Genomic DNA, 43195 nt, shown 5'->3' with positions numbered 1-43195 from the left:
AGACTTGAGACAGGCTCTTTGATATGGAGAAAATCGCGGTGACAGGCTTACCCGAACTGGCGCAGCGCCGAATGGCGGGTCGGGCCGACAAAGCCATTAAGCGGAAAACCGTGCTGGATGGCTGCGGTGATGAACCGTTTTGCGGTGCCGACCGCTTCTTTGACGTCGGCGCCTTTGGCAAGCTCGGCTGTAATCGCCGCGGAGTACGTGCATCCGGCTCCATGCGTATAGGTGGTGGAAATTTTGTCGGATTCGTACAGCTCGAATTCCGTTCCGTCATATAGCAAGTCGACCGCTTGTGGGTGATTGAGCTTCGCGCCGCCTTTAATCAGGACGTACTTGACGCCTGTCGCATGGATGATCTGCGCCGCTTCTTTCATGTCCTCCAGCGTTTGAATCGGCGGACGGTTCGCAAGCTGCGCCGCTTCGAACAAATTCGGAGTGACGACGTCCGCGATCGGGACGAGCAGTTCCCGCAGTGCTACCGTAGACTCGGGATGGAGAGCCTCGTCGTTGCCTTTGCAGACCATTACAGGGTCCACGACGATGCGCTGCAGCCCTTTGCCTTTGAGCGTGCGCGTGACGAGCTCGATTAGCTCGACGGAGCCGAGCATGCCCGTCTTGAGCGCATCGACGCCAATGCCGTCAAGCACGGTTTGCAGTTGGGCTTCGACGGTAGGCAAAGCGACCGGATGAACGCCATGGTGCCATTGGTTGTTCGGGTCCATCGTGACGACCGTCGTGAGAACCGTCATTCCGTAGACGTCGCGTTCCTGGAATGTTTTTAAATCGGCTTGAATTCCGGCGCCGCCGCTTGTATCGGAGCCGGCAATGGTTAAAGCTTTTGGTATGCTCATTGTACTTCTCTCCCTGGATGAATGAAGTTGCATTTATGACCTATCCTATCACGTTGGCGCAAAATTTCAATCGAAACTTCGCGGATTTAGACGAAAATACCAAACCAAATGTTAGCTATCGCCGTCCGACGCCCTGCAGGAGGCGCATCATTTGGGCTGCCGCCCCGCTCGCCCACTCCGCGGCGCGCCCGACCGCTTCCGGCAGGTCGCAAGGCTTGCGTACGATGGAAAAAGCCGCCGTCAGTCCGAGCTCGTCCAGCTGCTCCGCAGGCAGCTCCAGACTGCCGCACAAAGCGACTACCGGCACTCCCGCGTCCCGGGCCTTACGGCAGATGCCCGCGATCGCTTTGCCGGACAGCGTCTGCCTGTCCAGCCGGCCTTCGCCGGTGATGACCAAGTCGGCATCCCGAAGCTGCGCTTCGAACTTCGCCTTCTCCAGCACGATGTCGATGCCGGAGCGAAGCTGCGCGCCGAGGAACGCATGCAGCCCGGCCCCCATGCCGCCGGCCGCGCCGCCGCCGGGCAGCGTAAGCACGTCAACGCCGGTTTGCCGGCGAATGACGTCAGCCCACTGCCGCAGCGCCCGATCCAGCGCTTGCGTCATGTCCGGCGTCGCGCCCTTCTGCGGGCCGAAGACGGCGGAAGCGCCTTCCGGCCCGCAGAGCGGGTTGCGGACGTCCGTCGCCGCCGTGAAGCGGCATTCCGCGAGGCGCGGGTCCATGCCGGAGGCATCGAAGCCGGCGAGTCCGGCGAGCGCTCCGCCCCCGGAAGGCAGCGGGACGCCGTCCGCTCCGTACCACCGGACGCCGAGCGCCTCCAGCATGCCGGCGCCGCCGTCATTCGTCGCGCTGCCGCCGAGCCCGATGAGGAACTGCCGGCACCCGCGGTCCAATGCGGCCCGAATCAGCTCGCCCGTTCCGTACGAGGAGGCGGCAAGAGGGTTGCGCCGCGCTTCGGGCACGAGCGGCAGCCCGGACGCCTGCGCCATTTCGACGACGGCGGTACCGTCCTTCAGGATGCCGTAAACGGCCGTGACCGGCTCTCCGAGCGGACCGCGGACCTGTACCTCTACCCGGATACCGCCGCAGGCATGCACAAGGCTGTCTACCGTGCCTTCCCCGCCGTCCGCGACCGGAAGCTCGACGATGTTAGCGTCCGGGACGACGCACCGAATGCCGGAGCTCACGGCTCCGCACAGCTGCAGAGCGGACAGCGAGCCTTTGAACGAATCCGGCGCAATTACGATTTTCATTGGTCATTCCCCCGCAGATCCATGGAATAAGACGATTATACCACTGCGCCAAAAGCGGTATCCAACATTTCCGGCCGGTCCCGGTCAGCGTTTCGTAAGGGAAATATCAGGAAACTATCCGTTCTCCTTCCGCCTGCGATTGGCTACAATGGAAACGAGTGGATAGAGAGAGGAAGTGCTTAGATTGACCCATCGAATAGTTGCGAGGGGCGCCGCATGGGGCGTCCTGTTTGTCGCGCTGCTGCTGACACTTGCGGCCTGCAAGCCGGAGATGAAGCCGCCGGAAGAGGTGATGGATTCATTCGTCGCCGCTTGGCAGAAAAGAGATTACGCAGCTATGTATCCTAGCTTGACGAACCATGTTAAAGAATACGTCACGCAAGACGCGTTCGTCAGCCGACACCAAAACATTTATGAAGGAATCGGGCTAACAGAGCTGAATATCACGGCGGCGCCGACGGAGAAAGACCCGAATGCGAAGACCGACCAAATTCGGTACAAGTTGCATGTGGAAATGAAGACGTCGGCGGGACCGATCGAGTTCGACCAGACGGCGACGCTTCGCAAGGAAGAGCGCGCCTGGGGAGTGGACTGGTCTTCGTCGTTTCTGTTTCCGAAGCTCAAAGATACGGACAAGGTGCGCGTGCAGACGCTCCCGGCGAAGCGGGGAGAAATTCTTGACCGCCAAGGCCATGGGCTGGCCATCAACGAAGATCAATGGGAGGTCGGCCTCGTGCCCCAAAAAATGGAGCAGCCGTCCGACGAGTCCGTAAGCAAGCTCGCGGCACTGCTGAACCTGAAGCCGGAGGATATCCAGGCGAAGCTCGGCGCTTCGTGGGTGAAGCCGGAGCTGTTTGTTCCCATAGCGCTAGTCCCCAAAGACGATCCACGGGAGACTGAGCTGTTTATGGTACAAGGAACGTCTTACCGGACGAAGCAGGTACGTTCGTACCCGCTTGGCGCGGCGGCGGCTCATTTGACGGGCTACATCGGCAAGCTGAACGAGCAGGAGCTGAAGAAACACAAGGATAAAGGCTACCGGCCGGATGATTGGATCGGCAAAACCGGGCTCGAGCTGACGCTGGAAGATCGGCTGCGCGGCCGGGACGGCCAGCGCATTTACATTATGGATGCGGAGGGCCGGGACAAGGTGACGCTCGCCAAGCGCGATGCAGTAGACGGCGAAGACGTGAAGCTGACGATCGATTCCGGGCTGCAGCGGGCGATGTACCGGGAGATGGAGAATGATGCGGGGGCGGGCGTGGCGATGCAGCCGCTGACCGGCGAGCTGCTTGCGTTGGTCAGCACCCCGTCTTACGATCCGAACGTCTGGATTTCGGGCATTTCGACCGAGCAGTGGAAGAAATGGACGGAGAACCCGGACAAGCCGCTGTTCAACCGATACGTCAGCGCTTACGCCCCCGGGTCGGCGTTCAAGCCGATCACGGCGGCCATCGCTTTGGAGCAGGGGATGCTCGACCCGAATGAAGAGAAGTCCATTACCGGGAAGCAGTGGAAAAAGGACTCGTCGTGGGGGAACTACTACGTTACGAGGGTGTCCGAGGCGGCGAGCGCAGTGAATTTGACGAAGGCGCTGATGTATTCGGACAACATCTATTTCGCTCAGGTGGCGCTAGGCTTGGGAGCGGAGCGCTTCGAGAAGGCCGCCGGCAAGTTCGGATTCGGCGAGAAGCTGCCGCTGCCGCTGGCGGTGGACGTCTCGTCGCTGTCGAACGCAGGCATCAAGAAGGAAGTTCTTTTGGCCGACTCCGGCTATGGTCAAGGGGAGGTCGTCATGTCGCCCCTGCATGTGGCGGATGCGTATACGGTGTTCGTGAACGGCGGCAATATGATTAAGCCGGTACTCGAATACGACGGCCGGACGACCGGCGAAGTGTGGAAAAGCGGACTGATTCGCCCCGAAGTGAGCCGCATGCTGACGGAGCAGATGAAGGAGGTCATCCAGAATCCCGCAGGCACCGGCCGCGCAGCGAGAATCGACGGGCTGACGCTGGCGGGCAAGACCGGTACGGCCGAGCTGAAGCAAAAGAAGGGAGAGTCCGGGCAGGAGAACGGCTGGTTCGTCGCTTACGATACCGACAAACCGAAGCTGCTCGTTGCTTTGATGGTGGAGAAAGTGGAGGCGAGGGGCGGCAGTCATCACCTTGCCGGGACAATCAAGACATTATTTCGGAGTTTTGCGAAGTAAGCGGCTAGTGCCGCCGCCTGCGAGCTCTCGCGTCCGTTCAATCGCAGACGTAGAAAAATCCAGTGGTTCCCAATTTCGATAGTTGTGATAAGATGGGGAAGGGGCTTGCGAGCCCGCGCCTCAATCGAATCAAGGCGAATGTTCGAAACGAAGGAGCAATTTGGGATGACCCTAGACCTCGATGATGTGTGCCTTCAGCGGCATACGCTGCTAAAAGGCGGCGCCTACCGGATCGAAGAACGGCTGGCTTCAAGCGAGCTGTCCATCGTTTATATCGGAAGCCCGGCCGAGGGAGAAGAAAGGCTTGCGATCAAGGAATTTTATCCCAAGAGCCTGGCTTTAAGAGATATGGACGGAAAGACGGTCCTATGCCGCCGTCCCTCGATTCGCCGGAAGTTCGACGGGCTGAACGATGCTTTCCGGAGGGAAGCTGCGATTCTAAGCCGGCTCCGGCACAGGCATATCGTCGAATACATCGACCATTTCGAAGAAAACGGGACGAGCTATCTGGTGACCCGCTATTGCGCCGGCAAACCGCTCGTCAACTATATCCGGGAGGAAAAACCTTCGGCGGCGCACTTGATCCGAAACGTCCTGTTGCCGCTTCTGGATACGGTGGACTTCATTCATCGGCAAGGCATCATTCACCGGGATTTGAAGCCGGGGAATGTGATGGTTTCGGAGGAAGGCCGGCCGGTGCTGCTGGATTTCGGTTCGGCCGTATTGCTCGCCGAGCCGGATGTCCGTCCGATTTTTACAACGTCGGGCTTCTCCCCGCTGGAGCTGTATTCGGAGAAGGCCCGGCAAGGGAAAAAGGCCGATCTGTTCAGCGCCGCCGCCATTTTATATTACAGCTTCACCGGGCGCGTGCCGGCAGACGTTTCCGAGCGGCTGATCGAAGACCGCATGGAAAGCGCGAGAACTGCAAACCCGGAGGTCAACCTGCTGCTGTCGGGCATGATCCGATGGGGGCTTGCCGTTCAACCGCGCAGAAGATGTCCGTCGCTGAAACTGCTTAAGGCCGCTTTGCGGCTGGAAGATATGCGCCCGAAAGCCGGGATGCGGCGGAAATGTCTGGAGCCGCCTTCGGCCGTTTCCGAAAAATAGCGGAACCGCGAGGGCGCTATTCAGGTGATTTGCTCGCTGTGCCTCCGCTTAGAGGAACTATGGTGCTTTATCGATGCTCAACAAGCGTTGCGGAATATTTTTCGACACGGTTAGGGTGTCCCGAGTTCCGCTATTTTGCGAGGGAAGCGCCAAAAATCTTGGATAGCTCACCGTAGTTCCTTTAAGGAGTGTAAGCCGTGCAGTCGTGTAACCGTGGCTTCGGAAGCGATCCAAACGGCGCTCAATTTGTTCCCGGGACAGGGTGGCAGTTCTGGCCGAATGATCCGGAAAAGTAACGGGGCTTCCACCCAAATGTTGAGGGGCAGGAGGAAAGGCAAATAGCTTCCACCCAATGTCAAGGAACGAGGATTGCCCGACAGTTTCCACCCGAATGCCCCGAAGAGAAAAAAGCGGCCGACGCGTTCTCCCCGAATCCATCGAGCATCCTCCCCCGCCATGGAACGGCAAAAACCCAACCCCTGTTACAGGGCGTTGGGTTTTACTTCTTTATACCGCAGCTCGATTTCCGTCAAATGGTCCTCGAACGTGATGTAAATTTTGTCGTTGTAGCTGATCGATTCTTTTTTGTTGCGGGGGATCGGCGTTCTGCCTTTTTCAATCGTGCAGCGCGTGGTGTGCCGCAGCAGGATCGTGCCGTTTTTCCCGGCTTCGATGATGATGTGTTGCGCCTCCGGGAGCGGCTCGTTGACGTCGAGGCTGGCGAACAGCTCACGCAGGGTGATCTGCCGCTTCTCGAATGAAGCGAGAGGCCAGTACTTCACCGGAATGTCGCTGCCGCTCGCCGTATTGAGGAAGTACCCTTCCAGCCTTCCGGCAAAGCGCGGCTTCGGACGAAGCAGCCAATAGACGGCCCAAGCGGCCAGCAGCACGGCGAGCACGATGCCCGCGATGATCAAATAACGCTGCACGACGGAGTACACGTTGATGACGAGGTCCGAGGTGACGGAAGCTCCTTCATCGTCCGTTACCGTCATCGTCAGGACCGCTTTACCGGCATGCATGGAAGAGACGGTCAACGTATCGCCATCCACCACGAAGTCGGCCAGCTTGGCGTTGCTGTTGGAAGCGATCGTATAGCTCAGCTTGTCCTGATTCACATCGCGAAAATAGTTCTTAAGATCTATTTTGGCGTCTCCGTCTTCCTTCGTCAGCTCGATAGCCCCACTGCCGATCGCTTCGGGCGCCGTGTTCGCGATATCCAGCTCGCTGACCGCCGTCTCCCGGTAAAAATCCGGGCTGCTCATAAATATGCGGGCTTGATACTTGCCGGAGTGAGGGAAGACCGTCTGCGTTTCGAAGCCGTTTCCGTTCAGCTTCATCGGCGTCCGCTCTTCTTTATTCGTTTTCAGATCTTTCACGATCAGCTCGGCCTTCATCGATTGGTACACATCGGCGTCGGCCAGCTTGGCTCCGTCCGCTTGGTGCAGCAGGAAGGCGGAGACGGTCGACGGCACACCCTTAACCGGCTGGGCAAGCTCCATCCCTGCCTTGAGGCCGTAATTGCCGAGCAGGCTGATTTTCACGAAATCCCCGGGCCTTGCTTTGAATTTCAGCAGAAAGGCGCCTTTTTGCGGCTGGGGAATTTTGAGCAGCGAATATTTGTCCGATTTCACGAACCGGATGTTTTTCGAATTGTAATATAGATGCGTTTCGGCGATCGGATGCTCCGACAGCAGTACGATATTGGCTTCGTTCATGCTGCCGTTCGGAATGTTGACCGTCACTTCCTGCAGCTCCCCGGTGGCCGTGACGGCCGCGACGGGAACGAGCACGGAGCGGATCTGTTTGGCGAAAATGTTGTTGAAAATTTCCGGCAGATCGCCTGCGCTCTCCGTAATGAACGACGTGCCACCCGTCTTGGCGGCGATCGCTTCGAGCTGCGGCGCGTTGACCGAGCCGTCATGATTAAGCCCAACGGTGTAGATCGGGTACCCCTTCGCCTGCGCTTCCGCGATCACGCGCTCCACATCTTTGTTCGAATCCTCAACCGATCTTCCCGTAAAAATAGGTCCAAAGTCCGTGCCGCCATCCGACAGCAGAATCATAAACGGACGTCCGCCGCCTTTGCCGCTCCCGACAAGCTCCGACCCTTTGCTCAGCCCGAGGCCAAGATCCGTATAACCGGAAAAACGCAGCTCCGCGATTTTCTTTTTGAGCAGACTTTTTTGCTCCTCCTGGGTCAGCGGAGCGAGCGGCTGCGCTTCGACGATTTTATGGTTGTAGGCGACAAACCCGACCTGGGTGCGGGCCGCCTCGCTCATGTCCATAAACATTTTGATGACTTCTGCCGCGATCCGGTCCCGGTCCGTCGCGTTCATCGAATAGCTGACGTCCATCACGAACACCGCGTCGAATCCCGGATTCGAATCGCCTTCGGCCAACGCCGATCCGAGAGGAACGAACAGCAGCGCCAGCATGACAGCAATCGCCAAAATTCGCAGCCCGACCGGGACGCGCCTTCTTGTATGCATTTCCCCAACCATCAAAAAAATCACCCTTCATTTGTAAAATGTGTGAAAGTACACCAAAACTGCTCTAAACAATCGGCAGGACTATGCCGAAAAATTAGTACAGCGGGAAATAGTAAAAAAATACAGTTTTGTTAAGTTCGACACATTTTTGAAGGGGAGATGATGAAAAAGGGAATGAAAGGGTGGGTTTATATGGTTAATTCAGCATATAACAGAAGGGCCAAAAAATAAATGTGTTTGCTCAAAAATGGGAAAATAGTACTTAAATTACTAGGATAAAAAGACTATAAATATCCATAGTTGACAAAATAAAACATCAGACTCTATGATTAGACCTGTGTTTTCGGCCATCATCCAAAAATGCTCGGAAAGGAGTAGGCTATAAGAATCATGCGCCGGTTCCGGCAAGTTTTTATAGCCGACAGCTCAATGGACATCATCAATCAAACGAACCGCACCATGCTCTTCGAAGAGATCAACCCGGAAAAGCTTGATCTCGTCACGATCGTCGGGGACGTCAGAGGCATCGACAGCTTGAGCGACGACAAGATCAAGGAGATTAACCAGCATCTGCTCGTTCGCAGCTTCGACGAGTTTTTGGACAAATTTTCGCCGACCGTTTACTCGTTTTTCAATGCGGCCAACCAGAAGGTTATGTATACCCTCAAGAAGCCGGAAGGGATTGCCGAGGACAGCATTTCGGAGATCAAGATCGACCAAAGCAACGATTTTCTGAAAATGCTGTTCACGCTGATCGACACGAAGCGCAGCCAAGGCATCCCTAACGTGGACTTCAAGTTTGAGAATCTGCTCGACATGATCTCCCCGAAAAAAGTCATGGACGACATCCGCCAAGTGCGCAAGGAAATCCATTATTTGTACGGGCAATACGACAAGCTGGACGACGGCGATCCGAAAAAGCTGGACCTCGGGGACAAGCTGAACATCATGTTCGAGGACGCCAGCAAAAACTATAACAACGTCATGGCCATGCTTCCGCTGGCGATCGAAGACATCAAAACCCGCCTTCTTCTTGGAGGGGCGCAGGAAGAGAACGAATCAGAAGCGATCCAGATCGGGATGCTGATGATCGGCGATTCCGGCGAGCTGAAAATTATCGAATCGCCGAAAGCGGACACGATGCAGCTCATGATCGCGGACGACAGCAGCGCGAACGGCTTGATCAACGTATTCGAGGACGATTACGAGTCCGTGTCGGATACACCTTCCGCCTACGTCAAAGATCTGGTCGTGCGGACGTTCTGCCCGCTGCCTGCGGTACAAAGCGAGATCGATACCGAGAAGGAAGTGCAGAACTACAATACGTACCTGGAGTTTTACAAAAACGCCAAGGACGAGTTCGTGAAAACCGTCAAGCCTTTGGTGGAAAAATTGTTGGGCATCAAAATGTTCTTCGACCAATACTCCACCAAAAACAAAGGCATGCAGCCTTCGATGCTGATCACGAACACCAAGCTGGACATGATCGTGAAAAGCAGCAACATTCCGAGGCTGGAAACGTACCTGAACACGGTCAACTCGAAGAACGATTTCACCGACACGATCTGGTTCGGCATCGTTCCTTCGGTACAGCTCGATTCGTCCGGCGCTTCGAAGGTGAGCCGGGAGCGGTTCCGAGGCAACGAAAAGGTCGCCAAGCAGGACGGCAACACGATGGAATCGCTCACGATGCTGCTGCAGGTGATCAAGGACTTCAAGGTACAGGTGTTCTTCAGCTTCGAGACCGGCGAAGAAACGACGTTCAACAGTATGGCCACCGCCGGCATCGACAAGTATATCGATAAATGCGGCTTGCTGGTCCGCAAAGAATTCAGCGAATTCGCGGTACCGTCGGTTCCGAACTTCACGATTATTCCGAAGGACAAGTCCGGTGTCGTCATCGACAGCAAAATGCTGCAAACCGAAGACGGCGGCGTCAAGCTGTCGCAGGAGAAGGAAGACATTCTGAAGCTCTGGATCGAAGGCGTCTACGTCGGCGCAGCCTATGTGGCGGCGGGGATCGTGGCGGCCTACCAGTGCCCGGAATATTTGCGCGAATCGTTCAAGACGGTCAGCCGGGAATTCCCGGGCGTGCGCTTCGATATTGAGGCCGGGGAGAACGGTCTGCGCGCCATCACGACGATGGCAAAGGAAATTTCCGGCTTCACGAACAACATCAAGGATTCGATCAACCGGAAAAACTTCGGCTTCGTGTTCTCTTCCGAGAACGCACAGCTGCAGGGCAAAGACATCAAGCGCATCACGGTCTACAAAGCGAGAAGCCTTGCGTCGACCGACGACGGCTTCGATTCGATCTACAAGACGCTGGTCAGCACGTATATCGAACGCATCCTGCGTTTCCAAACCGGCGACTTCAAACATGACAACATCGTTAAATTTTTCAGCAACAACCCGAGCAGCCAAAAGAGCAAATGGCTCGGCACGCGGGGATACGTCAACTCGATCATCCAGGACGGGGACGACATGAGCTACATTATCGATGATAAGAGCAACATGTGTCATATCGACCTGGTCTTCAACGGCAACGTGAAGAACCTCGAGGTGATGATCACGAAAGGGACCACCCCGGTTAAAGGGTAACGATGCTGAACAAACTTATGCGGTTGTTAAAGGAGAGCTTTCGCAAGCTCCCCTTTCAACATAAATCCCGTCAGCGCCAGACGCTGTCGGGGACCATACTTACCTTAAGGGAGGATTTATCTATGGGCTTCAGACTGAAAGTAGAAGGCGCAGAAACAATCGAATTGGGCATGGACAACATTCAATCGGTGATTTACGACACGGATACGCCGAACGACTCCAACGCGAGATCGACCGACGTAGGCGCGTTCCTGAAAATCTCCGGCAAAATCATCACCGCAACGGACGGCGACAGCGCCGACGACACGATGAAGCTTGCTCTGTGGTCGCTCGTACCGGCTGAGAAGTCGGACTGCTACCGCAAAGTGACGCTGGAAGTGATTGCTGCCAGCCAAGTGGTGCGCAAAATCTACTTCCCGAACGCGTTCGTAGTTGACTATCAAGAGCGTTTCGGCGACACGGAAGGCGTAGGTACGTTCACGCTCTTCATCAAGCAAAAGAAAGACAAAACGGAATTCGCCACAATCGAAGGCGGATACGCGAACTAATCGGCTTGACCGGTTATTGCAAGCAACAGGAGTTAAGGGGCCGTTCCGCCCCTTAACTTTCTCCATTTCCGGCGGTAAGGATGAATCCGATGAACAATTACTATGAGATTCTGGAGGTCGAACGCAGCGCCTCCCCCGAAGAAATCAAGAAAGCCTACAAGCGGCTCGCCAAGCTTCATCATCCCGACGCCAACGGCGGCAGCAAGCAGGCGGAGCTGAAATTCAAGCAAGTGACCGAAGCGTATCAGACCTTGTCCGACGCGTCGGCGAGGCAAGCCTACGACGAACGTCTGGACCACAAGAAGGAAGGAAAAGCCGGTTCGTCATCCGGCGCCGGCACCAAGACGAAGGAGCGGCGCGCCGAGAGCGGCCAGCCCCAGTTTGACCTGAAAGATATGGAAAAGCAATTCGAGCGTTTTTTCGGCTATCATCCCAAAAGCGGGGAAGCCGGGATCAAGAACAAGAGCGAGACGAAAAATCCGGTCGATACGACGGCCATGTTCGAGAAATATTTTGGCATTCGAAAAAAATAAGCACATCCTGTTCCAACGGGGGAACCAATGTTGAGCGAAAAAAAATCCGTATGGGTAACTGTAGTCAACGTGCTGATCGCGCTGGTCGCGGCTTTTACCCTGGTTTATACGTATATATGGAACACCAACGTCGCCCTGAAGCTGTTCGTCGCCGTCTTTTTCATCATCGGCTTGACGGGAATGGCTTGGCGAAAGTACGGGCGGACGGCCGCGTCGGCGCCCGAAGCCAAGAAGGAAGCGGCGATTACGAAGCTGGCGCTGCTTGGCGATGACGGCGATCGGATCAAAGAATGGTACATCCACGGGGAGACGTCGCTTCTGATCGGGAGAAGCTCTTCCGATCTGGAGGTGCAGATCGATTTGTCGGGCACCGAGTATGCCGCCCTGGTCAGCAAGCAGCACGCGGTGCTGAACTACGCTTCCGGCAACTGGTACATCGAAGACCTCGACTCCAGCAACGGCGTCGGCATCAAGAAACGTGGCGAAAGCGGCAAGCGGCTGCTGAACGGCGATGAGCCCGAGCAAGTGCATTCGGGCGATACGATTTACATTGCCAATACGCGGCTGTTGGTCAAGTAAGGCAATTCGGCTTTGAGCTTTGAGAAGAAGCAGACGGGGGAATGGATATCAATGAGTTTGACAAGATGCGCCAACGGACACATGTTCAGTACGAGAAAGCACGGCAGCGTATGCCCCTATTGCAGCATGGTCGTGGAGCCGGCTTCCAAAGCCGAGAGCAAGAAAGCGGCAAGAGTCCAGGAGGACGAAAAGACGATGCCTTATCTGGGGGAGTCCGAAGGCATTGAGCCGGTGACCGGGTGGCTTGTCTGCATCGAAGGACCGCAGCAAGGTCAGGATTACCGGATCATGGCGGAGAAAAATTTCATCGGCCGGGCCGAGGATATGCACATCCGGATCATTGGGGACAACACCATCTCCCGCCGGAATCACGCGGTCGTCGTGTACGACCCGAAGAAGCGGAATTTTTTCCTGCTGCCGGGCGATGCGTCGGGGCTCGCTTACCATAACAACGAAGCGGTGTACACGCCGGTCGAATTAACCGCGTACGATGTCGTGCAGCTCGGACTCAGCAAGTTTCTGTTCATTCCGTTATGCGGAGTGCATTTCGAGTGGGACCAAGATCAATCGGGTAAGGAATGATGAGCATGCCGGAACAACACGAATGGCTGCCTTACGTTATCGTCTGGGCCTGCGCCTGCACCCTTGTGGTTTTGTTCCGCATCAGGAGAGGTCTGCTTCATCAGGACAACGCTGTTCCGAAGATCGAGATCGGCAACGGCCAGACGATCGGGGCGCGCGAGGAGCAGGACGACTATTTCTCCACCTTCGTCAGCCCGCACGGGACGATCGCCGTTCTGGCCGACGGCATCAGCGGACTGTCGGGAGGCAGGGCGGCGAGCACGGCTGCCGTGACGACGTTCGTCAAACAGTTTCTCAAGCTGGAGCATATTCGGGAGCTTCCCGAATTTTTCACGACTGCGGCTGTAGCAAGCAATGCGGAAATCATGCATACCCTGAAAGGGGCGCAGGGAGGAACGACACTGGTCGCCGTTGTGGTGGAAGACGGCAACCTTCACTGGGGAGCGGTGGGGGACAGCCTCATCAAAATTTTCCGGAACGGGGACTTCATTGACGTCAATCAGAAGCACATTCTGGAGTCGGTGCTGGAGGAACGCTTTGTATCCGGGGAAATTACGCGGGACGAAGCGCTGGACAGTCCGATGAAGAACCATCTGGTCAACTATTTGGGCTACGAAGGCTTCAAAAATATCGAGATCGGCACGGAGCCCGTACGGCTGCAAAAGAGGGACAAAGTCATCCTGTGCAGCGACGGCGTGTACAATACGCTCACGGAAGTGGAGCTGGAGGACATTTTGTCCAAACCGATTTCGGCCTACGACGCTGCCCAAGAAATCATCGAAGCGATCGAGCGGAAGCAGCTCACGCACCAGGACAACGCGACCGTCGTGATTTTGGAAAAAGGCTGGTAGAACCCGATGCGTAAGGAAAACAGCGATTTCAAAACGAGCTTTCTATCCGAGGCGGGGACGTTTATCCGCAACAAGGATTATTTTGCGTTTACGGAGCAGGACGATAAAGCTTGCTATGTGATTGCCCGAGGGCTTGATTCCGATACGGAGAAAGAAAGCGCCGAACTGGCGGTCAAGAGCGTCCTTGGCAGTTTTCTAGATAAGCCGACGCTGTCCCGGCGGAAGCTGAAACGGTATTTGTGGGAAGCGCACGAATTGCTGCAGATCGAAAGCCGTCGGGTCCGGCGTAAGGTCAGTCTGACGCTGGTCGCTACGGACTACACCCGGATGGTGTGGGCGGTATCCGGGAACACCCGGCTGTATCAATTTCGCAATGGAAGATTGCATACGAAAAGCAAGGATCAGAGCTTGTCGCGGTCGATGGCCGATGCGGGGGAGCTGTCCGAGGACCGGCTGGACAAGCACGAGGAACGGCACAATCTGCTGTGGTATATGGGGAAGCCGGGCGCTTTCGAGCCGTTCGTTTCCAAGAAGACGGTGCTGTCCGAAGGCGATGTCCTGCTGCTCTGTACGCCGGGGATTTGGGAGAACGTAGACGGCGCAGAGATGCTGGATGCGCTGGAAGAGGTCAAGGAGCCGGCGGAGCTTGTCGATACGCTGGAGGATGTACTGCTCAGCCGGCAGAATAAGCAAGTGCCGAATTACACGGCTGCGGCCGTTTATGTCAACAAAGTGTTCAAGGAAGACCCGAAGAAAAAATGGAAAATCATAAAAAGGATCGCCCTGGTGCTGATTCCTCTCCTGCTGCTGGGAGGAGGAGCCTATTATTATACATACAAGACCGCCAAGGCCAAAGTGGAGGCGGCGGCCGCCATCCTCGAGCGTGAAAAAAGCGGCGACGAGGCGGTGCAGGAGAAGGATTATCCGGGTGCCGTCAAGGAGTACAGCGAAGCGCGCAATGCGGCGATCAAAGTGAGCGATGTCGTCCATATGCGGCTCATCGGCAAAAAGCAAAAGACGGCGCAGCTCATCGTGGACGGAGATGGCTCCTTCAAAGACGGAAATTATGTCAAGGCGCTCGACAGCTACGAGAAGGCACAGAAGGAAGCGAAGCAGCAAAGCGTATACGATGAGAAGGATATCGAGAGCAAAATTGCCAAAGCCCGCACTTACCAGCAAATTACGGAGCTGATGAAGCAGGGGGATCAGAAGCTGCAAGCGCAGGATTACGAAGGCGCCAAGGAAACTTACGCGAAAGCGAAAAAGGAAGCGCAGCAGGCCGATTTTGCAAGCGGGGAAAAGGAGCTGTCCTCGAAGCTGGAGGCAGCGGACGCGAAGATCGCCGGCGTCTTTAAGGAGAAGAAGCAGCTGGACGCCGACAAGCTGGAGAAGAAGGGCGACCAGAGCTATACGGCGCAGGCTTATGAGCAGGCCGTAACCTCCTACGCCATGGCGCAGGAGATTTATCAGGAAATCAACATGCTGGAGAAGGTGCTGGGCGTCGAGCGGAAAATTACGAAGGCCCAGGAGAAGCTGAACCCGCCTCCGCAGCCGCCCCAGCCGGCCGGAGCCGACGGAGCTGCGGGAGGCGGACGCGCTCCGGCAGCTCAAGGCGCAGGTGAAGCGGGTGCGGCAAACCAAGGGGCTGCCGGTCAAGGCGGAGCCAAAGCGGCAAGCGGCGGTCAGGCCGAGAAGACCGAGGGAGGAGGCAAGTGAGTTCCCATGAAAGACATCTTGCTGGACAGGCTGAGCCGAATGGAGGATCTCGAACAGCGCAAGCTCTTGAAGCAGATTGTGACGGGCGTCTTTTTGAACCTGGTGGAGTATCAGGAGGACTTGAACCGCAAGCTGGAGGAGCGCGTGTTTAACGAGGTGGAGGACCAGGAGGACCGGGACGACATCTATGTGACCTTATGTGCCCGGGAAGAGATCGATCCGATTCACGAGTTTCTGTACCCGATGCTTGCCGCCGACACCGAGCCGAAAACGTGCGACCTGCGAAGCGTGACGGAGCAAATGCAGCGCGGGGAAGAGGCGCTGCTGATGACGCTGTTTTTACAATGCGATTACTCCAGGCTGAAGGAGCTGCTTCGGGGCAAGCGCACGTTCCGGGGAGAAATCGTGACTACAGGAGGCACCCGGTCCATACAGGTGCGTCTGCGGCAAAACCAGACGTATATCCGCGAGCTGGAAAAGCTCTATTTTATTTTCCAAAAAAACAACGTGCCGTGGAAGACGGTGAATCATCCGTACGCGGGCAAGTTTTTCGACGTGCTGTGGACCGGCGGGGAGCAGCCTTCGGGTCCGGAGGAGGAGCTGCTTGAGATCCGGATATTCCTTGAGGAATTCGAAGCGTACAAAAAGCTGGACATGGTGCCGATGTGGAACATCGAGCGCCTGGAGCTCAAAAACGTAGGCTTTCCGGTACCTGCCGCCGACCGGATTAATTTCGAGCATGTACTGTCCTTGCGCAAAACGGGGACGCAGCACGGCTATTTGGTCGACGGGGACGAGGCGCTGATCCGATATATCAAGCGGATGCCGGAGGAACTGACCATCGTGTCCCCGCAGGACAAATCCGGGAACTGGAACGTGCTGAAAATTACGCAGCCGACACCGACGAAGCTCGGCCGGCTGGCTTACGAGCTCGTTTCGAACAAGCGGAAAAGCAGCTTCACCGGCCGTTTCTCCCGCAAGCATCCGGTCGTCGTCCGGGCGAAGGGCGAGATAGCGCGGATCGCGGGCTCCTTCGAGGCTTCGGACGATCTCGAGCTGGTGCAGGTCGAGATTATGGACGAGGCGGACGGGAAGGAAGTCACCTATGGGATGAACCCGTTCATCAGCGACAACGTGCGGGTGGAGAACGACAAAAAACGGATGCGGCTCCGTTTTAGAGCCCGTCGGAGCGGAAGCTTTATTTTGCAGGATTTGATGAGCTTCGTCGTTTCGGAGATCCAAATGTATTTTCCAGAATACGTCTGCGAAGGGGAATGGGCTTGAATTACGTATGGGATCTGGTCATTCGGGCTGCGGACGCGGGCACGCCGAAGGATGACCTTTATTTTGCCCCCGCCAAAGTATACTCGCCTTATATGGAGCTGAGCACCGAAACGCTGAATGCCCGCACCGTCGAAGAGCGTACGGTCGAAGTGAATCCGTATTACCGGTTTTACGATATTTTCCGCGATCTGTTCGATATTAACAATCAAGAGGATTCGGAATTCCGGCGCACGCTGTTCGATCTTGCGATGCATTTCTTGACCGATATCGACCTTATGCAGGGGATGAACAAGCGGGAATTTTATATCCGGTTCGTGCTCCGGGATATGGAAGCGGGGCTGTTCGGCGATGGCGTTCGGGACCGGCTGAAGCTGCTGAACCGGGAGGAGCGGGAAGTCGTGGCCTGCAATCTGCTGCGGCTGTACGAGACGGGGGAAGCGGTGTATCTGTTGAAGGACACGATGCGGAAATTGTTCAAGCACTCGACGATTTACGCGAACTGCGAGGAAAAGGACGAACTGCTGTTCTACGTGGGACAGCGGGAAAATGAGATCACACGGGCGAAGCTGGAACTGATCAAGGACCTGTTTCTGCCCGTGCGTTTTCATACGGAGACGTATTGGGAGCATCATTTCGGCATTGTGGACGTTGAGGACACGATGCGCGTGGATCAGATCGCGATGTATTAATTTTGATGTCCGGTGAATACGAGCGGAGTAAGCGGAATCGTTCTGGAGAAGCGTTAGCGTTCGCCTTTGTCCCCGGATTCTCCCCGCCAAATGGTTATTGAATCCAAGAATCCGTGGTCGGGGGTCCCCACAAAGTACTCTGATTTGCTTCCATGGATAGACTTCACTTTGTGGGGTGGGGCAGCGATCGGAAGAATGATCCGCTTGCGCAGCGGACAGTTATTCACTGGACTTGGTCCTCTACGAAAGGAGCGGAGACATGAGAACGTATAAGCTGCATTCGCCGAAGAACGGCGGCACGGAAGAGACGAGCAAGGTCAAGTACACGCGGGACGAGCTGTCGGAGATGACGACGCTGCAATTGCGGAGCATCTGCCATAAGGAAAAGCTGGTCGAGGGGCTCTCGGGACCGCTCGACCGCGAAGCGCTCATCCGCACGATTCTGAAATACCGCAGCGCGGAGCAAAGCCTGCTGATCCAAAGCTACGACGAGCACGGATGGGAGCGCGTGGAGGCGGTGATCGCCCGGTATTTGAATACGCCGCTACCGGATGACGGCAGCATTCAAATTCCGGCCAAGGTGACGCTGTACGACGGACTTAAGGTAGATAAGCTGGACCAATACCGGGTCAAAGCACCGGGCACCGTCACCGAATCGAACGTGCTGCTCGTCAACGATCATATGGAGCTGTGCGGCATTATGAATCTGGTCAAGGACGGGTCGGACCCGGGCATGTACTGCCTGACCGCTTCTAATGAAATGTCGTTTCGCCGCACCTCGAACAAAAATTACAGCTTCCTGCTGTTCCGCAAGCAGGATTCGGAATATGTATACCAGACTTACGCCCGCAACAGGCCGTTGCCGCCAACGAATCTGCACTACTGGCGGATTCCGATTCCCGAACTGGAAATCCGGGATCTGGAAGATACCGACGCGGTGCTGGCCATCGATTTCGGAACGTCCAACACAACGGCGGGCGCCTATTTGGACAGCAGCTACATTTCCAATCCCTCCCGCCATGATCTTTTGAACGGGACGCTTCGGTTGAACAGCATCAATCTGGTGAAATTCCCGGTGGCCGGCGGCAAACGGGAGGAGTGGATCGAGCTGCTGCCGACGATTGTCGCCGTAGCGGACTGCTCGGATACGCAGCAGGTGAAATATTATTTTGGCCATGAAGCCATGAAATTTATGAAGAAGAACGGGTATACCGGCCATGCTACCGTCTTTCACGGCATCAAGCGTTGGGTCAACCGGTATAAGCTTCCCGAGGAAATTGTGGACGGACAAGGGAATACGGCGGTCGTCCGTAGAAACGACATTTTGCGCGCCTATCTGCTTCACGTGATCGAGACGGCGGAGCACCAATTCAAGTGCCGCTTCCGCAAGCTGCACATTTCCAGCCCTGTGAAGCTGAAGACGCAATTCGCCGAAATGTTCGCGGAGCTGCTGCCGGATTACCGCATCGAATCGGACGACGCGCTGGACGAAGGGATGGCCGTGCTGTTCAATACGATCGCCGATCAGATCGAGAAAAATACGTTTGCGGACGGCGAGACGTATAACGCGCTTGTCATCGACTGCGGCGGGGGAACGACGGATTTGTCTTCGTGCCGGTTTCGGATCGAGGACGGACACATCTCCTACAAGCTGGATATTCATACGGCCTACGAGAACGGCGACACCAATTTTGGCGGCAACAACATTACATACCGGATTTTGCAGTTCATGAAAATCGTCTTTGCCGACTATTACACGAAGGGCGGCAGCGTGCCGGATATCGACAGCCTGATCGGCATTCCCGGCCCAGACTTGTTCCGGCATGTGGACGAATTCGGCGTCGAATCGGTCTACGAACGCTTTGAAGCGCGCTACCGCGAGGCGGAACATATCATTCCGACCCGGTTCAAGGATTACGAAAACCGGACGCGGGAAGAATACCTGCGGGTAAAAAGCAATTATTACTTTTTGTGGGAAATTGCCGACTGCATGAAGAAAGAGTTTTTCCGCAAGACGGGCATTTTGCGCAACCGGTTCGATTCGCAGACCGGGGACCGGCAGGAGCAGGACCTGAAAATTACGGCGGTGGACCGCTGGTGCCTGTCCGCCTACGAGAACGGCCGCATGAAGGATATCTACGAATTCCCCCGCGTCGTGTTCAATATTAACGAGATCAACCTGTTGATCAAAGCAGATATTTACGACATCGTGCGCAAGTTCCTGGAAGACTTTTATCAGGACGGACGGCTGCAGGAATACTCCATCATCAAGCTGACCGGCCAATCTTGCCGCATCGACAGCTTCCGCGAAGCGCTGAAGGAATTCGTCCCCGGACGCAGCATCGAATTCCGGCAAAAAACCGAGGAAAGCGACAGCGTTCCGGAATTGAAGCTGGCCTGTCTGCGGGGAGCGATTCGTTATCTCAGCGCGAGAAAGGCGGGCACGATCGAGGCCTATATTACGAATCATGCCCCAGTCGTCCCTTATACCGTCAGCGCCTTCACCCACAGCCGTCAGGAGAAGCTCTTGATCAGCAGCCAGGAAAGGTTGAATCAGGTGCAGGGGTCCATCTCCCGGCCGTTCGAGGTCAAGGAGGTGGAGCTCTTCTTGAAGGGAAGCGACGGCGCCGTGCGCCACAAGTATGCGTATGCCAACGAGCCGGGAAGCTTCGAGCCGATCCGCTATGAGGACATCGCCGGACGGTACGGGGCCAAGATCCCACAGGACGACACGGATTCCATCCAGAACGGCGAGGTCAAATTTTTCGTGTTCGCGGAGGACAACGAGTGGGGCTTCCATGTGGTGCCGGTTGCGCGGGAGGACGAGCAGCTGTACTTGGGAAGCAAGCGGTTTTTTGCATTCGAAAACGATCTGTCGGAGCTTGATTTCTTTGACGGCTGGAAATAGGAGGTAGCGGATGTTCTCCAATATATATCCGAATTTTCATAAAGGCCGGATTCTGAAGCGGGAGATGCTGGAGAGCCTGCGGGACTACCCGAGGCAGCTCGCGGACCTGTATTTTCAGTCCTACTCGGACGGCATCGTGGCGGGGGCCGACGTAAGAGTGGAAGCGGAACAGCTTGTGGTCGGCTGCGGGATCGTCAAGCACGGCAGCCGGCTGTATACGCTGGAGGAGGAGCAGCAGGTGCCTTACTCCGCGACCGGCAAGGAGACCGTGCTCAAAATCCGCTTTCACGCAGCGGAGGAGCAAAGCGATTATACGGTGTACGACGCGGAGCTCGTCCTGGACGAGGAGGCCGCCGGCGGCAGCGAGCTGGAGCTTGGGCGGTTCAAGCTGAAGGAGGGCGCGAAGCTGCGGTCGGAGTACCAGAGCTTCGCGGATTTTGCCACCGAGTTCAATACGTGGAACATGATCCACGCGGCCTATGCGGGCGTCGGGCAGCGCAGCGTTCACCCTGCGTTGATGCGGTATTTTGCCACCCAACTGCTCAGCCGGGGCAGCACGAACCCGTACGACATCGCTTTTGCGATGCAGTGCATGAGCCAGGAAGCCGTGGACCGCGAGCTGATCCTGCATTATATCGGCACCCGGCTCGGCATGGGCTATAAGCCGTACGACAACGGGCAAATTCACAAATATTTGGGACGCATTCTGGACGATGTCCAAGGCGGAAACCGCAGAGGGCCGGATCTAAGGCCCGGTGGTCCGCGACGGATGATTGTGGAGTAGCCGAAACTGACTGCGAGAGGAACTTACGAATTATGAATAAACGTTTGACGATCCTGTCGCTTGGCGTGGCCGTCTGCGTATCCCTCAGCGGCTGCGGCTCCATCGGCAAAATCGCGGAGAAGGTAAAAGAACAGACCAGCCAAGCGAAGCAAGAATCGAATTCAATGCGGGATACGGCAAAATATAATACTTACATCGGCTTAAGCAACTATTTGACTCAAGGACTGAATAAGACGTTTGAAGGTTATTTCAAGGAGTTTGGCGAGGAGGAGGAACTCCACGTCCGCAAAAATTTTACCGGCTTAAATACGTTCCCTATTCTGCAAAGTCATAAGGACGATGTGGATAAAGCGCTGGCATTCGCCTCGAAGGAGCCTTCCTTCCAAGCTGCCGACGAGTCCGTCAAGGCTCTGGCTCCCAAGCTGAAGGAGCTGATGGAAACGACGGGCGAGATGCAGACGTACTATCAGGCCAAAACGTACACCGAAGACGAGTTCGCCAAAGGCAAGGAGCTGCACAAGAAATTGCTTGTGCAGTTTAATGATGTGTCGGATTTAGCCGACAAGTTTTTTGCCGATTTTGCCGTCATCACGGAGCAACGGAAGAAAGAAGACCTGGAAGAGCTCAAGAAAAGCGATCAACTGGTCCGCTACCATGCGATGAGCATTGTCAACCGGGCGCAGGACATCCAGAAGGCGTTTGACAAAGCCGGGGTGACCGACGACAACGTGCTGGATTTCGACGCGAACCAATACGCCGAGCTGTACAAGCTGCTGACGGAAGATATCGACAAGTTTACGGAGCTTTCGAAGGATCAGGAGAGGTTGAAGAAAGAACGGGTGCAGATCGTTCCTGTGTTTACCGACAGCATTCAGCGGGTGAAGACGTCTGCCACCGACCTGATGGAGATTTTGCAGACCAAGGACACGACGATCAGCAGCGATATGAAAGGGAAAGTCACGACAGGCGGAAGCAACGTGCCGCTGAAGAACTTCGACAAGCGCGTCTCGGCGTTGGTCAATTCGTATAATACGATGATCGGCTTGAGCCGTTGATCAAGGAGAGCATTTATGGACATACAAGAGAAGACTGGGACCGTATGGTGAAGGATAATACAGAAATAAGCGCTCCGGTGGAATTCCCCTCAAAACAGACAAATACGTATTCTCCTCGTGGCGCAAAACCGATTCGATGAGCGAAATGATAAAACGAAGCCTCATTGCCCCCGAACCAATTTTGATGAAAAGGTATTCGTGGAAGCGTTTTTTTTACAGAAAGTGAAGTATGTAAACCGCTATGGGTATCCAAGCCAGTAACCCTTAGGAAGATCAAGTTTGCGAAAACTTGAAAACACTTAGCCATGAATTCGGGTGCATTTTGCATCCACAAAATCTTACATCAACTGCAGCTTTTTCAAATAATGGGTCAAACCATACAGAATCGGAAACCGGGATCATGATAAAATGGAAAGAACATACATTCTATGCTGCTTTTAGAGCAGCAGAGCCAAACTTGAAGTGGAAAGGTACTTGATATGACCAGACAAGAGGCCTTGAAGCATTTTTGGGAAACTTACGTCAAGGAAAAGCAGAAGGAGTACATCGAGAAAGCGGAGGAAGAATACCATTCCCGCAAAGACGAGCTGGCGAAGGATTTTATTGAGTCTTTTCGCCGTATTTGTCTGAATATTAAAGAAATGCAATCTGCGGGGCAAAAAGCAAAGATCGGGTATATCAATTATTCCATGAGGCGCACTTATCTATTGGAAAGAAAGCACGAGCATGTTGTTGAGGCGTTCGACAAGGACTGGTATTTCGATACATATCCATGCCGAGGAACGTACGATTCGGAATGGGCCTTTAAATATTTGGACGCGCTGGAAGACGAACTGGAGCAGCTCGGAAAAAAGTACATGGGCAAAATTAACAAGCCCGATATTGAACGAATCAAGCTGGAGGCGGCCGCTGCCTTTAACCAATCAATTGTCGTATTGGTCAAACAGGCGATGGCTGATGCAATTCGACTGAAAGAGTTCGATGAAATTGTCCGTGAACCGGGCTTAGAAGTCCGGGTGGGGGAACACAAAGGCATCAGCGAAGTCGTATACAACGAAGAGTCCGTATAGGAGGAAAGCCTCTGTTGTTGAGGTTAGGTAAAGTTTGCCATGGAATATTATATCTTAGCTCAGGATGAACGTATAACCGAGTTCGAGGAACCGGCCGGGATCGCCAAAAGCGTGGACCAGCGTTTGCTGCGGGACGAAGAAGGCCGCGCCGCACTGGAGCATACGATTTTGCAGTTTTATACCCAAGGGAAAGGCGAATATATCGATTTCATCCAAAGGCCGATTCCACTAGTGTCGGATGCTTTAAAGGCAATTTTCGAACGGTATCAGCCGAACGTATACTATAAGCTGGTTGTTCTTGCCGATGTCAAGGCGATGAAGCAGAGCCTGTATTGGATCGCTGTGCCGGAAACAGTTAATAGCCTGTCGGAAGAAAGCGAATGGAACAGGAGCGATACGCTAAAACGGCCTGTGCTTGAGCCAAACCGGCTTGGACATTACAAAATATTCAGAATCGCAGAGCGTCTGGAGGATTTTATTGTCGTTGATCTTGATGTGGCGGAAAGCATACTCAGGTACGGTCTGAAAGGAATAACCCTCAAAAAAATAGACGTCAGGGGGATGTAAAATGAACTTCAGCTATGTGGTAGAAGGCGCCTTCCTTCAGTGTAGTTGTGGCAGCGCGAAAGCGACCTTTAAGGCATCGGCCGGACGAAACATCACCATTAACGGGAAGCCGCAAGGAAATGTACACGACTTCAAGCCGGGACACAACATTCCGGCATTTGGCATGTGCAGCAGCACCGCTAATCCGGAAGTTGCCTCCGCAACAGCCGCCAACCAGGGGCAATTGAAGAAAATGCCGTGTAAACCGGCCATTACGGTGCCTTGGCTGAACGGGAAATCGGATGTGATGATCGATCAATTCCCCGCCCTGCTGAATTGCTCGACCAATCTATGCATGTGGAAGGGGCAAATTACCGTTGAGCAGGACGGTCAATAGGCGAGGCGTTTGTTTATTGGAGAGGAGGTTGCTTCGATGGTGCAGCAGGTAATTGAAGCGACGCATCGTCGTTTGAAGATCAAGGCGCCCTATGAGATTGTGGCGCTGTTGGATTTTAAGCTGGTCAAGAAGGTTGGCAGTCATGGCGAAGTATACTTTAAAGCTGTCGTATCGGATGACCACCAGAAAAAGTTTGCGGATTTGGCTCAGTTTGACGAGCAGATCGAGGTGTTCGAGACGGTTGATAATCAGGAACCTTGCTGTTTGTTCAAAGGCACCGTAACAGAGATGGAAATACGTTTTAACAACGGTAACTATGTGATGGTTGTCCGAGGTTTGTCGTCCTCCTATCAAATGGACAGGCAGGTGCGCAGCCGTTCTTTTCAAAAACGTGACATGACCTATACGGAGCTCATTCGCAAGGTCATCGGAGAGTACGGCAATTCGGATTTTATCGATTTGACGGCGGGCAGCAAGACGTTGGATGAATTTACACTTCAATATCAGGAAACGGATTGGCAATTTTTGAAACGAATGGCTTCCCGTTTTTATACCGATGTAGTCGCAGATGTTACCTCGGAAGAACCGCGATTCTGGTTCGGCATTTCCCGGGAGGAAGTTAAGGGAAAGTTAAACGGAACGAACTATACGACCGGAAGACATGCGGCGGAGTCCGGTAAAGCGATCGTGAACGGTGACTGGGGGAAAGCGGACGAACAGGAGTTCATGTATTACGAAGTGGAGTCCGACCAGATTTTTGACATCGGGGATGTCGTACAGTTTAAGAACAAAGCGCTGGTCATCAATCGAGTGACTGCGAGCATAAAGAGCCAGGTGTTGAAGTACGATTATGTGCTTGTCCCGGAAGCCGCTCTGAAGCGCAGCCGGACCTTCTGTCCTCAACTCTCGGGTACTTCGCTGGAAGGGAAAGTCAGTGAGGTGAAGGACGAAAAGGTTCGCTTGGATCTGAAAATAGATGAGGGTCAAACGCAGGAGAAAGATGCGTCCTGCTGGTTCCCCTACCCTACGTACTATACCAGCGACAACGGAATCGGGTGGCATTGTATGCCCGAACTTGGAGATACGGTGAGCTTGTATTTTCCATCCCGCGAGGAAAAGGATGCAGTCGTCAGTCATGCCTTGAGAAAGCATATCGTCGGCGGGGATAAAATCAATGATCCTCATACGAAGCGGCTTCGGACCAAGGGGAAGAAGGAAGCGCGGTTTGACAAGAAAGAAACGGCGCTGGCAAGCAGGGAAAACCACCTCTTTATCAAGCTCAACGAAGGAACCGGAGCCGAATTGTACAGCAAAGGCACCATGCTTCTCACCACAGGCGAAGATATCGTCATGCATGGCAAACGTGTTGAGATTACAGCAGCCAAAGAGCTTAGCGTATCATCGAAGGCGAGTAAAATCCGGATGGACGGAGAGACCCATATTAAAGGAACCCGCGTTTTAACGGCCTCCATCCCCAACGAGGAGATCAAGGCCTATAAGTCACTGCAGGAGGAAATGAGTGGGGGGAAGAACTACCCGGATTGGGCGCAGTCGCTCCTTCTCAAATACAAGGCGGACTACTACCGTGCCATGGCGGCCGGTGACGAGAAGGGCATGAAGGAAGCAGCCGAAAAGGCGAAGCATGTCCGCGACAAAGTTGACGAGATTCACGCGATGCCGCCGTGGGCGCAAGCACAGATGAACGAGTATACGGAAAAGTGGTACGAAGCGAGTAAAACGGGCAATAAAGCGGTTCAGGACTATTGGCATGCAGCGGCAAACTCCCTCAGAGATAAGGTACAGATGATCGCTCTGATCCGAAACAGCTCGCCGGATTCGTACAAGGATGCCAATCGCTTGGAGGAATTAACACAGCAATATTCGGACGCTCAAAACAAGCTGACGCCGGACAGTACGCTAGCCATCTCCAAGAGTGCCGATGCGATCAGGGCAAAATACGGTGTGAGCCACCGCGCGGCGCGGGAGAATTTGAATCTGTTGGCCAAAAAATTCCCGAATGATTTTAAATATCGGTTGGATGTAAATGACGAATGGGATTTCGCTTTGAAAGACGCGCTGAATGATTTTGCTGCCAAGTATGGGTTAGCAGGCAAGAACCATACGAGAGAGCTGCTGGAAGCTTATGCATATCAGGTAGCGCACGGGATTCTGCCCTGGCCGAACCCGCATAGCAGCGCAGGCTCACCGCCTGCCGCCAAGCCAAGTCCGCAAGGAGGGACACCGCCTGCCAAGCCGGCACCGGGAAGTCCTGCGCAACCTCCGAAAGGACAGCCTACACCTGCTCCGGGGAATGTAAGTGATAACGGCAAATATATCGTGGCCAAAACAAAAATTGATGACTATGTCAAGCAAAAGAATTATGGCGGAAATCAAGCAAGGGCAATGTATAGGATCAACGAGTATACGGATCATGGAGAGATCAAAAAAATGCTGGCTAAAAATAGCAGCGCACCGCTAGTATTTTTCTTTGAAGGCGACGGTTCATACAGCCGGCCACAGGCAGTTCATCATAAAAACGGAAGATTCGGTGCCATTGTCATTGTAGTAATCCATGGTGAGATTAAATATACCAGCGTAAACGCAAGTACCTTGCCTGATGATGAGAATGATGCAGAAGTCGCAACCACTAAGGAAGGTGTGTATGAATTTATTGGCGGGTATCACGCAGGTCAGTATCCAGCCTTACGTGTTCGAAATGGCGCTAAAGTGCCCGCGACCTATGGGAAAAATAAAAAAGAGGGTATGGCTACCGGGATTAACGTTCATAAGGGATACAACACCGATACCCCAGGCAAGCCAACATCTGTGGGCTGTTTAATTATTCATAAAGACGAGTACGTTCAATTTTTAAAAGCAGTCGGGGTAGTGAAAAGCTCGCTCAATGACAAACCTAAAGATTTAGTGGGATTAGTTATATTAGATCGTTCAGATAGAAAATAGGGGCTTTGTGTGCGAATTTGCTTAGAGGGAGTGAGAATGGTGAGGATTATTGCTATTGGTGTGGTTTTGTTATTGCTAACGGGATGTTTTAACCACGGAGATGTTAGCAAAAAATCAGACATGGAACCAACTCATGCCGATAGCATTTCAACGGAGCAGAAAAAGGAAGCTAAAGATGCTAATGCTCCTCAAGAGAAGTTATTTGATTGGCTCCTGTTCCGTGGGGAAAATGATAATGAAATGATACATTATGTAAAAAAAGCAGCTGACGAAGAAAGCTTCGTTTATATCGATGGCTTTACGAGTTTTTTCAAGAAAGCTAACGAGGATATGACTCAAGGTGGAATTTCTTCTGTCGGCGGAATTTCGCAAGATGGAAAGAAAATATTATTAATGAATTTATCGCATCAAAGACCTAGCATTTCTGCGCAAATCTATAACTTTCTTTCGCATCAAACCGAGCTGCAATTTCAATTGCCTCATAAAGATTATGCGCTGTCTCCTGATCTCAACCAATATCTGTTTGAGGAGAATGGGGACATCTATCTATTTCGACCGAAGGAAAATGAAAAGACAAAGCTATCGCTAGTTAAACGAGACATGTATTCTGTTGCTGTCTGGAAATTTTCCCCTGAAGGCAATAAACTGTGCTTTAGCGATGATGAGGGCAATCTTGTTCTGTTTGACATCGCAAATAACAAAATCATCAAGAAAATAAACGCGGGCTCTAAGGATATCCAAATCCATCAATGGTTTGCTGAAGACAAGCTGATTTATACGGCCGATCATGATACCACCTACTTATTGACAATTGAAAGCGAGGAACGGAAACCGCTTGGCCAATCCATGGTATCTCCGATCATTTCCCCGGATGGCCAAATGCTCCTGTACGCGGACCAAGAGCGAAATGTTTTTCAATTAAACTTGCAGAACCAACAGAAGACGAAGCTCGAGGACGCCTTTCAACGCATTGGGTTTGAAGTGTACCCTGTGCAATGGATTCGCTCGTCAACGCCGTTCATGGACGTCAAGAAAAGCATCCCTGTTAAAAGAGTCACCGCTTCTTCTACGCTGCCGGACGAGAATAAAATATCGTACAACGCAAATCAACTCACGGACGGGAATACAAAGACCGGCTGGTGCGAAGGCATAAAGGGGGACGGGATTGGAGAAACCGTCACGCTCGAATTCGGAGAACTTCGAGAAGTATCCGGTATCGATCTCATCAATGGTTTAGCGCAATCGCTGCAAACGTTTAAAGCAAACAATAGAGTTAAGAGTCTAAAGGCCGAATTTTCGGACGGAAGCTCCGAGATTCTGAATGCCTCTTTTGTACAAATGAATTTTAACAAGAAAATCAAAACGTCGTTTATTAAACTTACCATTCTCGAAGTGGAAAAGGGAGAGAAGTATTCGGATACGTGCATGTCGGAAGTAAGAGTGTTTTAAAAGTAACGACTAGGGGAGAGCGCGATGAAATGGAAAGAGCCCACGTTCGGTCCGACACCGTTGTTAAAGGCCCTTATGGGTGCCAATGCCCGAAGAAAAGCACAAGCCGCCGATCTGGAGGGGGAGCAAAAGAAGTTGAATCTAACCTATCCCGACTGGGCTAAGGACTGGATCAGGAAGTACAAGGAAGCTTGGTACATGGCAGAAGCGTGCGGCGACAAAGAAGGGATGAAAAGGGCAGCGAAGCTTGCCGAAGGGTTTCGAGACAAGCTGCGTGCTATGGAAAAGATGCCCACGTGGGCGCAAGAACAGATGCAGAAGCAGACGGTGCGTTGGATGGAGGCCAACGAAGTCGGAAATGTGAGAGAGATGAAGGCCGCGGGCGAAGCGGGACAAGGAATTCGGGACAAGCTGATTATGATTGATCATATCGGTAAAAAATCACCGGAGAATGCGAAGCGGTTAAATGACTTGACAGCCAAGTGGTATGCGGCGAATGATCGAGGAATCGTTGATGGGAAGAATATGAGTGACAAGCCCTCGGAGGTAAAAAAGGCAAAGGATAATTACAGTAATGAAGCCCAGAAGCTTATGGAACAGTATCCTTTGCCCCAGCAGGAGCCGAAGAAAGAAGAAGTTCCTAGTACGAATCAAGGGACCACTGCTCCTCCTGCGAATCAAGGAACGCACGAAGGATTTTCTTATGAATGGACCGGCATACATGTAACCCCTGAATTTAAAACAAAAGTGCTTGATATCTGCAAAAAGCTTCAAATCAACCCAGATGATCTGATGGCAATTATGGCCTTTGAATCAGGGGGGATAAACCCGGCTGCCGTTAATCGAAAATCCGGTGCAACAGGTTTGATCCAGTTCATGCCTTCGACAGCAGCAAGCTTAGGAACGAGCACAAGTGCCTTGGCGAAAATGTCGGCTGTAGAGCAATTGGATTACGTTTATAAATACTTTAAACCGTATGCAGGAAGAATTCATAACGTATACGATGCTTACATGGTTGTTTTTTTACCGATAGGCGTCGGAAAAGATGATGATTTTGTACTAGGGCAGAAAGATTCTACTGAGATACTTGCTGGAAAATTGACAAAGGGGAAGGTGTATGCTCAGAACAGCGGGTTAGATGTGAATGGTGATTTCAAAATTACAAAAAAAGAAGCGGGTCAAAAAGTTATCAATACAAGAAACCAATATAAAAAAATAAAATAAGTAAAGAGCAGGTGAGAGATGGGATGTTTGCTGCAAAAATAGTAGTAATTTTCTTGTCGCTAACCGTTCATTCGCTCCAATATGCTGGGGATTTGCGTACGGAGACTCCATTAAACCAGCCCTTGCCATTAACATTCACATCCGAAGCTTCGGTTTCGAGCGAATCTAAACCAATCACAACATCCGAGCTTCGCAATTATTTAAAGCAAGGGGATTTGCTAATTGCATCGGATAAATTCGATGAAGCTATGCAAGCTTACGACAAAGCTATAGCTTTAGACCCGCATTGCGAGGAAGCCTTTTATGGCAAAGGGAAAGTGCTTTCCCATTATACATCGGAAGCCGACAAAGCCATTGAAGCCTTCAATAAAGCTAGTGAATTAAATCCTTACTATGCCGAAGCGTATTTTGAAAAAGGAAAGATTTTTTCTAATACAGGTAAAGTTGATAAAGCAATACAAGCTTACGACAAGGCGATTCAATTGAAACCGGATTTTGCAGATGCTTTTTACGAAAAAGGTTCGATACTTGAGGTAACTGGATCGACAATACAAATGGAAGACCCAGGAAACGAGGTGGTTATATCCAATTTTAGTGAGGCCATCCAAGCTTTAAATAGAGCGATTGAATTGAAACCTAATTTTGCGAAGGCGCATTTCATCAAGGGGATCGCCTTGATGCAATTAGACAAATATAACGACGCCATAGAGACCCTCAATAAGGCGATAGAATTAGACCCCCGGAATACACAGGCTTATATCCAAAAAGCAAGATCGTTGGAAAGGCTGGCTCTTTACGATGAGGCGATCCAGACCCTTGATAAGGCAACTGGAGCAATTCCTTCTGAAGAGCTAGATGTAATATATTACGAGAAAGCTATGATCTATGCTGCTGACCTCAATGATGCGGAGAAAGCCATTGAAAATTTAAAGCAATGTCTGGAAATTAATTGGAACTATATAAAAGTTGCGGGAGCAGAAGAAAAGTTTAAAAGTCTGAAGAAGCTGAGGGAATTTCAAATGCTTTTTGAATGAACTCACGCGAAGATCGAACCTAATAAAAAAGGAGCGGCGAAAATGGAACCCTTCATTCGGATAAACCAAGATACGATATCGCTAAGAGACCCGAAGGTCCGCATCATTCAGCGGCTCAATGAGCATGCAAAAGCATATTTTACAGGGGTTATCAAGGATGAAATCAAAGATCGTTACGTGGATATGGCAGACGCCTCCACGACGCTGGAGATTTCTTATCAAGGCGAGGATAAAAAGCTTGTTCATCTGTTTAGAGGGCGTCTGATGAATATTCGGGTGAGAGCGACGGCGAACGTATACTATATCGTCGGCGAAGCCGTTTCCCATACCTATGACATGGACATGAAGATCAAACGCTGGCCGTTCCAAAATCCAAAGCTGACATACAGCAAGCTGGTCGAACAGGTGTTGGAACCTTACAAGGGAGCGAATTGGAACAGCAGCTTGGATAAGACCAAGTCGCTTCAAAACTTTACCATGCAGTATGATGAGACCGACTGGGAATTCCTGAAACGAATGGCATCCCGGTTTCGATGGGGACTCATCCCAAATGCGACGGCAACGAAGCCGCAGTTTTATTTTGGCCCTCCCCAAGGCGTGGACAAAGGGACGTTGACGAGCTTCAACTTTTCCGTTACACGTAAAATGGACTCCGGGATAAAAGATGGAGCAAACAGCAACTTATTATACTATAAAATCTATAGCAGCGGTAAAAAATCTATTCTTCTGAACATCGGGGATTTTGTAACCTATAAGAACCGATCGTTGTATGTACTGCAATCGATTGCCGTTATTCATCATGGCGTACTCAAGCATGAATATGTGCTGACCACTTCCGACGGATTGCAGCAAAAGCCTCTATGCAACAGCGAGATGAAGGGCATTTCCTTGAAAGGCAAGGTACTCGCTGTAGAAGAAGACCGGGTCAAGGTGCATTTTCACGAAATCGATACGAAGAAGCCTCCTGTCGCGGAAATTTGCTCGTTTCCGCATGCGACGTTCTATACGGCTGAGGGAGATACAGGGTGGTATTGTATGCCGGAGGTCGACGATGAAGTCAATATTTATTTCCCTTCGGACAAGGAAGAGGAAGCTATCGTGACGCACTCCATCCGCAAGAAAGAAGAAGAAGGCGACTTGATCAAGCAGCCGGAAGTTAAAATTTTTATGACCAGACACCGGAAAGCAATCGCATTTACGAACAATGAAATTTTGATCACCGGAAAAGACGACGAAGTGCTGATTCGCTTAATCGACGACCACGGTATCGAAATCCACAGCAAAAAAGACATTCGTATCAAGGCCGAAGACAATTTGCTGCTTCAAGCCGGAAATACGGTACAAATCTCGGCTCAAAATACGCTTGGCTTGAAATGTAAAACAAGTTTGCTCGAGTTGGACGGCGACGTGATGATTCAAGGAGAAAAGGTAAAAACGAACTGATGGCATGGCAGCATGCGTGGCGTATCAAACAGAGCGGGGAGGGAATCGAGTGGCGAAAGCTACGACAGGCGCTCAGGTTCTTGGAAGCGAGCCGGCCATAGAAGAACTCATTGCGGAATGGAAACGAAGCATGAAAGAGGGGAAGGACCCGTTTATTATTATTCCGAACGGATGGGATACTCCCGGGGAAGGCCGGCGAAAGGCAGGAAACCAAAAAATATTGGAAGCCAAACAGAAGCGGGCGAAAGCTGATGCCGAAAAGGATGTTTTTAAGCGGAAGCAGCTTGTGGAGGAAGCGGATAAGCTGGCGGCGGAAGGCCGCAAAATGGGGGGAAGCATCTCTCGCGAGATAGATCTGGAATTGGCCCAGAACATTGTAGCCAACGAGAGGATATTGGATGCGAGAACAGCTTGGCTGACAGCCGATAAGAGAGGAGATGAAGTCGGAAAAAGAAGAGCGGAGCAGGAGGCGAGAGATGCTCGCAAGGCAGGAGGCACGATCCCGAACTGTGATTTGGATGAGATGAAACGGATGATTGGCAACCAGATGATTTTATCGTCCAAGATCATGTGGGCGGAAGGACATAAGGATCAAGATGCCGCAAAAAAAGAACAAGCGGAAAAACTGGCGGCTAAAGGCCGAGCCATGGGTGGAACAATTACATCGGACGACGATCTGAAAGATGCGCAGCGAATGGTTGCCAACGAAATGATCTGGGGCGCCAAGCAAATCTGGGATGACGCACAGAAAACGGGAGGCGATGCGAGCGGAGCCGTAGCCAGTGCAAAATATGCGCGCGAGAAAATGGGCGCAACCCTTACAATTGATCATAGCACCGAAGAAGCGGGGAGAGTCGTTGCCGACAACCGGAGTCATGCCGCGAGCAAGTACTCCAACTCCAAGGGTAGAGCATGGAACGGGATGTACAATAAGGCAGATTGGGAGAACCAGGCCGAGCAGTTGTATGAGCAGGCCGGCAAACCGGGTGGCGATAAGTTGGCCCAGGATCAATTGCTTTTAGCGGAGAAAATTTTATACGGTCCCCCGAAAGAAGCGGAGTCGGCGAAGCAGAATTTCGACAAGGCTGCGAAGCAGAATTTCAATGAGGCTACGAAGCCGAGCGGAGGGACGGAAAAATCGCAGGGCGCAGGCTACGATACGTCAGGCACGCAAAATCCCGATCCGGGTCCAATCTATAACCATGCCAAAGAAATGGTAAGTAAAATTAACAAGATCGATCAGGACAAATTCGGAAAAGAATTGCAAAAATTCGCTGAAATTTACAAGAAAAATATAGACGTTTATGAACGAATTTCCAAAAAAACGGGCGTTCCGCCACAGTTAATTGCCGCCATTCATTACCGGGAGGCGTCCTGCGATTTTTCGGCTTATTTGCATAATGGAGAGAAGCTTGGAAAAGTAACGAAGAAAGTACCTAAGGGGAAATTTTTTACTGACTTTGAAGAGGCTGCGGTAGACGCAATATTGGACAAAAAAGACCTGATCAAATTTTATCATTTAAGCGCAACATCCAATGACTTGGTCGCCATGATGGCATATGCGGAAATGTACAACGGTAAAGGATACCTGAACAATGGCCATGTCAGTCCATATGCTTACAGCGGAACAAATCTATATAGCAAAGGAAAATATGTTAAGGATGGGGTATACGACTCGAATGTGGTCGACCGCCAACCGGGCGTATATATCTTGTTAAAAGCTATCGAGTCGGCATCGGGAAGTGCCGGCAACGGAAGCTCCGGCGTACAAAATCAGCCGTCGAAGCCAACTCCAACGCCGACTCCAACGCCTACATCCCCTGGCAACCACATGATCAAAGGAGTACCTGCGGTAGACCAAATTCCGTTCTCCGCTTCCGGCTGTGCAATTGCGTCATTTACGATGGTGGCTAATTTTTATGGAGCCGATACGGATTTCAATTCGGTAAGCAAAAAGTATGCGCCAGGAAACGCTATGGATTTTCCTCGAGCCTCTAAAGCAGTAAATTTGTCTTACCAAAGGTATGATGTGGGCAAAAGCTTTACGAAAAACGATGTGTATCGGCATATCAGAGCGTCCATTGACAAAGGGCTGCCTTGTATTGTTTCAAGCAATGGGCACGATCGGAAAGGGGAGGAAAGCACCCATTTTGCAGTCGTCATAGGATATACGAACGAAGGAAATAAAGATTCGGATATTATCATTATCGATCCGTGGGGCGGAGTGCAAACGACGCTGGATCATATGCAGATCTATAAATCCAAGGGAGAAATCAAGAGCATCCGGGAATTTAAGCCAAAATGAGGATAGAGGAGTACGTCATGCTGAACGATAAAGTATTTTTGAAGCTGAAGGGAAAAATAGTAAAACGATGGTTAATAGCAATAGCTTTGTTTATTCTCGTGCTCGTTGCCGGTTGTGCAGGACAGAATCATCAGAGTACTCCTGCAGAAAGCGTGCAGCCTGCCGGAAAAAATGACGGGCCAAGCCAACAAAATTCGGTATCCCCAACAACGCCGGCGACGCCTTCAGCATCGGCAGCAACCCCGGCACAGAAAACCGGAACAACACCGGCACCGAAAATCGAAACAGCGTCGGAGTCAACGCCTGAACTAACGGCTGATGCAGCCATTAAACTTATGGATGAGGCTCGGGACAGAAACTACAAGCTGCTGCAAAAAGGTGGTCCTTGCGATGAGTTCAACTATATCAACGACGAGGATGGCGGATATGCTTTTATTTGCGCTGAGCTGAATTCCAAAGAGAAAATTCAAAAGTACTTGGAAGAAGTCTTCACTTCCCCTATTGCCGCTACTATTATCGGTCAGCTAGATCTACGGAAAAAGGACAATAAACTAGCCTTTAGTCCCTTGGACTGGGGCTCCATGTATGACTGGAGCAGTATTAAGGTAACAAAGACCACAAAAGACGGAAATAAAGCGACGTTTCTTTTTAAAGTGGGATTGCTTGATGCTTCGGTGGAAGCGAAGACGATCGAAATAACGTTTAAATACATCGATAAATCAGGCTGGAGAGTCGATACGGAGCCGCAGCATTTCTTGTAATGGGAAGAGCTCGCAACCGTTTCACCGAGTAGGAGAGGAGGATGTTTTTGAAGCGTCTGCTGCGATGGATGGTCGTCACGGCCATCCTTTCCATGCTAACTGCATGTACGGGAAATATGGATTCGAAATCTCCCGAAAGTTTAAAAGTCGCCGTGAATAACGATAACATCAAAACGGAAAACGAAGAAAAAAATGCCGGACCGAAGAAAAGCATTCCGAAAAATACCCCTGAGCCAGCCTCGAAGGAAATTATTGCGTGTCAAAAGGCATTGGAGAATCGGGGGCAGTTTTCCATCCAAGACGGAACGGTTGATTATCAATCAGGTTTACGAATTTTTCCCTTGTTACATTTCATCATGACCAAACAATCCGTTCCTGCCAATCATCCGGAACAATCGGTATTTATGAAGGATAATCCGATATTCGTTACCCGTAATGACAAGTATGCGAACTCTCTGGTATTTGCAACGATTCATTCCCAGAGAACGGGGGTGTTAAATGGAGTCGTTGGATTTCCGGATAATGAAGTAACCCGGTATTACGAACCTATGGTATTTGGGGAGAACAATGGTTTTACACCTCAGGTACCTGTAACGGATGCAGATCCATTAAACAAAGCGGTTGAAGTTAACAGGGAAACGTGGGGGAATGAACTCGGAGAACTCACAAAGCCTTGTAACGACTCGTTGATCTTGCCGCCAACGAAAACAAACCCATCTTTTTTTAAAAATTATCAAGCCATCTATCCGTTTTCCAAGGAAGTTGATTTTGTCGCCGGGGCGGATGGTGTAGGATTGGGATTGAAGGCTTATGGTCAACGTTATCCGGACGGCAATAAAATTCAAATTCCGATTCTTATTTATTGTCCTGAAGGCCGTGTCGAGAACGTAGTCATGATACAAGACGGTGTTGAATTAACATTCAAAAAAGACCAGTTTTATGACGATTGGCAAAAGTGGCTTGGCAAGGAATGGCATGCATTTACATCTGAAGAAATTGATTTTGACGAAAACGTGTTTGCCGACGCGGATTTCGCTAACATGCACTCGAAGCTACCGCCGTTTATCAGCCAGAATCCGTCTACGATTCAGGTGACGATTAACGGAGAACAGGTTGAGTTTGTGAATCATTGAATTCCGAACACTAGGCGTTATCGATAATCCCGAACTTCAATGGAAAGATATTGTGGTCAACCGGCATTTATGGAGATGGGACGGAGAGAAATACGAATGATCAAACAGAGAGGACATAGATTGTGATGTGCAAAAATGTGATCGACGAGAACCTGCCCCATTTCAAATATCATCCCAACGCTTACCGGCTCGGACTGTTCAAGCAAGGTCCTGCACGTCGTTGTACGGTTTGCAGCCGGGACACGAATTATGTTTATTCAGGGCCGTTTTATTGCATCGATGATGTAGACGCGATCTGCCCATGGTGTATTTATGACGGGCAGGCCGCCCAAAAGTTTAACGGCACTTTTCACGGAGCGGTCGAGTATAACAGCGGTTTGTTGTCGGTCGTCTTTAACGACGATACGAATCAGTACATGTATTTTATGGGCAGTGAACAAATTGAACCTATCCATGATCAGTCGTTGCACGAGCTGCTATTTCGGACGCCGAGTTATTCATCCTGGCAGGAGCCTCAGTGGTTGAGGCATTGTGACGAGTTTTGTGCGTTTATCGGGTATTTGGACCAAGACAAATGGATGGACCTCAAGGAAGAGCTGCAAGAGGAAATGGAACGGCTGCAAGAAAGTTGCGGGTTATCGCTGAATCAGCTCACTGACGATATTGGTCTTTATCTATTTCAATGTCCCACCTGCGGAAAGTACAGGCTGCATACCGATTTCTCGTAACACTCCCGCCCCTTCCCTCTTCCCTTTTCCCCGCCGCCGTGGCATACTCCAAATATACCCAATTCATTAGACGAATTTATCCCCCTGTTGTGAAAATCAAACCCTGCCGTCCGCGGCGGGGTGCGTACTATAATCGAGAGTGGATAACTGGCGGTTCCCGAAGGAGGGGTACGGATGATAAACGAACGGCGGCCGCTCCAATTCGTCTCGCTGCTGCTGTGTTCGGGCCTTGCCACTGGGTGCGGTCAGCTCGGTGCGCCAGCCCCTGCGGGAGGCGATCAGGCGGGCGGCCTAAGGCAGGCGAAGCCGTTTACGATCTCGCTGCGGCATACCCAGGTCCGTGACGATGCCAGGCTCAAGCTGAAGCTGCTGGAAGACGTCGCCAAGAGGATGGAAGCTGCCGTTCCCGGGCTGACGGTGGAGCTGGAGGGCATCGAAGACAAGGTCAACCGTTTCGAGAAGCTTCCGGCCGAGATGGCCGCGGGCTCGCCGCCCAAAATATTCGACTTGTTCGGCGGCTCGGATACGCAGAAGTATGTCAAAGCCGGACGGCTGCTGGATTTGACCCCGATTTTGGAGGAGATGAAGCTTAAGGACCGCTTTTTCGATTTGGACGAGTTCACGGTTGACGGTAAAATTTACGGACTGCCGACGGCGTCCTTCGTGGAAGGCGTGTACTATAATAAGAAGATATTTAAGGAGCTGGGGGTAGAAGTACCCAAAACGTGGGAGGAGCTTATCGCCATCGCAGAGAAGGCGAAGGCCAACGGCATTACGCCGTTTGCGCTTGCCGCGGCGGACGGCTGGGTGATCAACATGCTGATGAACACGCTTTGGGTGCGTACGGCCGGACCCGATTCCGTCGAGGGCTTCGTCAGCGGATCGCGCAAATGGACCGATCCCGACGTGCTTGACGGCTTCAAGCGCTACGAGCTGTTCGTCAAAAGGGGCTACTTCCAGGAAGGCAGCCTCGGTCTTAAATATGCGGAGCAGCAGTACAAATTCCGCGCGGGCAACGCGGCGATGCTGTTCGACGGAAGCTGGGCGAGCGGGGCGATTGCCGATCCCCAGTGGTCGAAGATCGCGAACGACGTCGGCTTTTTCAACTTCCCGGATACCGGGGGGAAGGGCGACGGCTGGATTAACGGCAGCTACTCGAACGGCTATGGCTTCGCCGCGAACCTCAGCGAACAGGAGAAGGAAGCCGTTAAAGCGTTCATCCGCATTATGTACAGCGACGAAATGCAGCGGCGTCAGTTGAAAGAAAACGGCGTCCTGCCCGCCATGAAGCTGATCGATCAGTCGGGTTTTTATCCGATTGTGGATGAAATCATGCAGACGACCCGGTTCAAGCAGTTTCCGGCGTTCGATGCGGTCGTTCAGGCCAAAGTCCGCGAAGCGCTTGAAACGGGCATGCAGGAGTTTGTCGGCGGCAAGCTGACGGCGGAGCAGGTGGTGGAGAAGCTTCAGCGGGTGCAGGAAGTCGCTAACAAAGAAGCGAAGAGATGATGCGGTTCGCCGGAAGAGCGGCAGCATAGCGGCGAACCCTTCGGCATAAGAAAGGAACGACAGGCATTTGATGAATCTTCGGAAAAAAGTGTTTTTGGGGTTCATGGCGTTTATTGTGGCGCCGCTGTTCGTGCTCGGAACGATCACGTATTTGCTGTCGCAGAGCATCATCCAGCAAAACTATGCGGAGCAGTCCGAATTTACGCTGAAGGCCGTCGGCCGCAATATTACGTACGTGCTGAAGGAAGCGAACTATTTCTCTCAAGCGTCGATGCAGCGGGAAGACATCCAGCGGATGCTCGGTGCCAAAGACGGCGTCGACGCCGTCACTTTGACTGAATACGACCGTTTGCTGCAGCGAACGTTTCTTTCCTATACTCCGGCCTACTCGGTGACCCTGTACGATTTTGAACGGCAGTCGTTCAGTCAGGGCAAAATCGGCTACAGGCCGCTTTCGTTCGCCGAGCTTGCGAAGCTGCCCGTGTTCGGCGAAGTGATGGCTCTGAACGGCGTGCCCCGTTGGATCGGCCCGCACGAATTCGAGAATTGGACCGGCAATAAGCCGCTATTTACGATGATCCGCGTGATCAACGACACGTATACACTCGACAACCGCGGGATTTTGCTGCAGCAGTTTCAATTCAGCGAGCTGAACCGCATTTTCAACTATTTCGGCACCAGCCACAGCAACGGCGTCCGGTTTATGATCGTCAATCAGGACGGGCTGATCATGGTGGATAACAAGGATAAGCTTTCGGGGCAAACGCTTTCGTCGCACATCGACGGCTCGATTCATCTGGGCGGAGAATACGAGAGCGGCAAAATGAAATTCGACGGCGTGGAAAGCATCGTTTCGGTGCATCATCTGGATTTGGACGAATTCGGCAAAATGAATTGGAGCGTCGTCTCCGTCACGCCTTGGGCGTATTTGTCCGGACGCTCGATGCAAGTGATCCAATGGATCGGCGCGATTACGATCTTGTCTCTGCTCAGCGCCCTGCTGTTCAACATGCTGTTCGTCGGGCGCATAATCCGCTTTATTTTGTACATTGTGAACTCTATGAAAAAGGTGGAGATCGGCGATCTCGGCATCCGCGTCGAAGCGAACAGCAAGGACGAGACCAGCGCGCTCGCCCGCGGCTTCAACAGTCTGGTCGAGCGGATCAGCACGCTGCTGGAGGACGTGAAGCGGGAGCAGGAGCGGAAAAACAAAGCGGAGCTGATGCTGATGCAGGCGCAGATCAAGCCGCATTTTCTGTTCAATACGCTGGAGTCGATCAATGCGCTGGCGGCGCAAAACGAAGGCCGCAAGGTGAGCCGGATGGTCCAGCGGCTGGGGACGATTTTGCGCGTTAGCTTTTACCATAAAGAGGAAATTCCGCTGTCGATGGAAATTGATCATGTGCGCAATTATTTGGAAATCCAGAAATACCGTTTTGAAGATTTATTTGAATACGAAATCGACGTGCCGCCTGCGTTGTTCTCGACACCGATTCTGAAGCTGACGCTGCAGCCGCTGCTGGAGAACAGCATTCAGCACGGCATCGAAGGGATGGAGAGTAGGGGCGATCCCGACCGGCAGAAGGGCTTCTTGTGGATTGCCGCGGAAGAGACGGAGGACGCCGTCGTGCTGTGGGTACAGGACAACGGGGCCGGTATTCCGGACGACGTGCTGCTTCGTCTGCATGGGACGCCGGGGAGCAGGTCCAGCGGCTCGGCGGAAGCGGGAGCCCCGATGCCGGAGGAGCGGGTCGGGCTTGGCATCCCGAATGTGGCGGACCGCCTGCGCATCCATTATGGCAGCCGCTACGGCATGATGATTTGCAGCCGGCCGGGCTTCGGCACGGTCATTCGCTGCACGATACCAAAACGAACAACCGGGTGATCGCCATGAAAATCAAAGCCATGCTGGTGGATGACGAAATCAATATCGTCCGCAATCTGGAGAAGGTCATTCCTTGGGAAGCGATGAACATCGAGCTGATCGGCACGGCAGCCAACGGGGCCAAAGCGCTCGATCTGGCCCGCGAAGGGAAGCCGGATCTCATTTTGTCGGATATCCGGATGCCGGTTATGGACGGCATCGAGCTGCTGCGGCAGCTGAGAGAGTCCGGCTACGAGGGCGAAATTATTATGCTGACGGGCTTCCAGGAATTCGACTACGCCCGTTCCGCTGTCAAGTATGGCGCGCGCGACTATATCCTGAAGCCGATCGATTACGAAGAGCTGCAACTGGTCATCGAGCGGACGGCTGCGGGCATCCGCGAAATCAAGATCAACGAGCTGAAGGAAACAGCCAAATGGCGGGAGCTGTCCGAACTGGCTTACGAAAAAATTTTGCTCGACCTGCTGATGGACTATACGTCGTTTCCGCTGCACCGGCTTCGCGAAGAGGGGGACCGCTCCTGGCTCGACCAGCGCTATTGGATGCTGCTCGTCGATCTGGACGATTATTCGCAGATTGCGCGTCAGGACGAACGGGAGCGCAAGCTGGTGCATTTTGCCGTGCGCAACGTGCTGCAGGATGCGCTTAACTCGGAGCTTGCCGAATACGCGGTGCTGCTGACGCGGGAAGGGGAATGGTGCGTGCTTATTCCGCTTCCCGTGACGGGGCCGCTGACGGGAGCGATGGCCGCCACCGCCACGGAGCGGCTAAGGGCGTGGTCGGAGCAGGTGCAGCAAGCGGTGGAGCGGTACGTCAAGCTGTCCGTCAGCGTCGGGGTGTACCCGTCGCCGCTTGCGGCGGAAGAGCTGGCGGACGCCTACCGCAAAGTGCAGCGTGGCCTCCAGCTGTCGCTGGAGAACCGGCATATCCTGATTCACGAGCAAACGGCCGGAACGGATGCGACGGGAAGCTCGTTCTGGGGCTTGGCTGACGGTCTCGCCACCGGATTGACGCAGGGAGACTCCGCCAAGATTGAGCAGACGCTTGAGGAGCTCGGCCGCAGCATCAAGGAGGCCGGCGGCCACAACTCGATGCGCGCCGAGCAGATGCTGCATTTCCTGTGCCTGCATTTGCTGCGGGAAATGCGTTCGGTCGGGCTGCTCGGAAGCTCGCAGGAGCAGACCGTCTGGGCCAAACTGGAGGATAGCTTAAACGTGAAGGAACTTGTCGAATGCGTACACCTGCTTATCCGGGAATGCCAGCAGGTGAGCACGGGCCGGCGCAAATCGCCCGAGCTGCTGATGGCTTCCGCCCGGGAGTACATTCAGAAGCATGTGGCCCGCGATCTGGGCGTAGAGGAGCTGGCTCAGCATCTGGGTATCAGCAACAGCTATTTCAGCCTGCTGTTCAAGCAGCATCATCAGGAGACGTTCCTAGAATACTTGACGCGCGAACGGATGGAGCTGGCCAAATCGCTGCTCCTCCACAGCGACAAGAGCGTTACCCAAATCGGCAAGCTGGCGGGCTACGCGGAGCGGCGCTATTTTACGAAAGTATTTCACAAATATGAGGGGATGACCCCTACCGAGTTCCGGGAACGGGCTAAGCCGGGCGTGACGGAGCTTGAGACAGAGGAGGAAGCGGCAGATGGTGTCTAAAGGAATCGGGGAGCTGACGCTCCGGCAAAAAATCGGTCAAATGCTGATGTGCGGTTTTCACGGCACGGAGCCGTCGGAAGATATCGAACGGCTGATCCGGGAAGAGCATCTCGGCGGAATTATTTATTTTCGCCGCAATCTGACGGAGCCGGCTCAAGTAGCGAAGCTGTCGGCCTCGCTGCAGCAGCAGGCGCTGGCCCATGGAGGCGTGCCGCTCCTGATCGCGATCGATCAGGAGGGCGGGATGGTGATGCGTATCGATCAAGGCGTGACGCCGATTCCCGGCAGCATGGCGTTGGGGGCGACCGGAGATGCCGGGGCGGCTTATGAGGCGGCCAAGGTCACGGGCAGCGAGCTGAAGGCGATGGGCATCAATATGAACTTCGCGCCGTGTCTCGATATTAACAACAATCCGTTGAACCCGGTCATCGGCGTCCGTTCGTACGGCGGGGATGCGGAGACGGTCGGCCGTCTCGGCACGGCGGCCGTGCAGGGCTACCAAGAAGCGGGCATCGCCGCGACGGTGAAGCATTTTCCCGGCCACGGCGATACGGGCGAGGACTCGCATACGGCGCTGCCGGTCGTGCCGCATCCGCGGGAGCGGCTGGACCGCCTGGAGCTCGCGCCGTTCCGCCGGGCGGCCGAGCTTGGCGTCGACGCGGTGATGACCGCGCACGTGCTGTTCCCGGCCGTAGAGCCGGAGCGGCTGCCGGCGACGCTGTCGCCCCGCGTCATCGACGGGCTGCTGCGGCAGGAGCTCGGCTACGACGGCGTCGTCGTCACCGATTGCCTGGAGATGAACGCGATTGCCGAGCATTACGGCATTGCCGAAGGCGCGGTGATGGCCGTAGAGGCGGGGGCCGACCTCGTGCTGGTCAGCCACCGGATCGAGCGGCAGCAGACGGCGCTGGACGCGCTCGTGCAGGCGGTAGAGAGCGGTCGCATCCGCGAGGAGCGGATCGACCGCTCGGTAGAGCGCCTGCTCGCGCTCAAGCGCCGCGTCGCGCCGGCAGCGGCCGCGGCTCTGGCACCGGGCACGAGCCTG

33 protein-coding genes are annotated in these 43195 nt (G+C 53.1%); 30 read left to right on the top strand and 3 right to left on the bottom strand.

Annotated features, from left to right (window positions below):
- Positions 1–47: 47 nt before the first annotated feature.
- Positions 48–857: a pyridoxine/pyridoxal/pyridoxamine kinase gene (pdxK, locus tag PEL01S_RS29950; RefSeq protein ID WP_063186555.1), complete on the bottom strand. Its 810-nt coding sequence runs from the start codon at positions 855–857 to the stop codon at positions 48–50.
- A 115-nt stretch (positions 858–972) separates the two neighbouring features.
- Positions 973–2109: a glycerate kinase gene (locus PEL01S_RS29945; RefSeq protein WP_127462835.1), complete on the bottom strand. Its 1137-nt coding sequence runs from the start codon at positions 2107–2109 to the stop codon at positions 973–975.
- 184 nt (positions 2110–2293) lie between these two features.
- Between PEL01S_RS29945 and PEL01S_RS29940 the strand changes: the two genes are divergently transcribed.
- A complete protein-coding gene (locus PEL01S_RS29940; protein ID WP_127462834.1) occupies positions 2294–4318 on the top strand; it encodes a penicillin-binding transpeptidase domain-containing protein in 2025 nt (674 codons plus the stop codon).
- A 165-nt stretch (positions 4319–4483) separates the two neighbouring features.
- Complete coding sequence (locus PEL01S_RS29935) at positions 4484–5425, top strand: serine/threonine protein kinase (RefSeq protein WP_163767514.1); 942 nt, start codon at positions 4484–4486, stop codon at positions 5423–5425.
- A gap of 482 nt (positions 5426–5907) precedes the next feature.
- Here the strand turns inward: PEL01S_RS29935 and PEL01S_RS29930 are convergent, their stop codons facing one another.
- Entirely contained in the window at positions 5908–7929 is a 2022-nt protein-coding gene (locus PEL01S_RS29930; RefSeq protein ID WP_127462832.1) for a VWA domain-containing protein, read from the bottom strand.
- 417 nt (positions 7930–8346) lie between these two features.
- On the opposite strand from PEL01S_RS29930, the gene PEL01S_RS29925 reads away from it, so the two are divergent.
- The 28 genes from PEL01S_RS29925 to nagZ all read left to right on the top strand — a co-directional run.
- The gene (locus PEL01S_RS29925) at positions 8347–10518 is read left to right on the top strand and encodes a zinc-binding metallopeptidase family protein (RefSeq protein WP_127462837.1); all 2172 of its coding nucleotides are present in this window, start codon (positions 8347–8349) and stop codon (positions 10516–10518) included.
- Between the two features lie 122 nt (positions 10519–10640).
- The gene (locus PEL01S_RS29920; protein ID WP_010497257.1) at positions 10641–11066 is read left to right on the top strand and encodes a hypothetical protein; all 426 of its coding nucleotides are present in this window, start codon (positions 10641–10643) and stop codon (positions 11064–11066) included.
- An 89-nt stretch (positions 11067–11155) separates the two neighbouring features.
- Complete coding sequence (locus tag PEL01S_RS29915; protein WP_063186545.1) at positions 11156–11599, top strand: DnaJ domain-containing protein; 444 nt, start codon at positions 11156–11158, stop codon at positions 11597–11599.
- Positions 11600–11626: 27 nt separating this feature from the next.
- Entirely contained in the window at positions 11627–12178 is a 552-nt protein-coding gene (locus PEL01S_RS29910; protein ID WP_010497254.1) for an FHA domain-containing protein, read from the top strand.
- A 51-nt stretch (positions 12179–12229) separates the two neighbouring features.
- On the top strand, positions 12230–12760 hold the full coding sequence (locus PEL01S_RS29905) for an FHA domain-containing protein (RefSeq protein ID WP_063186543.1): 531 nt from the start codon (positions 12230–12232) through the stop codon (positions 12758–12760).
- Positions 12760–13611, top strand: coding sequence for a PP2C family protein-serine/threonine phosphatase (locus tag PEL01S_RS29900; RefSeq protein ID WP_108531020.1), 852 nt, complete (start codon positions 12760–12762; stop codon positions 13609–13611). The genes PEL01S_RS29905 and PEL01S_RS29900 overlap by 1 nt, the downstream gene beginning before the upstream one ends.
- A 6-nt stretch (positions 13612–13617) precedes the next feature.
- The gene (locus PEL01S_RS29895) at positions 13618–15327 is read left to right on the top strand and encodes a PP2C family protein-serine/threonine phosphatase (RefSeq protein ID WP_127462831.1); all 1710 of its coding nucleotides are present in this window, start codon (positions 13618–13620) and stop codon (positions 15325–15327) included.
- A gap of 6 nt (positions 15328–15333) precedes the next feature.
- The gene (locus PEL01S_RS29890) at positions 15334–16611 is read left to right on the top strand and encodes a normocyte-binding protein (protein WP_127462830.1); all 1278 of its coding nucleotides are present in this window, start codon (positions 15334–15336) and stop codon (positions 16609–16611) included.
- The gene (locus PEL01S_RS29885; protein WP_127462829.1) at positions 16602–17300 is read left to right on the top strand and encodes an iron-dependent peroxidase; all 699 of its coding nucleotides are present in this window, start codon (positions 16602–16604) and stop codon (positions 17298–17300) included. The genes PEL01S_RS29890 and PEL01S_RS29885 overlap by 10 nt, the downstream gene beginning before the upstream one ends.
- A gap of 259 nt (positions 17301–17559) precedes the next feature.
- Positions 17560–20208 (top strand): Hsp70 family protein, encoded by a 2649-nt coding sequence (locus tag PEL01S_RS29880; protein WP_127462828.1) that lies wholly within the window; start codon positions 17560–17562, stop codon positions 20206–20208.
- Between the two features lie 10 nt (positions 20209–20218).
- Positions 20219–20992 carry a DNA and RNA helicase gene (locus PEL01S_RS29875; protein WP_127462827.1) on the top strand — a complete coding sequence of 258 codons (774 nt, stop codon included), beginning with the start codon at positions 20219–20221 and terminating at the stop codon, positions 20990–20992.
- A gap of 32 nt (positions 20993–21024) precedes the next feature.
- Positions 21025–22047 carry a YiiG family protein gene (locus PEL01S_RS29870; protein ID WP_127462826.1) on the top strand — a complete coding sequence of 341 codons (1023 nt, stop codon included), beginning with the start codon at positions 21025–21027 and terminating at the stop codon, positions 22045–22047.
- 479 nt (positions 22048–22526) lie between these two features.
- Positions 22527–23117 carry a hypothetical protein gene (locus PEL01S_RS29865; RefSeq protein ID WP_127462825.1) on the top strand — a complete coding sequence of 197 codons (591 nt, stop codon included), beginning with the start codon at positions 22527–22529 and terminating at the stop codon, positions 23115–23117.
- Positions 23118–23156: 39 nt separating this feature from the next.
- Complete coding sequence (locus PEL01S_RS29860; RefSeq protein WP_127462824.1) at positions 23157–23684, top strand: imm11 family protein; 528 nt, start codon at positions 23157–23159, stop codon at positions 23682–23684.
- 1 nt (position 23685) lies between these two features.
- The gene (locus PEL01S_RS29855; RefSeq protein ID WP_063186524.1) at positions 23686–24060 is read left to right on the top strand and encodes a DUF4280 domain-containing protein; all 375 of its coding nucleotides are present in this window, start codon (positions 23686–23688) and stop codon (positions 24058–24060) included.
- 36 nt (positions 24061–24096) lie between these two features.
- Complete coding sequence (locus PEL01S_RS29850) at positions 24097–27021, top strand: contractile injection system protein, VgrG/Pvc8 family (protein ID WP_127462823.1); 2925 nt, start codon at positions 24097–24099, stop codon at positions 27019–27021.
- Between the two features lie 36 nt (positions 27022–27057).
- Positions 27058–28470, top strand: coding sequence for an NADase-type glycan-binding domain-containing protein (locus tag PEL01S_RS29845; RefSeq protein ID WP_127462822.1), 1413 nt, complete (start codon positions 27058–27060; stop codon positions 28468–28470).
- A gap of 24 nt (positions 28471–28494) precedes the next feature.
- On the top strand, positions 28495–29694 hold the full coding sequence (locus PEL01S_RS29840) for a transglycosylase SLT domain-containing protein (RefSeq protein ID WP_127462821.1): 1200 nt from the start codon (positions 28495–28497) through the stop codon (positions 29692–29694).
- 23 nt (positions 29695–29717) lie between these two features.
- The gene (locus tag PEL01S_RS29835; RefSeq protein ID WP_127462820.1) at positions 29718–30728 is read left to right on the top strand and encodes a tetratricopeptide repeat protein; all 1011 of its coding nucleotides are present in this window, start codon (positions 29718–29720) and stop codon (positions 30726–30728) included.
- Between the two features lie 42 nt (positions 30729–30770).
- Positions 30771–32171, top strand: coding sequence for a type VI secretion system Vgr family protein (locus tag PEL01S_RS29830; RefSeq protein ID WP_127462819.1), 1401 nt, complete (start codon positions 30771–30773; stop codon positions 32169–32171).
- 49 nt (positions 32172–32220) lie between these two features.
- A complete protein-coding gene (locus PEL01S_RS29825) occupies positions 32221–34476 on the top strand; it encodes a C39 family peptidase (protein ID WP_127462818.1) in 2256 nt (751 codons plus the stop codon).
- A gap of 17 nt (positions 34477–34493) precedes the next feature.
- A complete protein-coding gene (locus tag PEL01S_RS29820; RefSeq protein ID WP_163767511.1) occupies positions 34494–35237 on the top strand; it encodes a DL-endopeptidase inhibitor IseA family protein in 744 nt (247 codons plus the stop codon).
- Between the two features lie 47 nt (positions 35238–35284).
- Positions 35285–36370, top strand: coding sequence for a hypothetical protein (locus tag PEL01S_RS29815; protein WP_063186509.1), 1086 nt, complete (start codon positions 35285–35287; stop codon positions 36368–36370).
- 125 nt (positions 36371–36495) lie between these two features.
- Complete coding sequence (locus tag PEL01S_RS29810; RefSeq protein ID WP_127462836.1) at positions 36496–37098, top strand: CbrC family protein; 603 nt, start codon at positions 36496–36498, stop codon at positions 37096–37098.
- 174 nt (positions 37099–37272) lie between these two features.
- Positions 37273–38607, top strand: a complete 1335-nt coding sequence (locus PEL01S_RS29805) for an extracellular solute-binding protein (RefSeq protein WP_127462816.1) — start codon at positions 37273–37275, stop codon at positions 38605–38607.
- Between the two features lie 70 nt (positions 38608–38677).
- Positions 38678–40492: a cache domain-containing sensor histidine kinase gene (locus PEL01S_RS29800; protein ID WP_127462815.1), complete on the top strand. Its 1815-nt coding sequence runs from the start codon at positions 38678–38680 to the stop codon at positions 40490–40492.
- 5 nt (positions 40493–40497) lie between these two features.
- Positions 40498–42150, top strand: coding sequence for a response regulator transcription factor (locus PEL01S_RS29795; RefSeq protein ID WP_029191645.1), 1653 nt, complete (start codon positions 40498–40500; stop codon positions 42148–42150).
- The coding region (gene nagZ / locus PEL01S_RS29790) for a beta-N-acetylhexosaminidase (protein ID WP_127462814.1) at positions 42140–43195 on the top strand (1056 nt) is incomplete at its 3' end. The genes PEL01S_RS29795 and nagZ, both read left to right, overlap by 11 nt.

It is taken from the genome of Paenibacillus elgii NBRC 100335 (assembly GCF_004000865.1).
Taxonomy (GTDB): domain Bacteria; phylum Bacillota; class Bacilli; order Paenibacillales; family NBRC-103111; genus Paenibacillus_G; species Paenibacillus_G elgii.
Note: the sequence above shows the minus strand (reverse complement) of the source record. Positions and strands in the feature narration are given on the sequence as shown.

Coding starts and splice junctions, on each gene's coding strand:
- PEL01S_RS29900 (WP_108531020.1), top strand. CDS start 12,760: ATGAGCATGCCGGAACAACACGAATGGCTGCCTTACGTTATCGTCTGG.
- PEL01S_RS29935 (WP_163767514.1), top strand. CDS start 4,484: ATGACCCTAGACCTCGATGATGTGTGCCTTCAGCGGCATACGCTGCTA.
- PEL01S_RS29925 (WP_127462837.1), top strand. CDS start 8,347: ATGGACATCATCAATCAAACGAACCGCACCATGCTCTTCGAAGAGATC.
- PEL01S_RS29880 (WP_127462828.1), top strand. CDS start 17,560: ATGAGAACGTATAAGCTGCATTCGCCGAAGAACGGCGGCACGGAAGAG.
- PEL01S_RS29915 (WP_063186545.1), top strand. CDS start 11,156: ATGAACAATTACTATGAGATTCTGGAGGTCGAACGCAGCGCCTCCCCC.
- PEL01S_RS29875 (WP_127462827.1), top strand. CDS start 20,219: ATGTTCTCCAATATATATCCGAATTTTCATAAAGGCCGGATTCTGAAG.
- PEL01S_RS29810 (WP_127462836.1), top strand. CDS start 36,496: ATGTGCAAAAATGTGATCGACGAGAACCTGCCCCATTTCAAATATCAT.
- PEL01S_RS29885 (WP_127462829.1), top strand. CDS start 16,602: ATGGGCTTGAATTACGTATGGGATCTGGTCATTCGGGCTGCGGACGCG.
- PEL01S_RS29910 (WP_010497254.1), top strand. CDS start 11,627: ATGTTGAGCGAAAAAAAATCCGTATGGGTAACTGTAGTCAACGTGCTG.
- pdxK (WP_063186555.1), bottom strand. CDS start 857: ATGAGCATACCAAAAGCTTTAACCATTGCCGGCTCCGATACAAGCGGC.
- PEL01S_RS29920 (WP_010497257.1), top strand. CDS start 10,641: ATGGGCTTCAGACTGAAAGTAGAAGGCGCAGAAACAATCGAATTGGGC.
- PEL01S_RS29795 (WP_029191645.1), top strand. CDS start 40,498: ATGAAAATCAAAGCCATGCTGGTGGATGACGAAATCAATATCGTCCGC.
- PEL01S_RS29820 (WP_163767511.1), top strand. CDS start 34,494: ATGCTGAACGATAAAGTATTTTTGAAGCTGAAGGGAAAAATAGTAAAA.
- PEL01S_RS29930 (WP_127462832.1), bottom strand. CDS start 7,929: ATGGTTGGGGAAATGCATACAAGAAGGCGCGTCCCGGTCGGGCTGCGA.
- PEL01S_RS29890 (WP_127462830.1), top strand. CDS start 15,334: ATGAAAGACATCTTGCTGGACAGGCTGAGCCGAATGGAGGATCTCGAA.
- PEL01S_RS29860 (WP_127462824.1), top strand. CDS start 23,157: ATGGAATATTATATCTTAGCTCAGGATGAACGTATAACCGAGTTCGAG.
- PEL01S_RS29830 (WP_127462819.1), top strand. CDS start 30,771: ATGGAACCCTTCATTCGGATAAACCAAGATACGATATCGCTAAGAGAC.
- PEL01S_RS29895 (WP_127462831.1), top strand. CDS start 13,618: ATGCGTAAGGAAAACAGCGATTTCAAAACGAGCTTTCTATCCGAGGCG.
- PEL01S_RS29805 (WP_127462816.1), top strand. CDS start 37,273: ATGATAAACGAACGGCGGCCGCTCCAATTCGTCTCGCTGCTGCTGTGT.
- PEL01S_RS29945 (WP_127462835.1), bottom strand. CDS start 2,109: ATGAAAATCGTAATTGCGCCGGATTCGTTCAAAGGCTCGCTGTCCGCT.
- PEL01S_RS29855 (WP_063186524.1), top strand. CDS start 23,686: ATGAACTTCAGCTATGTGGTAGAAGGCGCCTTCCTTCAGTGTAGTTGT.
- PEL01S_RS29800 (WP_127462815.1), top strand. CDS start 38,678: ATGAATCTTCGGAAAAAAGTGTTTTTGGGGTTCATGGCGTTTATTGTG.
- PEL01S_RS29870 (WP_127462826.1), top strand. CDS start 21,025: ATGAATAAACGTTTGACGATCCTGTCGCTTGGCGTGGCCGTCTGCGTA.
- PEL01S_RS29835 (WP_127462820.1), top strand. CDS start 29,718: ATGTTTGCTGCAAAAATAGTAGTAATTTTCTTGTCGCTAACCGTTCAT.
- PEL01S_RS29850 (WP_127462823.1), top strand. CDS start 24,097: ATGGTGCAGCAGGTAATTGAAGCGACGCATCGTCGTTTGAAGATCAAG.
- PEL01S_RS29905 (WP_063186543.1), top strand. CDS start 12,230: ATGAGTTTGACAAGATGCGCCAACGGACACATGTTCAGTACGAGAAAG.
- PEL01S_RS29845 (WP_127462822.1), top strand. CDS start 27,058: ATGGTGAGGATTATTGCTATTGGTGTGGTTTTGTTATTGCTAACGGGA.
- PEL01S_RS29865 (WP_127462825.1), top strand. CDS start 22,527: ATGACCAGACAAGAGGCCTTGAAGCATTTTTGGGAAACTTACGTCAAG.
- PEL01S_RS29840 (WP_127462821.1), top strand. CDS start 28,495: ATGAAATGGAAAGAGCCCACGTTCGGTCCGACACCGTTGTTAAAGGCC.